At 72.9% G+C, this 54935-nt stretch carries 51 protein-coding genes and 1 tRNA gene (2 of these 52 only partly in view); 21 read left to right on the top strand and 31 right to left on the bottom strand.

Going from position 1 to position 54935, the window contains the following annotated elements; translation table 11 throughout:
• The 6 genes in view from ACI6QG_RS03880 to dusB are tightly spaced (each overlapping or abutting the next) and all read right to left on the bottom strand, a layout consistent with a single transcriptional unit that may run on beyond the window.
• Window positions 1-756, bottom strand: the 5' portion of a protein-coding gene (locus ACI6QG_RS03880; RefSeq protein ID WP_407023250.1) for a D-amino-acid transaminase. 117 nt of this gene lie to the left of the window's left edge; only the first 756 of its 873 coding nucleotides appear in the window; the start codon lies at window positions 754-756; its stop codon lies beyond the left edge, outside the window.
• Window positions 753-2147, bottom strand: a complete 1395-nt coding sequence (gene ntrX, locus ACI6QG_RS03875) for a nitrogen assimilation response regulator NtrX (RefSeq protein ID WP_407023249.1) — start codon at window positions 2145-2147, stop codon at window positions 753-755. Before ntrX ends, ACI6QG_RS03880 begins: the two co-directional genes overlap by 4 nt.
• On the bottom strand, window positions 2137-4341 hold the full coding sequence (locus ACI6QG_RS03870; protein ID WP_407023248.1) for a sensor histidine kinase NtrY-like: 2205 nt from the start codon (window positions 4339-4341) through the stop codon (window positions 2137-2139). Before ACI6QG_RS03870 ends, ntrX begins: the two co-directional genes overlap by 11 nt.
• Window positions 4341-5783 (bottom strand): nitrogen regulation protein NR(I), encoded by a 1443-nt coding sequence (ntrC, locus tag ACI6QG_RS03865; protein ID WP_407023247.1) that lies wholly within the window; start codon window positions 5781-5783, stop codon window positions 4341-4343. The genes ACI6QG_RS03870 and ntrC overlap by 1 nt, the downstream gene beginning before the upstream one ends.
• Window positions 5780-6922 carry a two-component system sensor histidine kinase NtrB gene (locus ACI6QG_RS03860; protein WP_407023246.1) on the bottom strand — a complete coding sequence of 381 codons (1143 nt, stop codon included), beginning with the start codon at window positions 6920-6922 and terminating at the stop codon, window positions 5780-5782. Before ACI6QG_RS03860 ends, ntrC begins: the two co-directional genes overlap by 4 nt.
• Window positions 6922-7962, bottom strand: coding sequence for a tRNA dihydrouridine synthase DusB (gene dusB, locus ACI6QG_RS03855; RefSeq protein ID WP_407023245.1), 1041 nt, complete (start codon window positions 7960-7962; stop codon window positions 6922-6924). Before dusB ends, ACI6QG_RS03860 begins: the two co-directional genes overlap by 1 nt.
• A gap of 77 nt (window positions 7963-8039) precedes the next feature.
• On the opposite strand from dusB, the gene ACI6QG_RS03850 reads away from it, so the two are divergent.
• Window positions 8040-9179 carry a bifunctional 2-C-methyl-D-erythritol 4-phosphate cytidylyltransferase/2-C-methyl-D-erythritol 2,4-cyclodiphosphate synthase gene (locus ACI6QG_RS03850; RefSeq protein ID WP_407023244.1) on the top strand — a complete coding sequence of 380 codons (1140 nt, stop codon included), beginning with the start codon at window positions 8040-8042 and terminating at the stop codon, window positions 9177-9179.
• Window positions 9180-9417: 238 nt separating this feature from the next.
• Window positions 9418-10593, top strand: coding sequence for an acetyl-CoA acetyltransferase (locus ACI6QG_RS03845; RefSeq protein WP_407023243.1), 1176 nt, complete (start codon window positions 9418-9420; stop codon window positions 10591-10593).
• Here the strand turns inward: ACI6QG_RS03845 and ACI6QG_RS03840 are convergent.
• From ACI6QG_RS03840 to ACI6QG_RS03815, 6 genes are read right to left on the bottom strand one after another with little or no spacing between them, the layout of a single operon-like run.
• Window positions 10566-11588, bottom strand: a complete 1023-nt coding sequence (locus tag ACI6QG_RS03840; protein ID WP_407023242.1) for an ABC transporter ATP-binding protein — start codon at window positions 11586-11588, stop codon at window positions 10566-10568. The two genes, ACI6QG_RS03845 and ACI6QG_RS03840, sit on opposite strands and share 28 nt — an antisense overlap.
• Window positions 11581-12561, bottom strand: a complete 981-nt coding sequence (locus ACI6QG_RS03835) for an ABC transporter ATP-binding protein (protein WP_407023241.1) — start codon at window positions 12559-12561, stop codon at window positions 11581-11583. Before ACI6QG_RS03835 ends, ACI6QG_RS03840 begins: the two co-directional genes overlap by 8 nt.
• Window positions 12561-13463, bottom strand: a complete 903-nt coding sequence (locus tag ACI6QG_RS03830) for an ABC transporter permease (RefSeq protein ID WP_407023240.1) — start codon at window positions 13461-13463, stop codon at window positions 12561-12563. Before ACI6QG_RS03830 ends, ACI6QG_RS03835 begins: the two co-directional genes overlap by 1 nt.
• Before the next feature lie 3 nt (window positions 13464-13466).
• Window positions 13467-14447: an ABC transporter permease gene (locus ACI6QG_RS03825; protein WP_407023239.1), complete on the bottom strand. Its 981-nt coding sequence runs from the start codon at window positions 14445-14447 to the stop codon at window positions 13467-13469.
• A complete protein-coding gene (locus tag ACI6QG_RS03820) occupies window positions 14447-16087 on the bottom strand; it encodes an ABC transporter substrate-binding protein (protein WP_407023238.1) in 1641 nt (546 codons plus the stop codon). Before ACI6QG_RS03820 ends, ACI6QG_RS03825 begins: the two co-directional genes overlap by 1 nt.
• A gap of 54 nt (window positions 16088-16141) precedes the next feature.
• Window positions 16142-17194: an AI-2E family transporter gene (locus ACI6QG_RS03815; RefSeq protein ID WP_407023237.1), complete on the bottom strand. Its 1053-nt coding sequence runs from the start codon at window positions 17192-17194 to the stop codon at window positions 16142-16144.
• A gap of 49 nt (window positions 17195-17243) precedes the next feature.
• Between ACI6QG_RS03815 and ACI6QG_RS03810 the strand changes: the two genes are divergently transcribed.
• The gene (locus ACI6QG_RS03810) at window positions 17244-17900 is read left to right on the top strand and encodes a DsbA family oxidoreductase (protein WP_407023236.1); all 657 of its coding nucleotides are present in this window, start codon (window positions 17244-17246) and stop codon (window positions 17898-17900) included.
• Between the two features lie 58 nt (window positions 17901-17958).
• Window positions 17959-18525 carry an acyloxyacyl hydrolase gene (locus ACI6QG_RS03805; protein ID WP_407023235.1) on the top strand — a complete coding sequence of 189 codons (567 nt, stop codon included), beginning with the start codon at window positions 17959-17961 and terminating at the stop codon, window positions 18523-18525.
• 16 nt (window positions 18526-18541) lie between these two features.
• Here ACI6QG_RS03805 and ACI6QG_RS03800 read toward each other — a convergent pair whose 3' ends face one another.
• Entirely contained in the window at window positions 18542-19267 is a 726-nt protein-coding gene (locus tag ACI6QG_RS03800) for a FadR/GntR family transcriptional regulator (protein WP_407023234.1), read from the bottom strand.
• A 103-nt stretch (window positions 19268-19370) separates the two neighbouring features.
• On the opposite strand from ACI6QG_RS03800, the gene ACI6QG_RS03795 reads away from it, so the two are divergent.
• The 8 genes from ACI6QG_RS03795 to ACI6QG_RS03760 are packed head-to-tail and all read left to right on the top strand — an operon-like array spanning window position 19371 to window position 28352.
• A complete protein-coding gene (locus ACI6QG_RS03795; protein WP_407023233.1) occupies window positions 19371-20282 on the top strand; it encodes a dihydrodipicolinate synthase family protein in 912 nt (303 codons plus the stop codon).
• Window positions 20282-21850 (top strand): aldehyde dehydrogenase (NADP(+)), encoded by a 1569-nt coding sequence (locus tag ACI6QG_RS03790; protein ID WP_491630714.1) that lies wholly within the window; start codon window positions 20282-20284, stop codon window positions 21848-21850. Before ACI6QG_RS03795 ends, ACI6QG_RS03790 begins: the two co-directional genes overlap by 1 nt.
• A gap of 40 nt (window positions 21851-21890) precedes the next feature.
• On the top strand, window positions 21891-22856 hold the full coding sequence (locus tag ACI6QG_RS03785) for a Bug family tripartite tricarboxylate transporter substrate binding protein (protein WP_407023231.1): 966 nt from the start codon (window positions 21891-21893) through the stop codon (window positions 22854-22856).
• Complete coding sequence (locus tag ACI6QG_RS03780; RefSeq protein ID WP_407023230.1) at window positions 22856-23803, top strand: 2-hydroxyacid dehydrogenase; 948 nt, start codon at window positions 22856-22858, stop codon at window positions 23801-23803. The genes ACI6QG_RS03785 and ACI6QG_RS03780 overlap by 1 nt, the downstream gene beginning before the upstream one ends.
• A gap of 11 nt (window positions 23804-23814) precedes the next feature.
• On the top strand, window positions 23815-25548 hold the full coding sequence (gene araD, locus ACI6QG_RS03775) for an L-arabinonate dehydratase (RefSeq protein ID WP_407023229.1): 1734 nt from the start codon (window positions 23815-23817) through the stop codon (window positions 25546-25548).
• 11 nt (window positions 25549-25559) lie between these two features.
• Window positions 25560-26279: a ribonuclease activity regulator RraA gene (locus ACI6QG_RS03770; protein ID WP_407023228.1), complete on the top strand. Its 720-nt coding sequence runs from the start codon at window positions 25560-25562 to the stop codon at window positions 26277-26279.
• A 28-nt stretch (window positions 26280-26307) separates the two neighbouring features.
• Window positions 26308-27387 (top strand): SMP-30/gluconolactonase/LRE family protein, encoded by a 1080-nt coding sequence (locus tag ACI6QG_RS03765; protein ID WP_407023227.1) that lies wholly within the window; start codon window positions 26308-26310, stop codon window positions 27385-27387.
• A complete protein-coding gene (locus tag ACI6QG_RS03760) occupies window positions 27387-28352 on the top strand; it encodes a Bug family tripartite tricarboxylate transporter substrate binding protein (protein WP_407023226.1) in 966 nt (321 codons plus the stop codon). The genes ACI6QG_RS03765 and ACI6QG_RS03760 overlap by 1 nt, the downstream gene beginning before the upstream one ends.
• Here the strand turns inward: ACI6QG_RS03760 and ACI6QG_RS03755 are convergent, their stop codons facing one another.
• Genes ACI6QG_RS03755 through ACI6QG_RS03745 form a run of 3 tightly spaced genes read right to left on the bottom strand, consistent with a single transcriptional unit; the run spans window position 28353 to window position 30559 of the window.
• Entirely contained in the window at window positions 28353-28727 is a 375-nt protein-coding gene (locus ACI6QG_RS03755) for a YraN family protein (RefSeq protein ID WP_407023225.1), read from the bottom strand.
• Window positions 28717-29796, bottom strand: coding sequence for a threonine aldolase family protein (locus ACI6QG_RS03750; protein ID WP_407023224.1), 1080 nt, complete (start codon window positions 29794-29796; stop codon window positions 28717-28719). Before ACI6QG_RS03750 ends, ACI6QG_RS03755 begins: the two co-directional genes overlap by 11 nt.
• Window positions 29797-29806: 10 nt before the next feature.
• Entirely contained in the window at window positions 29807-30559 is a 753-nt protein-coding gene (locus ACI6QG_RS03745; protein WP_407023223.1) for an SDR family oxidoreductase, read from the bottom strand.
• A 74-nt stretch (window positions 30560-30633) separates the two neighbouring features.
• Here ACI6QG_RS03745 and ACI6QG_RS03740 point away from each other — a divergent pair, with 74 nt between their 5' ends.
• Both ACI6QG_RS03740 and ACI6QG_RS03735 read left to right on the top strand, forming a co-directional pair.
• Window positions 30634-31677, top strand: a complete 1044-nt coding sequence (locus ACI6QG_RS03740) for a C-terminal binding protein (protein WP_407023222.1) — start codon at window positions 30634-30636, stop codon at window positions 31675-31677.
• A 34-nt stretch (window positions 31678-31711) separates the two neighbouring features.
• Window positions 31712-33292, top strand: coding sequence for a class I SAM-dependent methyltransferase (locus ACI6QG_RS03735; protein ID WP_407023221.1), 1581 nt, complete (start codon window positions 31712-31714; stop codon window positions 33290-33292).
• Here ACI6QG_RS03735 and ACI6QG_RS03730 read toward each other — a convergent pair.
• From ACI6QG_RS03730 to eno, 10 genes are all read right to left on the bottom strand, one after another.
• Window positions 33280-33738 carry a type II toxin-antitoxin system RatA family toxin gene (locus ACI6QG_RS03730; RefSeq protein WP_407023220.1) on the bottom strand — a complete coding sequence of 153 codons (459 nt, stop codon included), beginning with the start codon at window positions 33736-33738 and terminating at the stop codon, window positions 33280-33282. The two genes, ACI6QG_RS03735 and ACI6QG_RS03730, sit on opposite strands and share 13 nt — an antisense overlap.
• Window positions 33738-34697, bottom strand: coding sequence for a lipoyl synthase (gene lipA / locus ACI6QG_RS03725; protein WP_407023219.1), 960 nt, complete (start codon window positions 34695-34697; stop codon window positions 33738-33740). Before lipA ends, ACI6QG_RS03730 begins: the two co-directional genes overlap by 1 nt.
• A gap of 30 nt (window positions 34698-34727) precedes the next feature.
• Window positions 34728-35135 (bottom strand): gamma-glutamylcyclotransferase family protein, encoded by a 408-nt coding sequence (locus ACI6QG_RS03720; RefSeq protein ID WP_407023218.1) that lies wholly within the window; start codon window positions 35133-35135, stop codon window positions 34728-34730.
• Between the two features lie 41 nt (window positions 35136-35176).
• A complete protein-coding gene (lpdA, locus tag ACI6QG_RS03715; protein ID WP_407023217.1) occupies window positions 35177-36574 on the bottom strand; it encodes a dihydrolipoyl dehydrogenase in 1398 nt (465 codons plus the stop codon).
• Window positions 36571-37059 carry a GNAT family N-acetyltransferase gene (locus ACI6QG_RS03710; RefSeq protein WP_407023216.1) on the bottom strand — a complete coding sequence of 163 codons (489 nt, stop codon included), beginning with the start codon at window positions 37057-37059 and terminating at the stop codon, window positions 36571-36573. Before ACI6QG_RS03710 ends, lpdA begins: the two co-directional genes overlap by 4 nt.
• On the bottom strand, window positions 37056-38399 hold the full coding sequence (locus ACI6QG_RS03705) for a pyruvate dehydrogenase complex dihydrolipoamide acetyltransferase (protein ID WP_407023215.1): 1344 nt from the start codon (window positions 38397-38399) through the stop codon (window positions 37056-37058). Before ACI6QG_RS03705 ends, ACI6QG_RS03710 begins: the two co-directional genes overlap by 4 nt.
• Before the next feature lie 12 nt (window positions 38400-38411).
• Entirely contained in the window at window positions 38412-39785 is a 1374-nt protein-coding gene (locus ACI6QG_RS03700) for a pyruvate dehydrogenase complex E1 component subunit beta (RefSeq protein WP_407023214.1), read from the bottom strand.
• Window position 39786: 1 nt separating this feature from the next.
• Window positions 39787-40836 (bottom strand): pyruvate dehydrogenase (acetyl-transferring) E1 component subunit alpha, encoded by a 1050-nt coding sequence (pdhA, locus tag ACI6QG_RS03695; protein ID WP_407023213.1) that lies wholly within the window; start codon window positions 40834-40836, stop codon window positions 39787-39789.
• Window positions 40837-40991: 155 nt separating this feature from the next.
• The gene (locus ACI6QG_RS03690) at window positions 40992-41324 is read right to left on the bottom strand and encodes an FtsB family cell division protein (RefSeq protein WP_407023212.1); all 333 of its coding nucleotides are present in this window, start codon (window positions 41322-41324) and stop codon (window positions 40992-40994) included.
• A 108-nt stretch (window positions 41325-41432) separates the two neighbouring features.
• Window positions 41433-42710 (bottom strand): phosphopyruvate hydratase, encoded by a 1278-nt coding sequence (gene eno, locus ACI6QG_RS03685; protein ID WP_407023211.1) that lies wholly within the window; start codon window positions 42708-42710, stop codon window positions 41433-41435.
• Between the two features lie 85 nt (window positions 42711-42795).
• On the opposite strand from eno, the gene ACI6QG_RS03680 reads away from it, so the two are divergent.
• Genes ACI6QG_RS03680 through ACI6QG_RS03660 form a run of 5 tightly spaced genes read left to right on the top strand, consistent with a single transcriptional unit; the run spans window position 42796 to window position 48323 of the window.
• Entirely contained in the window at window positions 42796-43389 is a 594-nt protein-coding gene (locus tag ACI6QG_RS03680; protein WP_407023210.1) for a pyridoxamine 5'-phosphate oxidase family protein, read from the top strand.
• Window positions 43374-43631 (top strand): DUF3253 domain-containing protein, encoded by a 258-nt coding sequence (locus ACI6QG_RS03675; protein WP_407023209.1) that lies wholly within the window; start codon window positions 43374-43376, stop codon window positions 43629-43631. Before ACI6QG_RS03680 ends, ACI6QG_RS03675 begins: the two co-directional genes overlap by 16 nt.
• Window positions 43628-44491, top strand: a complete 864-nt coding sequence (locus ACI6QG_RS03670) for a hypothetical protein (protein WP_407023208.1) — start codon at window positions 43628-43630, stop codon at window positions 44489-44491. Before ACI6QG_RS03675 ends, ACI6QG_RS03670 begins: the two co-directional genes overlap by 4 nt.
• An 11-nt stretch (window positions 44492-44502) precedes the next feature.
• Window positions 44503-46611, top strand: coding sequence for a glycosyltransferase (locus ACI6QG_RS03665; RefSeq protein ID WP_407023207.1), 2109 nt, complete (start codon window positions 44503-44505; stop codon window positions 46609-46611).
• Complete coding sequence (locus tag ACI6QG_RS03660; protein ID WP_407023206.1) at window positions 46608-48323, top strand: ABC transporter ATP-binding protein/permease; 1716 nt, start codon at window positions 46608-46610, stop codon at window positions 48321-48323. The genes ACI6QG_RS03665 and ACI6QG_RS03660 overlap by 4 nt, the downstream gene beginning before the upstream one ends.
• Here the strand turns inward: ACI6QG_RS03660 and ACI6QG_RS03655 are convergent.
• The 4 genes from ACI6QG_RS03655 to ACI6QG_RS03640 form a co-directional block, all read right to left on the bottom strand.
• On the bottom strand, window positions 48310-48726 hold the full coding sequence (locus tag ACI6QG_RS03655) for a hypothetical protein (protein WP_407023205.1): 417 nt from the start codon (window positions 48724-48726) through the stop codon (window positions 48310-48312). The two genes, ACI6QG_RS03660 and ACI6QG_RS03655, sit on opposite strands and share 14 nt — an antisense overlap.
• Window positions 48727-48791: 65 nt before the next feature.
• Window positions 48792-50993 carry a catalase/peroxidase HPI gene (gene katG, locus ACI6QG_RS03650; protein WP_407023204.1) on the bottom strand — a complete coding sequence of 734 codons (2202 nt, stop codon included), beginning with the start codon at window positions 50991-50993 and terminating at the stop codon, window positions 48792-48794.
• Window positions 50994-51086: 93 nt separating this feature from the next.
• Window positions 51087-52865, bottom strand: coding sequence for a DNA helicase RecQ (gene recQ, locus ACI6QG_RS03645; RefSeq protein ID WP_407023203.1), 1779 nt, complete (start codon window positions 52863-52865; stop codon window positions 51087-51089).
• A 59-nt stretch (window positions 52866-52924) separates the two neighbouring features.
• Window positions 52925-52999: transfer RNA gene (locus ACI6QG_RS03640), tRNA-Thr, on the bottom strand.
• 158 nt (window positions 53000-53157) lie between these two features.
• Here ACI6QG_RS03640 and ACI6QG_RS03635 point away from each other — a divergent pair.
• Window positions 53158-53925, top strand: coding sequence for a TrmH family RNA methyltransferase (locus tag ACI6QG_RS03635; RefSeq protein WP_407023202.1), 768 nt, complete (start codon window positions 53158-53160; stop codon window positions 53923-53925).
• Window positions 53925-54677 carry a 2-keto-4-pentenoate hydratase gene (locus ACI6QG_RS03630; protein WP_407023201.1) on the top strand — a complete coding sequence of 251 codons (753 nt, stop codon included), beginning with the start codon at window positions 53925-53927 and terminating at the stop codon, window positions 54675-54677. The genes ACI6QG_RS03635 and ACI6QG_RS03630 overlap by 1 nt, the downstream gene beginning before the upstream one ends.
• Here the strand turns inward: ACI6QG_RS03630 and ACI6QG_RS03625 are convergent.
• Window positions 54664-54935, bottom strand: partial view of an alpha/beta fold hydrolase gene (locus tag ACI6QG_RS03625; protein ID WP_407023200.1) — the 3' end only. Its footprint extends 568 nt past the window's final position; 272 of the gene's 840 nt are visible here — the last part of the coding sequence; its start codon lies beyond the right edge, outside the window; its stop codon occupies window positions 54664-54666. The two genes, ACI6QG_RS03630 and ACI6QG_RS03625, sit on opposite strands and share 14 nt — an antisense overlap.

Below are 54935 nucleotides of genomic sequence, written 5' to 3'. Positions count from 1 at the left end.
CTTCACGAAGGAGGTCGCGCTGGTGAGGAAGATTTCACGCGCCCCGCGCAGCACATCCAGCCCGTACTCGCCCTCCTCGAAGGCGATGCCCTCGGCGCGCAGCTCCTCGATGAGCGCGGCGCGGGTGCATCCGGGCAGGATGGCGTGGTCCAGCGGGCGGGTGCGCAGCACCCCCTGCGCATCGACGATCCAGACGGAGGTGGAGGCGCCCTCGCGCACCATGCCGGTGGCGGGGTCGAACATGATGGCCTCGGTGGCGCCCTGGTCGCGCGCCGCCTGGCGGGCCAGCACGTTGGGCAGCAGGTTCACCGTCTTGATGTCGCAGCGCGCCCAGCGCTGGTCGGGCACCGTCACCGCCGTGCCGGTCCAGCCCTCGGCCGCCTTCGGGAAGGGCAGCGTGCGCTTGGCCGTCACCACCAACGCGGGCGGCACGGGCCGGGTGGGGAAGGCGTGGTCGCGCCGGGCCACGCCGCGCGTCACCTGCATGTAGACCAGCCCCTCGGTGACGCGGTTGCGCCGCACCACCTCCTCCAGCACCACGCGCAGGCTGGCGCGCGGCATCGGCATCGGCAGGCGGATCTCCCGGAGGGAGCGCTCCAGCCGGTCCAGGTGCAGCGCCTCGTCCACGAAGCGCCCGGCATGGACGTGGATGACCTCGTAGATGCCGTCGCCGAACTGGTAGCCGCGGTCCTCCACGTTCACGCTGGCCTCGCGCTGCGCGACGTAGCGGCCGTTGACGTAGGCGACCTTGCTCATGGCCCGTTCCCCCCGGCGCGATCCTCGGCCTGCACGCCGAGGAACTTCAGCTTGCGGTGCAGGGCGGAGCGCTCCATCCCCACGAAGTTGGCGGTGCGGCTGATGTTGCCGCCGAAGCGCATCAGCTGCGCCTCCAGGTACTGCTTCTCGAACATCTCGCGCGCCTCGCGCAGCGGCAGCGTCATGATCTCGGAGGAACGGTCCAGGCGCAGCACGGCGGGCGCGGCGCCGACGATCTCCGGCGGCAGGGCGTCGGCGCGGATGGAGCCGGCATCGCCCGGCGCCATGATCAGCAGCCAGTCCACCAGGTTGCGCAGCTGGCGCACGTTGCCGGGCCAGTCATAGGTCTGCAGCGCCGCCAGCGTGTCCTCCGCCAGTTCGCGCCGCGGCAGGCCGCTGGCCTCCGTGCTGCGGGCCATGAAGTGCCGGGCCAGGGCGGGCACGTCCTCCCGCCGCTCCCGCAGGGCGGGCATGCGCAGCGGCACGACGGACAGGCGGTAGAACAGGTCCTCGCGGAAGCGGCCAGCGGCGATTTCCGCCTGCAGGTCCTTGTTGGTGGTGGCGATGACGCGCACGTCCACCTTCACCCGCGTCGCGCCGCCGATGCGCTCGAAGCCCTGCTCCTGCAGGGCGCGCACGATCTTGCCCTGGGTTTCCAGCGGCATGTCCGCCACCTCGTCCAGCAGCAGCGTGCCGCCATGCGCGCGCTCCAGCACGCCGGCCCGGCGCGGCGCGTCGCCCATCGGCTCCACCCCGAACAGCTCGGTCTCGATGCTGGCAGGGTTCAGCGTGGCGCAGTTCAGCGCGACGAAGGGCCCGTCGGCCCGGCGGGAGCGCGCGTGCAGCATGCGCGCCGCCACCTCCTTGCCGGTGCCCGCGGGCCCGGAGATGAGCACGCGCGAGTTCGTCGGCGCCACCTTCTCGATCGCCGCGCGCATCTGCGCCATGGCGGAGGAGGCGCCGACCAGCTCCGTCTCCGCCCCCGCGCGCAGGCGCAGGTCGCTCACCTCGCGGCGCAGCCGCGCCGCCTCCAGCGCGCGCTGCACGATCAGCAGCAGACGGTCGCTCTTGAACGGCTTCTCGATGAAGTCGTAGGCGCCGTTCTGGATCGCCTGCACCGCCGTCTCGATGGTGCCGTGGCCCGAGATCATCACGCAGGGCACCTGCGGCTCCTCGCGGTGCATGGCGTCCAGGATGCCCAGCCCGTCCAGCCGGGAATTCGCCAGCCAGATGTCGAGGATCACCAGGGAGGGGCGGCGCTGGCGGAAATGCGCCAGCGCAGCGTCGCTGCTGGCGGCCTGCCGCGTCTCATAGCCCTCGTCGCTGAGGATGCCGTCGATGAGCGAGCGGATGTCCGGCTCGTCATCCACGATCAGGATGTCATGCGCCATCTTCGCGTTCCATCACCGCCGCCTCGGGCAGGCGCGCGGGCAGCAGCAGCTCCGCGCGCGCCCCGCGGCCGCCGGGCGCGTCCCGCAACGCCACCCGGCCGCCATGGTCTTCCATGATCTTCTTCACGATCGCCAGCCCCAGCCCCGTACCCTTCGTCTTGTGCGTCACGTAGGGTTCCGTCAAGCGTTCCCGCTCCTCGCCTTCCGGCAGCCCCACCCCGTCATCCTCCACCGAGACGCAGATCATCCCGCCGGCCATCTCCAGCGCCACCCGGATGCGGCCCAGCGGGTGGGCCGGCGCCTCCTCCTGCGCCGCGCGCATGGCGATGGCGTCGGCGGCGTTCTGCACCAGGTTGGTCAGCGCCTGGGTCATCAGCCGGCGGTCGCACAGCGCGTGCACCTCCAGCGGCGGCAGCCGCGTCTCGAAGGCGATCTCCGGCCGCGCCGCCTGCTGCAGCACCAACGCCTCGCGCACCAGCCGGCCCAGCTCCTCCGGGCGCATCACCGGCTGCGGCATGCGGGCGAAGGCGCTGAACTCGTCCACCATGCGGCCGATGTCGCCCACCTGGCGCACGATGGTGTCGGTGCAGGCGCGGAAGGTGTCGGGGTCGTCGGTGATCTGCTTGAGGTAGCGGCGCTTCAGCCGCTCCGCGCTGAGCTGGATGGGGGTCAGCGGGTTCTTGATCTCGTGCGCGATGCGCCGGGCCACGTCGGCCCAGGCGGCTTGGCGCTGCGCCACCAGCAGGGCGGAGATGTCGTCGAAGGTCAGCACCCAGCCGCCCTCCATCTCCGGCGACAGCCGCGCCAGCAAGGTGCGCCGCTCCGTGGGCGGGCCCACCTTGATCTCGCGGGTGCCGCCGGTCCCGGCCAGCAGCGGCGCGAATTCCGGCACCAGCTCCGCCAGCGGCCGGCCCAGCGCCCCCTCCAGGTCCAGCCCCAGCAGCTGCGAGGCCGAGCGGTTGGGCAGGTTGATGCGCTTCTCCGCGTCCAGCCCGATCACGCCAGCCGAGACGCCGCCCAGCACCGCCTCGGTGAACACCTGCCGCTCCTCGATCTGCCGGTAGGCCTCCATCAGCTCGGAGCGCTGGGCGGCCAGCTGGTTGGTCATGCGGTTGAAGGCGCGCGACAGGCTGCCGACCTCGTCGTCGGCGTCGCCCTCCTCCACCCGCACGCTCAGGTCGCCGCCGCGCACCCGCTCCGCCGCGGTGATCAGGCGCGAGATGGGGCCGGCCAGCTGGTTGGCCAGCAGCAGCCCGATCAGCACCGCGGCCAGCAGCACCAGCAGCGCGCCGATGGCGAAGATCAGCACGAAGGTGACCTGCAGCCCCTCGCGGTTGCGGTCCAGCGCCTGATACGCCGTGACCGCCGCCTCCGTGCGCTGCATGTGCTCCAGCACCGAGCCGTCCACCGGCCGGCCAATCATCATCAGCAGGCCCGAGGGCTGGGCCAGGGCGATGACGGCGCGCACCCGCCCCTCCTCGTCGCCCGTCACCACCGCGACCTCGCCCTCCTTCGCCGTCTCGATGGCCCAGGCGGGCGGCGGCGAGAGGGTGAACTGCGCCGTCATCCCCGCATGCGCCACGATGCGGCCCAGGATGGGCTCGAACACCACCGCCTCGGTCAGCCCGCGGATGCCGGCCTGGGTCGCCACCACCCGCGCGAAGGCGAGCGACTGGTCGGGCAGCAGCACGGTGGCGCGGTTGAGGTCGTTCGCCATGGCCAGCGCGTCGGCGCGGATGTTGTTCTGGTGCTCCTCCAGGTAGGCGCGCGAGGCACTGAGGGAGGCTTCCAGCGCGGTGCGCACGCGGTCGCTGAACCAGGCCTGGATGCCCAGGTTGAAGAACAGCGCCGCGAAGCCGGCCATCAGCATGGCCGGCACCACGGCGACGACGGAGAACAGCAGCACCAGCCGCGTGTGCAGCCGCGACCCGGCCGCGCCCCGCCGCCGCTCCACCCACACCCGCACCAGCCGCCCGGCCAGGCTGGCGACCAGCAGCAGGATGACGGCCAGGTTTACCAGCACGATGCCGACAACCTGCCCCGGCCGGGTGGGCCCCAGCGGCGAGCCGTCGCTCAGCAGCACGAAGGTGGCCACGCCCATGAACAGGGCGCCGATGGCCAGCCCCAGCGTCACCCCGCGCCCCAGCAGCATGTCCGACACGCGCCGCAGGAACGGCACGCGCGCCTTGGGCATCAGGCCAGGCCCCGCACCACCGGCAGCTCCAGATCCTTCAGCTTCTTGCGCAGCGTGTTGCGGTTCAGCCCCAGCATTGCCGCCGCCTTGATCTGGTTGCCCCGCGTGGCGGAGAGCGCCAGCCGCAGCAGCGGCCGCTCCACTTCGGAGATCACGCGGTCGTGCAGGTCGCGGATGGGCATGCCGTCCTTGTGCGCGGCCATGAAGGCCTTCAGGTGGCGCTCCACCGCCTGCTCCAGCGTCTCGGTGCCGCGCGGCGCGGCGGGGTCGGCGGGAGCCTCGGCCTCCGTCAACTCGGCCGCCACCGCCTCCTCGCCGATCACCTCCTGCGGGTACAGCGCAGCGAGGCGGCGCATCAGGTTCTCCAGCTCGCGCGCGTTGCCGGGCCAGGCGTGGCGCTTCAGCCGCTCCATCGCCTCCGCCGTCAGGGTCTTGCCGGGCAGGCCGGAGGCGCGGGCGCGCTCCAGGAAGTGGCGCGCCAGCAGGGGGATGTCCTCCGTGCGCTCGCGCAGGGGCGGCAGGCGGATGGGCACCACGTTGAGGCGGTAGAACAGGTCCTCGCGGAACAGCCCGGCGCGGATGGAGGCGCGCAGGTCCCGGTGGGTGGCGGCGACGATGCGCACATTGGCCTTGATCGGGCTGCGGCCGCCCACCGTGGTGAACTCGCCCTCCTGCAGCACGCGCAGCAGGCGCGTCTGCGCCTCGGGCGGCATGTCGCCGATCTCGTCCAGGAAAAGGGTGCCGCCGGCCGCCTGCTCGAAGCGGCCGATGCCGCGCGTCAGCGCGCCGGTGAAGGCGCCGCGCTCGTGGCCGAACAGCTCGCTCTCGATCAGTTCGCGCGGGATGGCGGCCATGTTGATGGCCACGAACGGACCGCTGCGGCGGCGGCCGTAGTCGTGCAGGGCGCGCGCCACCAGTTCCTTGCCGGTGCCGCTCTCGCCCGTCACCATCACCGTCAGGTCGGCGGTGGTGAGCCGCGCCACCGTGCGGTAGATCTCCTGCATCGCCGGGGAGCGGCCGACCAGCGGCAGGCGCTCACCCTCCGCATCCTCCTCCGCCGCGGCGGACTTCGCGGGCGCGGCCAGGGCGCGCTCCACCACGCCCAGCAGCTCCTTCAGGTCGAAGGGCTTGGGCAGGTATTCGAAGGCACCGCGCTGGGCGGCCTTCACCGCGGTGGTGAAGGTGCTCTGCGCGCTCATCACCACCACGCGCAGGTCGGGGCGCACGCGCTTCATGCGCGGCAGCAAGTCCAGCCCGTTCTCGTCGGGCATCACCACGTCGGTCACCACCAGGTCGCCCTCGCCATCCTCCACCCAGCGCCACAGCGTGGAGGCGGAGGAGGTGGCGCGCACGTTGTAGCCGGCGCGCTGCAGCGCCTGGGACAGCACGGTGCGGATCGCGCGGTCGTCGTCGGCGATCAGGACGGTGCGTTGGTCGCTCATTCGTCGTTCTCCGGCGCCGCCCCGGCCGGGGCGCCCGGCAACGAGAGGCGGAAGGTCGTGCGGCCGGGCCGGCTGTCGCACTCGATCAGCCCGCCATGGTTGCTCACCAGCTTGGCCACCAGGGCCAGGCCCAGCCCCTGCCCGCCCTTCTTGGTGGTCACGAAGGGTTCGAACAGGGTCGCGCGCAACGGCTCGGGGATGCCGGGGCCGTTGTCGCGCACCATCACCGTCAGCGGCAGGTGCACGCGCTCGCTGCTGCCGGGCACGGCGATGCGCACCCCGTGGTGATAGGCGGTGACGAGCTGGATCTCGCCGTCGCGCGGGTCCACCGCCTCGGCGGCGTTCTTCACCAGGTTCAGCAGGATCTGGACCAGCTGGTCGCGGTCGCCCCACACGCTGGGCAGCGAGGGGTCGTATTCCTCCACCACCCGCAGGTGGGCGGCGAAGCCGCTCTGTGCCACCCGCTTCACGTGGTCCAGCACGGAATGGATGTTGACGGCGCGCGGCTCGATCGGCCGGTCGCCGAACATCTCCATGCGGTCCACCAGGTTGCGGATGCGGTCCGTCTCCTCCTGGATGAGCACGCACAGCTCGCGGTCGCCTTCCGCCGCGCCCTGCTCCAGCAATTGCGCCGCGCCGCGGATGCCCGAAAGCGGGTTCTTCACCTCGTGCGCCAGCATCGCCGCCATGGCGGTGGCGCCGCGCGCTGCGCCCTGGAAGTGCAGCTGCCGGTCCAGCATCGCCGCCGTCGAGCCGTCCTGCAGCGTCAGCACCACGTGGCCCGGGTGCTCGCTCAGCGGCGCACCGTGCGCCGAGACGCCCGAGCGGTGCAGCCGCGGCGATTCCAGCGCCAGGTCGTGGTCTGCCACCGGGCTTTCCGAGTGGCGCACCTGGTGCAGCAGGGCGAACAGGCGGTTGTCCGGCGGCAGCAGCTCGGCCAGGGCCAGCCCCTGCAGGCTGGTCTGCGAGAGCTGGAAGAAGATCTCCGCCGCCGGGTTGGCGAGGCGGAAGCGGTTCTCCGCGTCCAGCACCACGGCGGGCAGCGGCAGGGCGGCCAGCACCGCGGCGGCCTCGGGCGCAGGCGCCGCCCGCGGGCGGCGCAGCATGCGGGAGATCACGCCCTCGGCGGCCAGGGCCATCACGCCGCCTCCCGGAAGGCGTCGCGCACCGCCTCCACGCCGCGCTCGATCAGCGGCGCGTAGAAGCGGCGCACCGCGTCCTCCACCGCCTGCGGGGTTTCCAGCGTGTTGACGCGGGCGCGGAACTCCGCCGAACCGGGCAGCCCGCGCGAGTACCAGGCGACGTGCTTGCGGGCCATCCGCAGCCCCGTGCTCTCGCCGTGGTGGTCCAGCATGGCGCGGTGATGCGCCAGCAGGATGCCCATCTGCTGCTCCAGCGACGGGTCGGGCTCGCGCACGCCCTCGCGCAGGAAGCGCGCCACCTGGCGGGGAAACCAGGGCCGGCCGTAGCAGCCGCGGCCGATCATCACGCCATCGGCGCCCGAGCGCCGCAGCGCCTCCGCGGCGTGCTCGACCTCCACGATGTCGCCATTGGCGATGACCGGGATGGCGACAGCCTCCTTCACCTCGCGGATGAAGTCCCAGTTCGCGGTGCCGGTGTAGAGCTGCTGGCGGGTGCGGCCATGCACCGTCACCAGCCGGATGCCGCATTCCTGGGCAATGCGCGCGAGGCGCGGCGCGTTCAGGCTGTTGTGGTCCCAGCCCATGCGCATCTTCAGCGTCACCGGCACCGGCACCGCCCGGACCACCGCCGCCAGGATGGCGGCCGCGCGGGGCTCGTCGCGCATCAGCGCGGAGCCCGCGCTCTGCCCCACCGCCACCTTCTTCACCGGGCAGCCGAAGTTGATGTCCACGATGGCCGCGCCGCGATCCACCACCAGCCGCGCCGCATCGGCCATCACCGCGGGCTCGCAGCCCGCGAGCTGCACGGAGGACGGGGCGCCGAAGCCCTCGACCTCGGCCATCTTCAGGCTCTGCCGGTTCTCGCGGATCATGGCGGTGGAGGCGATCATCTCGCTGACCACCAGCCCGGTGCCCTCCGCCCGCGCCAGGCGGCGGAAGGGCAGGTCGGTCACGCCGGACATCGGCGCCAGCACCACCGGCGTCTCGATGCGCACGCCCGGGGCGAGCTCGATCGGTTTCAGCGGGTTGCCCATCATTTGGGCACCTCTACGCGGATTGGCGCGCCGCGTCCACGCTTGCCGGAACGGGCATTGTGCGTCAGGACGGGCGGCGCATGAGCATCGCCGCCCTCCTCCTCGCCGCGGGCCGCGGCGCGCGCTTCGGCGCGGCCGAACCCAAGCAATACGCGCTGCTGGCCGGCCGGCCGGTGCTGCGCCACGCCGCCGAGGCGCTGCTGGCCGGCGGGCACGTCGCCACCCTGCTGCCCGTCTGCGCGCCGGGCGAGGAAGCGCGGGTGGCGTCCATCCTGGACGGGCTGCCGCACCGGCCGCCGGTGGCCGGCGGCGCCACCCGGCAGGAGAGCGTGCGCCGCGGCCTGGAGGCGCTGGAGGGCGAGGCGCCGGACATCGTGCTGGTGCATGACGGCGCCCGCCCGCTGGTTCCTCCCGGCACCCTGCCCGCGCTGCTGGCGGCGCTGGCGCAGCACCCCGGCGCCATCCCGGCCCAGCCGGTGAGCGACACGCTGAAGCGCGCCGGCGGCGGCACGGTGCCGCGCGACGGCCTGTTCCGCGCCCAGACCCCGCAGGCCTTCCGCTTTCCCGTGCTGCTGGCCGCGCATCGCGCCGCCGCCGGCGAGGCGACGGACGACGCCCAGTTGCTGGAATGGGCCGGCCAGCCGGTGGCGCTGGTGCCGGGCCACGAGGCCAACGTGAAGATCACCTTCCCCGAGGACCTCGCGCGCATGGAGGCGCTGATGACCCCCCCGATGTGGCCGCGCACCGGCCTGGGCTTCGACGTGCACCGGCTGGTGCCCGGCCGCCCGCTGGTGCTGTGCGGCGTGATGGTGCCGCACGCGCTGGGCCTGGACGGCCATTCGGACGCCGACGTGGGCATCCACGCCCTGTGCGACGCCATCTACGGCGCCCTGGCGGAAGGCGACATCGGCCGCCACTTCCCGCCCAGCGAGGCCCAGTGGAAGGACGCCGACAGCGCCCGCTTCCTGCGCCACGCCGCCGGGCGCATCGCCGCGCGCGGCGGCACGCTGGTGAACGCCGACGTCACCCTGATCTGCGAGCAGCCCAAGATCACCCCGCACGCGCCCGCGATGATCGCGCGCCTGTCCGCGCTGCTGGGCGTGCCCGAAGGCCGGGTGGGGGTGAAGGCGACCACCAGCGAGCGCCTGGGCTTCACCGGCCGCGGCGAGGGCATCGCCGCCCAGGCCGCCGTCTCCCTCTTGCTGCCCGCCGGGACCTGAGCAAAAAAAATGGGCCGCCTCCGGAGAGGCGGCCCGAGGCAAGGTTGAGGAAGGCAAAGCTGCCAGGGTGGCCGAGCCATCCCTGACACGCCGGAAATGGGACGGGCCCGCGCCGCTTCAATCCCCTTCCACCGGCGCATCAGATGACAGGCGCGTCACCTGTTGCCCATCTGCCACACCCCTTCCGGCGGCGGGGCGCGGGCTGGTATCGTGCCGGCCGCACCGGAGGACGCATCCCATGGCCCGACACGACGCCGCCATCATCGGCTGGGCGCACAGCCGCTTCGGCAAGCTGGAGGAGGCGCCCGACACCGAGGCGCTGATCGCCCTGGTGGCGCGCCAGGCCATCGCCGACGCGGGCATCGAGCCGCAGGAGGTGGACGCGGTCTTCCTCGGCTCGTTCAACGCCGGCTTCCAGCAGCAGGATTTCCCGTCCTCCCTGGTGTTCCAGGCGGTGCCGGAGCTTCGCTTCAAGCCCGCCACCCGGCTGGAGAACGCCTGCGCCACCGGCTCCGCCGCCATCCACGGCGCGCTGGACTTCCTGGGCGCCAAGCGCGGCCGCATCACCCTGGTGGTGGGGGTGGAGAAGATGACCGCCGTCTCCGGCCAGCGCGTCGGGGAGATCCTGCTCTCCGCCTCCTACCTGAAGGGCGAGGCGGGCATCGAGGCGGGCTTCGCCGGCGTCTTCGCCCGCATCGCCGAGGCGTATTTCCAGAAGCACGGCGACCAATCGGACGCCCTGGCCGCCATCGCCGCCAAGAACCACCGCAACGGGGTGGACAACCCCTTCGCCCAGATGCGCAAGGACCTGGGCTACGAGTTCTGCCGCGCCGAGAGCGACAAGAACCCCTTCGTCGCGCGGCCCCTGAAGCGCACCGACTGCTCGCTGGTCAGCGACGGCGCCGCGGCGCTGGTGATCGCCGAGGGCGACGTGGCGCAGGCGGCCCGCCGCGCCGTGCGCTTCCGCGCCACCGCGCAGGTGAACGACTTCCTGCCCATCGCCAGCCGCGACATCACCCGCTTCGAGGGCGCGCGCGAGGCCTGGGCCCGCGCCCTGTCGGACGCCGAGCTGAAGCTGGCCGACCTGTCCTTCGCCGAGGTGCACGACTGCTTCACCATCGCCGAGCTGATCGAGTACGAGGCGATGGGCCTGGCGCCCGAGGGCCAGGGCGCGCGGGCGGCGCTGGAGGGCTGGACGCAGCGCGACGGCCGGCTGCCGGTCAACCGCTCCGGCGGGCTGAAGTCCAAGGGCCACCCGATCGGCGCCACCGGGGTGTCCATGCACGCCCTGGCCGCCATGCAGCTGTGCGGCGAGGCCGGCGACATGCAGCTGCCCCGCGCCGAGGTCGCGGGCGTGTTCAACATGGGCGGCGCCGCGGTGGCGAACTACGTCTCCGTCCTCGAAAGAGGCTGATCGCGCCCCTCCTCCACCGCGTGGCAGGCGACCACGGTGCCGGGCGTGCCGCGGGCGGGCAGCATGGCCGGCACCTCGGCCCGGCAGCGTGCATTGGCCAGCGGGCAGCGCGGGTGGAAGGTGCAGCCCGGCGGCGGGCTGATCGGGCTGGGCACCTCGCCGCCGACGGGGATGCGGGTGCGGCCCGTCATCTCCAGGTCGGGGATCGCCTCCATCAGCGCGCGGGTGTAGGGGTGGCGCGGGCTGGCGAACAGCGTCTCGCTCGGCGCCAGCTCCACCACCTTGCCCAGGTACATCACCCCCACCCGGTCGCTGACCTGCCGCACCACCGCAAGGTTGTGCGAGATGAACAGGTAGGTCAGCCCCAGCCGCTGCTGCAGCTCCTTCATCAGGTTGAGGATCTGCGCCTGCACCGAGACATCGAGCGCCGAGGTCGGCTCGTCGCACACCAGGAATTCGGGGTTGGACGACAGGGCGCGGGCGATGGAGATGCGCTGCCGCTGCCCGCCGGAGAATTCATGCGGGAACTTCTCGCCGTCCAGCGGGTTGAGCCCGACCTGCGTCAGCAGTTCCCCCACCCGCTTCAGCTGCGCCTGCTTGCCCTGGATGAGGCCGAAGGCGCGGATGGGCTCGGCGATGATGTCGCGCACGCGCCAGCGCGGGTTCAACGAGGCGTAGGGGTCCTGGAAGATCATCTGCATGCGCTGGCGCCGGGAGGCGTCGGCGCGCGCTTCGGCCAGCGGCAGGCCGTCGAAGATGACCTCGCCGCGCGTCGGCGCGTAGAGCCCGACCACCAGTCGCGCCACGGTGGACTTGCCGCAGCCCGATTCCCCCACCAGGGAGAGGGTGGTGCCCTTGGGGATGGCGAAGCTGACGCCGTCCACTGCGCGCAGCGTGCGCCGGCCCTCGCGCGCGAGGGCGCGTTGCAGCAGCGGGCGGGACACGTCGAAGAAACGCGCGGCGTCGCGCAGCTCCAGCATGATCGGCTCAGCCACGGCGGTGCGCCTCCTCCGGTGCGTAGAGCCAGCAGGCGGCCAGGTTGGCCTTGGCCGGCATCAGCTCCGGCCGCTCCTCCCGGCAGCGGTCGAAGATGCGCGGGCAGCGCGGGTTGTAGGGGCAGCCCTTCGGGATCGCCGACAGCCGCGGCATCGCGCCGTCGATCTGCTCCAGCCGCGCGACGCGGTGCGAGATGGGCGGGATGGAGCCCATCAGCCCGGCGCTGTAGGGGTGGGCGGCGTGCTTCACCACCTCGCGCACCGCGCCGATCTCGATGATGCGGCCGGCATACATCACCGCCACGCGGTCGGCGGTCTCGGCGATGACGCCCATGTCGTGCGTCACCAGCATCATCGCCGTGCCCTTCTCGCGCGCCAGGGTCTTCAGCAGGGCGATGACCTGCGCCTGGATGGAGACGTCGAGCGCGGTGGTCGGCTCGTCCGCCACCACCAGCCGCGGCTCGGCGCAGAGCGCCAGCGCGATGACCACGCGCTGGCGCATGCCGCCGGAGAACTCGTGCGGGTAGCTGTCCACCCGCTGCGCCGCGGCGGGGATGCCCACCATCTCCAGCCACTCGATGGCGCGCTTGCGCGCCTCGGCCGGGTTCAGCGGCAGGTGGGTGGTGATAGTTTCCACCAGCTGGCGCCCCACGGTGTAGAGGGGGTTCAGCGTGGTCAGCGGGTCCTGGAAGATGGCGCCGATCTGCCGGCCGCGGATGCGCCGCAGCTCCTCGTAGGGCAGGTTGTCGATGCGCCGCCCTTCCAGCCGGATCTCGCCGGCGGCGATGCGGCCGGGCGGCTCCAGCAGGCCGATGATGGCGGCGCCCGTCATGGATTTCCCGGCGCCGGATTCGCCCACCACCCCCAGCACCTCGCCGGGGCTGATGTCGAAGGACACGTCGTCCAGAGCCACCAGCGTGCCGCGGCGCGTGGGGAACTCCACCCGCAGGTTGCGGACTTCGAGCAGGGCCATCAGCGGAGCTTCGGGTTGAGGGCGTCGCGCAGCCAATCGCCCAGCAGGTTGACGGACAGCACCATCACGATCAGCGCGATCCCGGGGAAGATGGTGATCCACCATTCGCCGGAAAACAGGAAGTCGTTGCCGATGCGGATCAGGGTGCCGAGGCTGGGCTGGGTGGGCGGCACGCCGACGCCCAGGAAGCTCAGCGTCGCCTCGGCGAGGATGGCGAAGCCCAGGTTGAGCGTGGCGATCACCAGCACCGGCGACATGACATTGGGCAGTACGTGCTGCGCCATGATCTTCAGCGGCGGCAGGCCGATGACGCGCGCCGCCTGCACGTATTCCTTGTTGCGCTCCACCAGCGTCGAGCCGCGCACGGTGCGGGCGAATTGCGGCCAGTTGGAGATGCCGATGGCGAAGATCACCACGAACAGCGCGATCTGGTCATGCACCTCGCGCGGGAGCGCGGCGCGCACCACGCCATCCACCAGCAGCGCCACCAGGATGGAGGGGAAGGTGAGCTGGATGTCGGCTATGCGCATCAGCACCGCGTCGGTCTTGCCGCCCAGGTAGCCGGCCAGCAGCCCCAGCGCCACGCCCAGCGTGGTGGAGAAGATGACGGCGCAGAACCCCACCAGCAGCGAGACGCGCGCGCCATACATGATGGCCGAGAGCACGTCCCGCCCCTGGTCGTCGGTGCCCAGCGGGTAGGTGGCGTCGCCCTCGCCGCTCCAGGCCGGCGGCTTGAAGGCGTCCATCAGCTGCAGGGAGGCGAGGTCGAACGGGTTGTGCGGCGCCAGCAGCGGCGCCAGCACCGCGCCGGCGATGCAGATGAAGGCCACGATGGCCGACAGCACCGTGACCGGCGAGCGGGTGAAGGACCACCACAGGTCGGAGTCGAAGAAGGCGCGCATGGCCTAGTGCCCCTTCCCGCGGCCGATGCGCAGCCGGGGGTCCACCGCGTAGTAGAGGAGGTCCACGATCAGGTTGATGGTCACGAAGACCAGCGCGATCAGCATCAGGTAGGCCGCCATGACCGGGATGTCGGCGCTGCCGACGCTCTGGATGAACAGCAGCCCCATGCCCGGCCACTGGAACACGGTTTCCGTGACGATGGCGAAGGCGATGATGGCACCCAGCTGCAGGCCGGCGATGGTGATGACCGGCACCAGCGTGTTCTTCAGCGCGTGGCCGAAATGCACCGCCCGGTTCGGCAGGCCGCGGGCGCGGGCGAACTTGATGTAGTCGGTCCGCAGGACCTCCATCATCTCGCTCCGCACCAGGCGCATGATGAGGGTGAGCTGGAACAGGCCGAGCGTGATGGCCGGCAGGACCAGCGCCTTGATGCCGCCCCAGGTGAGGAAGCCCGTGCTCCACCAGCCGATGCGCACCACCTCGCCCCGCCCGAAGGAGGGCAGCCAGCCCAGCCAGACGCTGAAGGTGAGGATGAGCAGGATGCCGATCAGGAAGGTGGGCAGCGACACGCCGACCAGCGAGAAGGTCAGGAAGAAGCGCGAAAGCCAGGAATTGCGGTAGAGGCCGGTGTAGACCCCCATCGGCACCCCCACCGCGAGGGCGACGAAGGCCGCGCACAGCGCCAGCTCCAGCGTCGCCGGCGCGCGCTCGGCGATCAGCTCTGCCACCGGGCGGGACAGGCGGTAGGACAGGCCGAACTCCCCCTGCGCCGCGTTGCCCAGGAAGGTGAGGAACTGCACGAAGAAGGGCTTGTCCAGGCCCAGGTCCCGGATCAGCGCCTGGCGCTGCGCCTCGGTGAAGTCCTGGCCCAGCATGATCGCCACCGGGTCGCCGACATAGGCGAACATGGCGAAGGAGATCAGCGACACCACCAGCATCACCGGCAGCGCCTGCAGCAAGCGGGAGATGACGAAGGCGAACATCAGTTCACGACGACCCAGCGGAACTGCGGCTCGTTGTTGGCCATGTGCGGCATCTGGATGTTCCCGCGCAGCGCCCAGGGAATCACCTGGTGGTGCAGCGGGATGTGCGGCACGTCCTCGCGGTACAGGCGCAGCGCCTCGCGCATCGCCGCCTGGCGCTCGGCGCCCTGCTGGGTCTTCATGCGGCCGATCAGCGCGTCCATCTGCGGGTTGGAGTAGCGGCCGTAGTTCCAGATGCCGTCGCCCTGCGCCGCGGTGCGCGTGGCCAGCAGCGACTGGAAGGAATACAGCCCGTCCAGCGTCGGCACGCCCCAGCCCAGCATGTAGATGGAGGTGTCGTCGCGCTGGATCTTGGCGAAGAACGGCGCCAGCGGCATGGCGTTCAGCCGCGTGCGCACCCCCACCCGCGTCCACATCGCCGCGATGGCCTGGCAGATCTGCTCGTCGTTGATGTAGCGGTTGTTGGAGCAGTCGAGCGTGATCTCGAACCCGTTGGGGTAGCCCGCCTCCGCCAGCAGCGCGCGCGCGCGGGCGGCGTCGAAGGGCAGGCGCACGTCCTCCTCCCGCGCGAAGCCCTGCACCTGCTCGGGAAACAGGGTGCCGGTGGGCACCGACTGGCCGCGCATGATGGTGCGCTGGATCGCGGCGATGTCGATGGCGTGGTAGAGCGCCTGCCGCACCCGCAGGTCGCGCAGCGGGTTGCGGCCGCGCACGTCGGAATACAGCAACTCGTCGCGGAAGGTGTCCATGGCGATGAACAGGGTCCGCACCTCCGGCCCCTCCAGCACCCGCGTGTTGGGAGAGCTGCGCAGCCGGTTCAGGTCCTGGATGGGCGGATCCAGCACGAAGTCCACCTCGCCTGAGAGCAGCGCGGCCACCCGCGTGGCGTCGGAGGCGATGGGGCGGAACTGGATCTCCGTCACGTTGCCGGTGTTGCCCGGCTCGCGCCAGCCCCACCATTCGGGGTTGCGGCTCAGCACCGTGCGCACGTCGGGCTCGCGCAGGGTCATGCGGAAGGCGCCGGTGCCGTTGGTGTTGCGGACGGTGTGCATCTCCTCGCGCTGGCGGGTGTTCTGCGGGCGCACGGCGTTGTGCCGCTCGCTCCAGGACTTCGACACCATGAACACCGAGGCCAGCTTGTTGGGCAGGATGGGGTCCACCGCCTTGGTCACGATGTCCACGGTGAAGCGGTCCACCGCCTCCGCGCGCTCGATGGTGTCCACGAAGATGCCGAAGTTGCTGGTCGGCTGCAGGGCGCGGGTGATGGAGAACACCGCGTCCTCGCTGGTGAAGTCCTCGCCCTCGTGGAACCTCACGCCCTGGCGCAGCACGAAGCGCCAGCGCGTCGGCTCCACCTGCGTCCAGGACAGGGCCAGCCCCGGTTCCAGCTGCAACTGCTGGCCGCGGGCGATCAGCGGGTCGTAGATCTGACGCAGCACCATGGAGACGGTGCCGACGTTCTGCGAATGGGGGTCCAGGGTGTTGGGGTCGCCGCTGGCCGCCCAGCGCACCACGCGCGGCTGCGCCTCGGGGCGCGGCTGCGCCTCGGGGCGCGGCTGCGCCTCGGGGCGCGGCTGGGCATCGGCGTTCGCGGCCAGGCCGAGCACCGTCGCCGCGGCCAGCATCATCCGTCGCATCATCGGGTGTTCTCCCCCTTGCAGCCTCCCCGTCGGCCGTGCCCCGGGAGATTCCCGCTATAGGCCGGTGCGCGGCGGCGTGGAAGCCCAGTCCTTCAGCAGCGAATAGCCCAGCGCCAGCACCACCGGCCCCAGGAACAGCCCCAGGAAGCCGAAGGCGAACACGCCGCCCAGCGCGCCCAGGATGGTCAGCAGCAGCGGCAGGTCCGCCCCGCGCGCGATCAGCCAGGGCCGGATGACGTTGTCCACCGAGGAGATGCCCAGCGCCCCGTACAGCGCCAGGAAGATGCCCCACCCCGTCGAGCCCGTGGCGAACAGCCAGATGGCCGCGGGGATCCACACCACCGGCGCGCCCACCGGCAGGATGGAGATGCAGCCCGCCACCACCCCTAGCAGCGCCCATTGCGGCACGCCGGAGATCCACAGCCCGAAGGCCGTCATGAAGCCCTGCACGATGGCGGTGCCCAGCAGCCCGAAGACCACGCCCTGCGTCACCGCGGCCGTCGTCTCCCACAGGTGGTCGGCGCGGTCGCCGGCCAGCCGGCGCAGGATGGCCTGCGACCGCGCGGCGATCGCCGGGCCGTCGCGGTAGATGAAGAAGGACAGCAGGATGGCGATGATGACCTCCGCCAGCCCCGACAGCACCGCCAGCAGCACGGACAGCGCCCCCTGCGCGATGGTGCCGGCATGCGGCTCCAGCGCCGCCGCCAGCCCGCCGATGTCGCCCGCGAAGCTGCCGGCCCAGCCCGCCAGCCAGGGCCCGGCGAAGGGGATGCCCGCCAGCAGGGGCGAGATGTCGGGCGGGCCTTCGCGCAGCACGCGCTCGATCCAGTCGCGGATGCCGTCGATGTCGTCGCGCCGCACCGGGGCCGCCAGCAGGATCGGCAGCGCGATCACCACGAATTCCAGCAGCACCATCACCAGCGCAGCCGCCGTCGGGCGCAGGCGGGCGCGGTCGGTCAGGAAGCGGAAGGCCGGCCAGGTGACGAACACCAGGATGACGGCCCAGAGCAGCGCGGAGACGAAGGGCCGCAGCACCAGGAAGCAGGCGGCCGCCAGCAGCGCCGCCGCCGCCAGACCGATGACCTTGGCGATCGACTCGTCCCGCATGCCCACGGTTTGCCGCAACCACGGCGCTTCGGGTAGTCTTTTCACCGCCGTGAACGTCCTGGCCCCGCAGCCCCCCCGCCTGTCCATCGAGGTCGTGTTCGACTTCGTCTGCCCCTGGTGCCACCTGGGGGTGGCCCGGCTGCTGCGCCTGCTGGCCGCCCGCCCGCACTGGAACGCCGACCTGCACTGGCGGCCCTTCCTGCTGAACCCCGACATCGCGCCCGGCGGCGCCTCCCGCGCCGATTGGCTGTCCCGCAAGTTCGGCGGCGAGGAGCGCGCCCGGCGCCTGCACGGCGCCATCGCGGAACTCGGCGCCGCCGAGGGGCTGGCCTTCCGCTTCGACCTGCTGCGCCGCATCCCCTCCTCGCTCGACGCGCACCGGCTGCTGCGCTGGGCCGGCCGGCAGGGGCCGGCGGAATCCCTGGTCTCGGCCATCTTCCGCGCCCATTTCGCCGCCGGCCAGGACATCGGCCAGCCCGCCGTGCTGGCGGCGCTCGCCGCCGCCGAGGGGCTGGACGGCGCGGCCGCCCACCGCTTCCTGCTCGGCCAGGGCGAGGCCGAGTGGGTCCACCTGGAGAACCTGCGCGCCCACCGCCTGGGCATCAACGGCGTGCCCTGCTTCCTGGTGGACGGCCAGCACGCCATCGCCGGCGCCCAGGAGGCGGACGTGCTGGAACGGCTGATCGAGGTGGCGCTGGCCCATTGAACCGCCCCCGGTTCATTGTCCATGCTGCAGCGCAGTGCCGCCACCAGGAGTCATTCGCTTGCGCCACGCCGCCCTGCTCGCCGCCTGCCTGCTCGCCCTGCCCGCCGCGGCCGAGGACCTGCCAGCCGGGTTGGAGCTGCGCGTCGGCCTGATGGCGCATGACCCGGGCTTCCTGGACGGCAAGGAGTCCGGCGCGCTGGTGAACGCGGAGGTGCTGCTGCCCTCGCCCTTCCCCGTGCCGGCCGCCACGCCGCGCTGGGCCTGGCTGCTGCGGCCGCGCCCGCATCTCGGCGGCTCGCTCAACACGGCGGGCGACACCTCGCACGGCTATGCCGGGCTGACCTGGACCGCCCTCCTGGGGCGCGACGCCCTGCGCCCCGGCGATGCCATCCGCCTCGACCTGTTCGGCGGCGGCGCGCTGAACGATGGCCGCCACGGCACCCGCGAGCCCGACCGCAAGGCGCTCGGCGGCAACCTGCTGTTCCGCATGGGCGGCGAGGTCGGCTGGCAGTTCACCCGCCACTGGTCGGTGTCCGCCTATGTCGAGCACCAGTCGAACGCCGGGCTGGCGCGGCGCAACCAGGGCCTCAACAGCACCGGGCTGCGGCTCGGCTACGCCTTCTGACCTGTCAGGCAGGCTGTTAGGCGTCGCGCTGGCCGTCGGTGACGCGGCGGCGGGCGCGGTGCAGGTGGTGGGCCATCGCCAGCGACGCCGCCTCCGGGTCCTGCGCCTCGATGGCTTCCAGGATGGCCTCGTGCTCCTCCACCACCCGGCGCGCGCGCTCGCGCGAGCCGGCGCGGGTCAGGCCCAGCGCCACGCTCATGGTGCCGCGGATCGGGCCGGCGAGCGCCTCCAGCATCGCCACGAACAGGTCGTTGCCGCTGGCCGCCGCCACGGCGCGGTGGAAGCCGTAGTCGGCCGGGGCCGCGACCTCGCCGGCGGCCATCGAGGCGCGCAGCGCCTCCAGCGCCTCGCGGATGGCGCGCAGGTCCTCCGGGCCGCGGCGGCGGGCAGCGAGCGCCGCCGCCTGCGCTTCCAGCCCCACCCGCACCTCCAACGTGCGCAGCAGCCCGGGCACGTCCGTCACCTTGGCCAGCCGGGTCAGCCCCTCCGGCGGCCGGCGCTGCACGAAGGTGCCGGAACCCTGGCGGGTGCTGACCAGCCCGTCGGCGTGCAGGCGCATCAGCGCCTCGCGCACCGTGGGGCGGGAGACGCCGAAGTCTCGGCAGATCTGGTTCTCCGAGGGCAGCTTGGCGCCCTCGGCCAGGGCGCCGGAGGCGATGCGCTCCAGGATCTGGCCGTAGAGCTGGTCGCCCAGCCGCCCCCGCGCGGGGCGCACCAGCCCCAGATCCTCCGCATCGCTCATCACGCCATCCTGCACGGAAACGCCGCCGGCGCAAAACCTGTCTGACAGGTTGACGAGTGCCATCGGCCCGTGACAGATGCCGAGGACCAAGGAGGAACGCCCGATGACCGACATCCGCCAAGCCCTGACCGGCATCTCCGGCATCCTCGTCACGCCCTTCGAGGGCGATGACCAGCTTGCCCCCGCGCAGCTGCGCCCGGTGGTGGAGCGCGCGGTGACGGCCGGCGTCCATGTCCTCACCGCCAATGGCAACACCGGCGAATTCTACGGCCTCTCCGCTGCCGAGGCCGAGCGCATGGTGCATGAGGCGGCGTCCCTGATCGCCGGCCGGGTGCCGCTGGTCGGCGGCGTCGGCCGCGCCCTGCCCGATGCGCTGGCCCTTGCCCGCGCCTCCCGCGCCGCCGGTGCTTCGGCGCTGATGGTCCACCAGCCGCCCGACCCCTTCGTGGCGCCGCGCGGCGTGGTGGAGTACGTGCGCCGCATCGCCGACGCCGTGCCGGGCCTGCCGCTGGTGCTCTACCTGCGCAATGACGGCATCGGGCTGGACGCCATCGCCGCCCTCACCGCCATCCCGGGGGTGGTGGGGGTGAAGTGGGCCTCCCCCACCCCGCTGCGGCTGGCCGAAGCCATCCGCCGCGCCGACCCCGCCATCATCTGGGTTGGCGGCCTGGCCGAGCCCTGGGCGCCGCCGCTCTGCGCCGTGGGTGCGCGCGGCTTCACCTCCGGCCTCATCAACGTGTGGCCGGAGCGCTCGGTGGCCATCCACGCCGCGCTGGCGGCCGGCGACTACCCCAAGGCCAATGCCCTGATCGCCGAGATGGAGCCCTTCGAGGCGCTGCGGGCCGAGGAGGGCAACGGCGCCAATGTCTCCGTGGTCAAGGCGGCGCTGGCCCTGCTGGGCGAGGATTGCGGCCATGCCCGCCCGCCCGCCGCCTGGCCGCTGAGCGAGCGCCAGCACGCCACGCTGCGCCAGGCCCTGCAAGGCTGGGGCCTGTTGGCGAAGGAGGCCGCGTGATGCTCGCGGGCGCCATGCTCATCGGCGGCGAGGCGGTGCCGGGCACCGGCCGCCCCATCCGCGCCGTCGCCGCCGCCACCGGCGCGCCGATGGACCCGCCCTATCCCGGCGGCGGCGCCGCCGAGGTGGAGCGCGCCTGCGCCCTGGCCGAGGCCGCCTTCGACACCTTCCGCGAGACGACGCCCGAGGCCCGCGCCGCCTTCCTCGAAGCCTGCGCCGCCAACATCGCCGCCCTGGGCGACGCCCTGACCGAGCGCGCCATGGCGGAGACCGGCCTGCCCCGCGCCCGGCTGGAGGGCGAGCGCGGCCGCACCGCCGGCCAGCTTCGCCTGTTCGCTGCCATGCTGCGCGAGGGCTCCTGGGCCGAAGCGCGCATCGACCCCGCCCTGCCCGACCGCCAGCCCCTGCCCCGCGCCGATTTGCGGCTGCGGATGATTCCGTTGGGGCCGGTCGCGGTGTTCGGCGCCTCCAACTTCCCGCTCGCCTTCTCCGTCGCCGGCGGCGACACCGCGGCCGCGCTGGCCGCCGGCTGCCCGGTGGTGGTGAAGGCGCATTCCGCCCATCCCGGCACCTCTGAGATGGTGGGCCAAGCCATCGCTGCCGCGGTGCGCGACTGCGGCCTGCCCCCCGGCACCTTCGCCATGCTGTTCGGCTCCGGCGGCGAGGTCGGGCAGGCGCTGGTGGCCGACCCGCGCATCAAGGCGGTGGGCTTCACCGGCTCGCGCGCCGGCGGCACGGCGCTGATGCGCACCGCCGCCGCGCGTCCCGAGCCCATCCCGGTCTATGCCGAGATGTCCTCCATCAACCCCGTCGTGCTGCTGCCCGCGGCGCTGGAAGCGCGCGCCGAGGCGCTGGCCGCCGGCTTCGTCGGCTCGCTCACCATGGGCGCCGGGCAGTTCTGCACCAATCCCGGCCTGGTCCTGGCGCTGGACAACCCGGCGCTGGACCGCTTCATCGCCGCCGCATCGGCCAAGCTGCGCGAGGCGCCGGCCCAGGTGATGCTGACGCCCGGCATCCTGCGCGCCTACACCGAGGGCGTGGCGACGCTGGCCGGCCATGCCACGCAGCGCGCCGAGGGCCAAGCGGCGACCGGCCTGCAAGGCGTCGCCGCCCTGTTCGAGACGGATGCCGCCAGCTTCGCCGCCAACCACGCCCTGGCCGAGGAAGTCTTCGGCGCCGCCTCGCTGGTGGTGCGCTGCCCGGACCTCGCCACGCTGGCGCGCGTCGCCGCCGCGCTGGAAGGCCAGCTGACCGCGACCCTGCACCTCGACGCGGCGGATCACGACGCGGCGCGCGCCCTGCTGCCGGTGCTGGAGCGCCGGGCCGGCCGCGTGCTGTGCAACGGCTGGCCCACGGGCGTGGAGGTCAGCCACGCCATGGTGCATGGCGGGCCCTATCCGGCGACCTCGGACGGGCGCTCCACCTCGGTCGGCACGCTCGCCATCGGGCGGTTCCTGCGCCCGGTCTGCTACCAGGACCTGCCGGATGCGCTGCTGCCGCCGGCCTTGCGGCAGGCCAATCCGCTGGGCCTGCCGCGCCGCGTGGACGGGCGCTTTACACCGGCCTGACGCCCGCCGCACCCTGATGCCAACGAAGGAGGAAACGCCAATGACCATCACCCGCCGCGCCGCGCTGGCGCTGCCCCTGCTGCCCGCGGCCATCCTGCCGGCCCGCGCCCAGCCCGCCTGGCCGTCGCAGCCCATCCGCATCATCGTGCCCTTCGCGGCCGGCGTGTCGGACAACATCGCCCGCCTCGTGGGCGCCGAGATCAGCAAGGTGCTGGGCCAGCCGGTGGTGGTGGAGAACCGCCCCGGCGCCGGCGGCAACATCGGCAGCGAGGCCGTGGCCCGCGCCGCGCCGGATGGCTACACGCTGGTGCTGGGCACCATCAGCAGCCACGCCATCAACCCGGCCATCACGCCGCGCATGCCCTATGACAACATCCGCGACTTCGCGCCGATCACGCAGCTTTCCTCCCAGCCCAACGCCATCGCCGTGCCGGCCTCCTCCTCCGCGCGCGACATCAACGGGCTGGTCGCGGAGCTGCGGCGCGACCCCGGGCGGCCCTTCGGCACCTCCGGCGTCGGCACCTCCGTCCACCTGGCCGGCGCGCTGTTCCAGCAGCTGACGAACACGCAGATGGACCACGTGCCCTATCGCGGCTCGGCCGGCGTCACCACGGCGCTGATCTCGGGCGAGCTGCCGCTGGCCTTCGACAACCTGTCCTCCGTGCTGCCCTTCCACCGCGAGGGGCGCATCCGCATCCTCGGCGTCACCTCGAAGGAGCGCGTGGCCGCGGCGCCCGAGATCCCCGCGGTGGCCGAGACGGTGCCGGGCTTCGAGAGCCTGTCCTGGCATGGCCTCTTCGCCCCCGCGCGCACGCCCGGCGCCATCGTGCAGCGCCTGCAGCGCGAGGCCGCGGCGGCGCTGGCGCTGCCCGCCATGGCGTCGCGCTTCGCGGAACTCGGCATCACCCCGGTCGGCTCCACGCCGGACGCCTTCGCCGCCTTCGTCGCCAGCGAGACGCAGCGCTGGGCGCAGGTGGCGCGCACCGCCAACATCCGGCTCGACTGATGGCGAAGCTGCTCGTCGCCCGCCGGGTGCCCCCTGCCGTCGCCGCCCGCGCGTGCGCCGAACACGACGCCACCGTGACCGAGGTGGACCTGGACGCCGAGGCCGCCATCGCCGAGATGGCGCGCATCGGCGCCGAGGCGCTGTTCACCGGCCCGCGCCTGCGGCTGACGGCGGCGCACGTCGCCCGCCTGCCCGCCAGCCTGCGCGTCATCGCCAATGCCACCGCCGGAGTGGACCACATGGACGTGGCCGCCGCCCGTGCCCGCGGCATCTCCGTGACCAACGCGCCCGACGTGCTGACGGAATGCACGGCGGACCTCGCCTTCCTGCACATCCTCGCCGCCTGCCGGCGGGTGCGCGAATACGCGCGCATCATGGAGGATGGCTGGCGCAAGCCGACGGGCATGCCGGACAACCTCGGGCTGCGCGCCTCGGGCCGCACGCTGGGCATCGTCGGGATGGGGCGCATCGGCCGGGCGGTGGCGCAGCGCGCGCGCGGCTTCGGCATGCGCGTGCTGTATCACAACCGCACGCGGCTGGACGCGGCGCTGGAGGATGGCGCCGCCTACCTGCCCACGCTGCACGCGCTGCTGGGCGCGGCCGACATCGTCTCGCTGCACCTGCCCGGCGGGCAGGGCACGCTGATGGGTGCCGCGGAATTCGCGGCGATGCGGCCGGGCTCCGTCTTCGTCAACACCGCGCGCGGCTCGCTGGTGGATGAGGCGGCGCTGCTGGCGGCGCTGCACTCCGGGCACCTCTTCGCCGCCGGGCTGGACGTGTTCCAGGACGAACCCGCCTACAACCTGGCGCTGCGCGACCACCCGCGCATCTTCCTCACCCCGCACGTGGCCTCCGCCACGGAGGAGACGCGCGACGCCATGGGCTTCTGCGCGCTGGACAACATCGCCGCCGTGCTGGCCGGCCACCCCGCCCCCAACCCCGCCTGAGAGACGACGCCATGACCCGCAAGAGCCCCGCGGACCTCCGCTCCCGCCGCTGGTTCGGCCCGGCCGACCTGCGCTCCTTCGGCCATCGCTCGCGCGCCATGCAGATGGGCTACGCGCCGGAGGAGTGGCAGGACAAGCCGGTCATCGCCATCCTCAACACCTGGAGCGACCTGCAGCCCTGCCACACCCACTTCAAGACGCGGGTGGAGGACGTGAAGCGCGGCATCCTGATGGCCGGCGGCTTCCCGGTGGAGCTGCCGGCGCTGTCGCTGAGCGAGAGCTACCTCAAGCCCACCAGCATGCTCTACCGCAACATGCTGGCGATGGAGGCGGAGGAACTGCTGCGCTCGCACCCCGTGGACGGCGCGGTGCTGATGGGCGGCTGCGACAAGACCACGCCGGGGCTGATCCTCGGCGCGACCTCCATGGACATCCCGGCCATCTACGTGCCGGCCGGGCCGATGCTGCGCGGCAACTTCCAGGGCAAGCACCTGGGCTCGGGCAGCGATTCCTGGAAGTACTGGGACGAGCTGCGCGCCGGCACCATCACCGACAAGGACTGGCTGGGCGTCGAGGCCGGCATCGCCCGCAGCCCCGGCACCTGCATGACCATGGGCACGGCCAGCACCATGACCGCCATCGCCGAGGCCGCCGGCTGGGTACTGCCCGGCGGTTCCTCCATGCCCGCCGCCGATTCCGGCCATATCCGCCTGTGCAGCGAGAGCGGGCGGCGCATCGTGGAGATGGTGTGGGAGGACCTGAGGCCCTCGCGCATGCTGACGCGCGCCTCCTACGTCAACGCCATCGCGGTGGCGATGGCGATGGGCTGCTCCACCAACGCCATCATCCACCTGATCGCCATGGCGCGCCGCGCCGGGCTCGACATCGGGCTGGACGATTTCGAGGCGGCATCCCGCAAGGTGCCGGTGATCGGCAATGTCCGTCCCTCCGGCAAGGAATACCTCATGGAGGATTTCTACTATGCCGGCGGCATCCGCGCGCTGATGGCCAACATCCGCGAGCACCTGGACCTGTCCTGCCTGACGGTGAATGGCCGCACGGTCGGCGAGAACATCGAGGGCGCGCGTTGCTTCAACGACGACGTGATCCGGCCCACGGCGAACCCGATCTACGGCGAGGGCTCGCTGGCCGTGCTCAAGGGCAACCTGGCGCCCGATGGCTGCGTCATCAAGCCCGCGGCGATGGACCAGAAGTTCCTCAGGCACCGCGGCCCGGCGGTGGTCTTCGACGACTACCCTTCGATGAAGGAGGCCGTCGAGGATGAGAATTGGGACGTCACGCCCGACCACGTGATGGTGCTGCGCAACGCCGGCCCGCTGGGCGGCCCCGGCATGCCGGAATGGGGCATGCTGCCCATGCCCAAGGCGCTGCTGAAGCAGGGCCACCGCGACATGCTGCGCATCAGCGACGCGCGCATGTCCGGCACCTCCTACGGCGCCTGCGTGCTGCACGTGGCCCCCGAGAGCTTCGTCGGCGGCCCGCTGGCCCTGCTGCGCACCGGCGACATGGTGAGCATCGACGTGGATGCGCGCCGCATTGACATCGAGGTGAGCGACGAGGAACTCGCCGCCCGCCAGGCCGCCTTCCAGCCGCCCGAGCGCCGCTACGAGCGCGGCTATGGCTGGATGTTCAGCCGCCACATCCAGCAGGCCAATCTGGGCTGCGACTTCGACTTCCTGCGCAGCGACTTCGGCGCGCCCGTCCAAGAACCCGTGATTTACTGAGGATCGCCGCCATGGCCCTTTCGGATGCCACCCGCGCCAAGCTCAAGCGCGTCTCCACCGCGACGCTGGCCACCGCGCTGTTCAAGCGCGGCTTCCGCCAGCAGATGATCCAGGACGTGCGCCCGCTGCACGCGCCCGGCACGGAATCCATGGTGGGCGAGGCCTTCACCGTCCGCTACATCCCGGCGCGCGAGGACCTGAACACGCTGGAGGTGTTCAAGGACCCCGAGCACCCGCAGCGCAAGGCGGTCGAGACCTGCCCGCCCGGCCACGTGCTGGTGCTGGACAGCCGCAAGGATGCCCGCGCCGCCTCGGCCGGCGGAATCCTGGTGGCGCGGCTGCACGCGCGCGGCGTGGCCGGCGTGGTGACGGATGGCGGCTTCCGCGACAGCCTGGAGATCGCCACGCTGGGCATCCCGGCCTTCCACAACCGCCCCTCGGCGCCGACCAATCTGACGCTGAACCACGCCATCGCGCTGAACGAGCCCATCGCCTGCGGCGACGCCCCGGTGTTTCCCGGCGACGTGCTGGTGGGTGACGGCGACGGCGTCATCGTCCTGCCCGCCCATCTGGCCGACGAGCTGGCCGACGAGGCCACCGAGATGACCGCCTACGAGGATTTCGTCACCGAGCGCGTGAAGGCCGGCCATCCGATCCGCGGCCTGTATCCGGCGACGGACCCGAAGAACCTGGAGATCTTCGCGGAGTGGCGCAAGGCCAACAACCGCTGAGAACGCAGCAAGGGAGGAAGCAAGGACAATGAACACCACATCACGGCGCGGCGTCCTGGCCGCGGGCGGGGCGCTGCTGGCAGCCCCTGCCCTGGCGCAGGTCTTTCCCTTCACGCCCAACCAGCGCTACCCCGATCCGGCGGTGCAGGTGCTGGACCCCAGCTTCGCGCGTTACCGCATCTACTCCTCCACCGTGGAGCAGATCGCCAGCGGCATGCGCTGGGCGGAGGGGCCGGCCTACTTCCCCGCCACCGGCACGCTGCTGCTGAGCGACATCCCCAACAACCGCATCATGCAGTATGACGAGCGCACCCGCCGCTTCGGGGTGTTCCGCGAGAACGCGAACTACGCCAACGGCAATGCCCGCGACCGCCAGGGCCGCCTCGTCACCTGCGAGCATTCCGTGACGCGCCGGGTGACGCGCACCGAGCATGACGGCCGCATCACCACCCTAGCCGACAGCTTCGAGGGCAAGCGGCTCAACGCGCCCAACGACATCGTCGTGCGCTCCGACGACAGCATCTGGTTCACCGACCCCGTCTTCGGCATCAACGGCGAATGGGAAGGCAGCCGCGCCCAGCGCGAGCAGGCCAACACCAACGTCTTCCGCCTCGCGCCCGACGGCCGGCTGACCGCCGTCATCACCGACCTGGTGAACCCCAACGGCTTGGCCTTCAGCCCAGATGAGAGCAAGCTCTACGTCGTCGAATGGCGCGGCACGCCCAACCGCTCCATCTGGCGCTACGACGTGGCGGCGGATGGCAGCGTGTCCAACAAGATGAAGTTCGTGGACGCCGCCGACCAGGGCGCGCTGGACGGCTTCCGCGTGGACCGCGACGGCAACCTGTGGTGCGGCTGGGGCTCCAACGGCGCGCTGGAGGCGACGCCGCGCGAGGCGAATGGGCGGCAGGTGTATAACTTGCGCGGCCGCTCCGAGGACCTGGACGGCGTGATGGTCTTTAACCCCGAGGGCAAGGCCATCGGCTTCATCCGCCTGCCGGAGCGCTGCGCCAACCTGTGCTTCGGCGGGCCCAAGGGGAACCGGCTCTACATGGCCTCCTCGCACTCGCTCTACGCGCTATACGTCGAAGCGCACGGGGCGGTGTGATGCGGCGCCGCTCTTTCCTCCTCGCGCCGGTGGCGCTGCCTGTCGTCGCCCTGGCGCAGACCGGCTGGCCGCAGCGCGCGGTCACTATCGTGGTGCCCTTCGCCGCCGGCTCGTCCTCGGACATCATCGCCCGCGCCACGGCGCAGCAGATGTCCGCCACGCTGGGCCGCCCCTTCGTGGTGGAGAACCGCCCGGGCGCCACCGGCGAGCTGGGCGCGCGCGGCGTCATCCGTTCCGCGCCGGATGGCCATACGCTGATGCACGGGCCGATCAGCGTCTGGGCCATCAACGTCGCGCTGCGGCCCAAACTGGGCTACGACCCGGTGCGCGAGCTGACGCGCATCACCCAGACGGTGCGCACGCCCAACATCCTGGTGGTGAACCCGCGCCTGGTGCCGGCGACCGACCTGCCCTCGCTGCTGGAATGGATGAAGCGGCCGGGCAACAACGTCTCCTACCCCTCCTCTGGCGTCGGCTCCTCCGACCACCTGACGGGCGAGATGTTCAAGATCGCTACCAGCACCGACATGACCCATGTGCCCTACACCGGCGGCGGCCCGGCGATGACCAGCATCATCGCCGGCGACACCCAGGTCAGCTTCCAGAACCTGGGCGCCGTGATCCCGCACATCCAGGAAGGGCGGCTGCGCGCCATCCTCACCACCGCCGAGGCGCGCTCGCCCGTGCTGCCCAACGTGCCGACGGCGGGCCAGGCCGGGCTGCGGGACTTCGTGGTCTATTCCTGGCAGGGCTACGGCGCGCCGCCCAACATGGATGCGGCCCTGCTGCGCGAGGTCCACGCCGCCATCACCGCCGCCCTGCGCGCGCCGGCGGTGGCGACGCGGCTGACCGACCTGGGCTTCGACATCGTCGCCAGCACGCCCGAGGAGTTCGCCGCCTTCCAGGTGGGGGAGATCGAGCGCTGGCGCCAGGTGGTCCGCGCCGGCAACATCCGCGCCGATTAGCTACATCCGCCGCAGCGCATCCACGATGCGCCGCGCGCTGCCATCGGCGGCGACGAGGATGATGTCGAAGCGCATCCCCGCCGCGCCGTGGCCGGGGTTGCGCGCCAGCCAGATCTCGGCCGCCGCCATCAGCCGCGCGCCCTGACGCGGCGTCAGGGCGAAGGCGGCCTCGCGGAAGGAGGGGCGCGCCTTCACCTCGACGAAGGCCAGCACGCCATCCCGCTCGGCGATCAGGTCCAGTTCCCCGGCCGGCGTGCGGCAGCGGCGGGCCAGCACCGCCCAGCCCTCGGCCACCAGCGCAGATTCGGCGATGGCTTCCGCATCCAGCCCGGTGCGATGCGCAACGTGGCCACGCCGCGCCCGGTCAGGCGGCAAGCAGCGCCTCGCGGATGGCGGCGACGGCCTCCGGGATCATTTCCGCCGTCACGTCCAGGTGGGTGCAGGCGCGCACGCGGCCGCCGAGCGCGCTGACCCAGATACCCTTGGCGATCAGGCGCTGCTGCAACTCCGGGATGGGGACGCCGGTGCCGGCGATGTCGAAGAAGACCAGGTTGGTTTCCGGCTCCTCCGCCACCACGCCCTCGATCTGCGCCACGCCGCGGGCCAGCGCCTTGGCGTTGGCGTGGTCTTCGGCCAAGCGGTCCACGTGGTGGTCCAGCGCGTGCAGGCAGGCGGCGGCGCAGACCCCGCCCTGCCGCATCGATCCGCCCAGCCGCTGCTTCCAGCGCCAGGCCTGGTCAATGAATTCGCGCGAGCCGCAGAGCACTGCGCCCAGCGGCGCCCCCAGCCCCTTGGTGAAGTCCAGCCAAACGGAATCGTAGCCCGCCACCATCTCGGCCGGACTGATGCCGGCGGCGACGGTCGCGTTCAGCAGCCGCGCGCCGTCCATGTGCGTCGCCCAGCCCTGCTCATGCGCGATGGCGGCGAGTTCGTTCAGCGTCTCCAGCGTCCACACCGCGCCCCCGCCGATATTGGCGGTCTGCTCCACCTCCAGCAGGCGCTGCGGTGGGGCGTAGCGGGTGCGCGGGCGGATGGCGGCGCGCAGCTGCTCGGGCGTGAACATGCCGCGCGGGCCGTGCAGCCCCATGATCTGCACGCCGGTCAGCGCGGCGTGGGTGCCGCCCTCGCTGTGCAGGATGTGGCTGGTCTCATGCGCCACCACCTCGTCGCCCTTGCGGCAATGGGTGAGGATGGCGATGACGTTGCACATGGTGCCCGACGGCAGGAAGACCGCGGCCTCCTTGCCCGTCAGTTCCGCCATGCGGTCGCAGAGCGCCCAGACCGTCGGGTCGTCGCCCATCTGCTCGTCGCCGGTGTCGGCGCGCAGCATGGCCTCCAGCATCGCCGGCGTCGGGCGGGTCTGGGTGTCGGAGTAGAGGTTGATCCGCGGCTTGGGGGCGCGCGGGTCGGGGCGGGGCGGCGTCCAGTGCAGGCTCTCGTACATGCCGCGCAGCCTACAGCTTCCGCGCGACCTGGGCGAGGTAGCCGCGGTTGCGCGTCGGCGTGATCCAGACCTCGTTGATGCAGATGTGCGCTGGGCGGGTGGCCAGGAAGACCACCAGCTCGCCGCAATCCTCCGGCTGCACCATCTCGCGCAGTTCCCCCTCGCTCAGCGGGTTGGGGCGCTTCTCCAGGATGGGGGTGCGCACCTCGCCGGGGCAGAGCGCGGTGGAGCGGATGCCGTTGGCGCATTCCTCGATGTTGATGGAATGGCTCATCGCCACCACCGCGTGCTTGGCCGCCGTGTAGCCCGGCCCGCCCATCGGCGAGACGTTCCGCCCGGCCATGGAGGCGGTGTGGATCATCACCCCGTCCCCCTGCGCGCGCATCATCGGCAGCATGGCGATGGCGGCGTGGAAGGCGCCCATCACATTGGCCTCCATCAGCTCGCGCACGCCCTCCGGCGCCAGCTTGGCCCAGGCGCGCTGCACGATGTTCAGCCCGGCATTGTTCACCAGGATGTCGCAGCGCCCGAGGCGCGCCTGGATGGCATCCGCCACGCGCTGCACGGCGGTGGCATCGGCCATGTCGGCGGCCTGGACATGCGCGGCGGCGCCGATGCGCGCGGCCACCGCCTCCAGCTTGGCCACGGTGCGGCCGGAGAGCACCACCGTCGCGCCCTCGGCCGCAAGGGCCAGCGCCGCGGCCTCGCCGATGCCGCTGCCCGCGCCCGTCACCCAGGCGACCTTGCCGTCCAGCTTGCCCATCCTGCCACGCCCTCCCTTTGCGAACAGGCTAACCCATGCTGCACTCCGGGCAACCCGAGGAAAGGGACCGAGGAATGGCCAAGTTCACCATCGTCACGCCGGCTGGCGCCAGCTTCACCACCGCCGGCGGCGGCTACGCGCTGGAGATGGAGGCGCTGTCCGGCCTGGACGCCGAGATCGTCGAGGCGCCGACCGACACCGCCGGTTTCATCGCCGCGGCGAGGGAGGCGGACGCCATCTACGGCAAGGGCATCCCCATCACCGCCGAGATCATCGGCGCCCTGACCAAGTGCAAGGTAATCAGCCTCGGCTCGGTGGGGGTGGACAGCGTGGACGTGAAGGCCGCCACCGCCGCCGGCATCCCGGTCACCAACATCCCCGACACCTTCATCGAGGAGGTGGCCGACCACGCGCTGACGCTGCTGCTCTCCACCTTCCGCCGCGTCATCGAGCAGGACCGCATGGTGCGCGAGGGCCGCTGGAGCGAGGGCCGCCCCGCCCTGCTGAAGATCCCGCGCCTGTGGGGGCAGACGCTGGGCCTCATCTCCTTCGGCCGCGTCGCCCGCGCGGTGACGCGCCGCGCCAGGGGCTTCGGGCTGAACGTGGTGGCCTACGACCCCTTCGTCGAGGAGAGCGTGATGCATGAGATGGGCGTCACGCCCGTCACGCTCGACCAGTTGCTGGCGCAGTCCGACTTCGTCTCCATGCACGCGCCCGCGCGGCCGGAATGCACGCACATGCTGCGCGCCGAGCACTTCCGCGCGATGAAGCGCAGCGCCATCTTCCTCAACACCGGGCGCGGGCCGACCGTGGATGAATCCGGGCTGATCCAGGCCTTGCAGGAAGGCTGGATCGCCTATGCCGGCCTCGACGTGCTGGAGGTCGAGCCGCCCTCGCACAACAACCCGATCCTCTCGATGGACAACGTCATCCTCTCCGCCCACACCGCCTCCGCCTCCGCCCGCTTCGACGAGGCGCGCAAGCGCCGCGTCGGCGCGGAGCTGGCGCTGGTGGCGCAGGGCAAGTGGCCGATGTCCTGCGTGAACCCGGCGGTGCTGCAATCCACCAGCCTGCGCCGCTGGCAGCCGGTGGCGATCGGGCGCGGGCCGAACAGCTAGCCGGGCGCCGCCGGGCGCGGCTACCCTGCCGCGCATGATCCACATCGAGACGCCCACCCCCGCCCGCCGCCTGCGCCCGGCCGAGGGCGAGGGGCGGCACATGGTGGTGTCCGGGCCTGCCGACCCGTCCTGGCAGGCGCGCGGCGCCGGGGCGCTGGAGGATGCGGGCGAGGGCTGGGTGCGCGCGCACGCGCCCGGCCTGCTGCTGGCGACGCCCTTCTTCGCCGGCACCGCTGGGCGGCTGACCCTGCGCCTGCGCCCCGAGGGCGGCGTGCTGTCCATCGAGACGCAGAACCCCACCCGCTTCAACAAGGCGCGGCTGGAACTGGACGCGGCCGGCAAGGTCACCTTCCGCGGCGACGAGCTGCGCGAGGCCACCGTCACCCCCCGCGGCGACGGCACGCTGGATGTGGTGGCGGAGTTCGCGCCCTTCCGCACGCGGCTGGACTTCCTGACCTTCCACCTCGACGGCGGCGCGGTGGCGCTGCGCGACGTGGAGTGGCGAAGCTGGGAGCTGGACGTGCCGCAGCCCAGCGCCGCCCACGCCGCCGCCATGGGCGAGAACGGCGCCTACACCTGCGTGCATGAATGGGCGGTGTACCGCGACTACGTGCACCTGGAGTTCGAGATCCTGCGCCCCGGCGCCCTGCCCTCCTCCCTGTCCATCGAGAGCGAGGTGCCGCTGGCCCATGCCGCCTGGTTCACCCACGACCTGCTGGGCGAGTGGCGCGCCCCGCCGGAAGGGCCGGGTCTGCACCCGCTGGGCCCGCCGGGCAAGCCGCGCTTCCCCATCCCCTCGCCCGCGCTGATGGACATCTACGGCCCCAGCCGCGCCTGGGCCGGCCACGTGGTGCGCGCCGTGACCGCCGAGCCGGTGCAGATGAGCCAGGTGCCGCTGGAGGAAAGCGAGAAGCTGGCGCGCATCCAGGTCCATGCCCGCTTCGACGACGGCCACACCGTGGTGGTGCGCCCGCTATGGTCGGTGGTGCGCACCGCCTTCTGGGTGCCGCTGATCGACCGCCACCTGGCCCGCGCGGTGAAGGCGCACGGGCCGGGCCAGGACTTCATCGAGATCGGCGGCCGCGGCCCGGGGGCGGAGGCGGTGCGCCGCCGCGTCGAGGGCCAGTGGCGCTACCTGGGCGTGGACATCGAGCCAGGCCCCAACGTGGACCTCGTGGCCGACGTCCATGCCCTGTCGGAGATCCTGCCGCATGGCCGGGCCGGCGCGGTGTACAGCAACTCGGTGCTGGAGCACCTGTTCTCGGCCGAGCGGGTCATCGCCGAAAGCAACCGGCTGCTGCGCGAGGGTGGGCTGTTCGTCGCCATCCTGCCCTGCATGTGGCCGCTGCACCAGGAGCCCTGGGACTTCCAGCGCTGGACGGTGCACAAGTTCCACGCCGTGCTGAACCGCCACACCGGCTTCGAGGTGCTGGAAGCCTTCGAGATCAACGAGTTCCACCTGGTGCCGAAGCTGCCCTACCTGCCCGGCATCAACCGCGGCCAGGACGCGCGGGCGCCCGGCATGGTGGGGGTGGTGGCGCGCAAGACCGGGCCGGCCGAGCCGGGCTGGACCGGCTGGGCGCCCGGCCTGGCGAAGGGCCGCTACGAGGCCTGAACCGCCGGCGCGCCGGGCCGGCCGTAGAGCTGCATGGCCCGGCGCTCGAAGGCGCGGACCATCAGGCGCACCGCCTCGTTGAACACGGTGCCGATGACCGCCTGCAGCAGGCGGGAGCGGAACTCGAAGTCCACGAAGAAGTCCACCTCCGTCCCGCCCTCGACCTCGCGGAACTTCCAGGTGTTGTTGAGGTAGCGGAAGGGGCCGTTGAGGTAGCGCACCCGCACCTCCTGCGGGCGGTCCAGCGTCACCTCCGAGCGGAAGGTCTCGCGGAACAGCTTGAAGCCGATGGTGAGGTCGGCGATCAGCTTGTTCTCCTCGCGCGAGACGATGCGCGCGCCGACGCACCAGGGCAGGAACTCGGGGTAGCGGTGGACGTCGGCCACCAGCTGGAACATTTGCTCGGGGCTGTAGCGCAGGGTGCGCTTCTCGGCATGGGTGGGCATCAGGCGGCCGTGGCCAGGCGCTTCTCCCGCGCCGCGCGCAGCGCCGCGAAGTCGCGGTCGGCGTGGTAGGAGGAGCGCGTGAGCGGCGTGGCGGACACCAGCAGGAAGCCCTTGGCGCGAGCCAGGCTGGCGTAGTCCTCGAACTCGGCGGGCTCGACGAAGCGGGCCACGGCGGCGTGCTTCACCGTGGGCTGCAGGTACTGGCCGATCGTGAGGAAATCCACCTCCGCCGAGCGCATGTCCTCCATCACCTGCTGTACCTCGATTTGGTCCTCCCCCAGCCCCACCATCAGGCCGGACTTGGTGAAGATGGAGGGGTCGAGCTGCTTCACCCGGTCCAGCAGGCGCAGCGAGTGGTAGTAGCGCGCCCCGGGCCGGATGGAGGGATACAGGCGCGGCACGGTTTCCAGGTTGTGGTTGAACACGTCCGGGCGCGCGGCCACCACCACCTCCAGCGCGCCATCCTTGCGCAGGAAGTCGGGGGTCAGGACCTCGATGGTGGTGCCGGGCGCGGCGGCGCGGATGGCGGCGATGGTCTGCGCGAAGTGCAGCGCCCCGCCGTCGCGCAGGTCGTCGCGGTCCACGCTGGTCACCACCACGTGCCGCAGCCCCATCGCCGCCACCGCCTCGCCCACCCGGCGCGGCTCGTCGGCGTCCAGCGCCTTCGGCAAGCCGGTGGCGACGTTGCAGAAGGAGCAGGCGCGGGTGCAGGTCTCGCCCATGATCATCATGGTGGCGTGGCGCTGCGACCAGCACTCGCCGATGTTGGGGCAGGCGGCTTCCTCGCACACCGTCACCAGCTTCTGCTCGCGCATCAGGGCGCGCGTCTCGTGATAGACCGGGTGCGTCGGCGCCTTGACCCGGATCCAGGCGGGCTTGCGCTGGATGGGGTTGTCGGGCCGGTGCGCCTTCTCCGGGTGGCGGGGGGCGGCGCGGTGGTCGATCTCGGTGCGGGCCATGGCGTCCCACATATAGCGCGCCCCCGGCCTTTACGAAGCCCCGCGCGCCTGGGCGATGGCGGCCTCGTCGTAGCGCGCCAGGAAGGGCGAGCGGACGGGCACCGCCAGCCCGCGCGACTTCACGTAGCACCACGCCTCCCGCGGGCCGGACGGCGTGTCCACCCGCAGCACGCCCTTCAGGTGGCCGGGCTTGCCCATCGACTCCAGCCGGTCCAGCAAGGACAGGCGCGCTTCCTCCACCTCGTAGAGCTCCCCCTCCACCGGCTGGCCGGCGCCGGGCTCGGGGAACATCATCGGCTTCAGCTCGTCGGTGGCCAGGACCAGCGGGTGGGGTTCGGCGGTGCTGGCCGGGCCCAGCACGGGCACGCCCGCCAGCCCCTCCGCGTGCAGCGGGAAGCCGCGCTTGAGCGTGCCGTAGATGAAGACCAGGACCGTCATGCGCCCCCCAACGGCGCGCGGGCGCCCGGGTTGGCCGCCCTTCAGATGTGGATGACGCGCCCGTAGGCGTCCAGTACCGCCTCGTGCATCGCCTCGCTCACCGTCGGGTGGGGGAAGACGGTGTGCATCAGCTCGGCCTCGGTGGATTCCAGGGTGCGGGCGATGCCGTAGCCCTGGATCATCTCCGTCACCTCCGGCCCCACCATGTGCGCGCCCAGCAGCTCGCCGGTCTTGCTGTCGAACACGGTCTTCACGAAGCCCTCCGGCTCGCCCATCGCGATGGCCTTGCCGTTGCCGATGAAGGGGAAGCGGCCCACCCGCACCTCGTGCCCGGCCTCCTTCGCCTTGGCCTCGGTCAGGCCGACGCTGGCCACCTGCGGGCGGCAATAGGTGCAGCCGGGGATGTTCAGCACGTCCATCGCGTGCGGGTGCAGCCCGGCGATATGCTCGACGGCGATGATGCCCTCGTGGCTGGCCTTGTGCGCCAGCCAGGGCGCGCCGGCGACGTCGCCGATGGCGTAGACGCCCGCCTCGCCGGTTCGGCACATGCTGTCGATCACCACGTTGCCGCGATTGAGCTGGACCTTGGTGCCCTCCAGCCCGAGGTTCTCCGTGTTGGCGACGATGCCGACGGCGGAGATCATGCGGTCGGCCACGATCTCCTGCACCTTGCCGCCGGCCTCGACGATGGCGGTGATGGTATCCGCGCCCTTGCGCACGCCCTGCACGCGGGCGCCGGTCAGCACCTTCATGCCCTGCTTCTCGAAGGCCTTGCGGACGAAGGTGCTGATCTCCGCGTCCTCCACCGGCAGGATGCGGTCCATCACCTCGATCAGCGTCACCTCGGCGCCCATGTTGAGGTAGAAGGACGCGAACTCGCTGCCGATGGCGCCGGAGCCGACGACCACCAGCTTCCTCGGCATGGCCTCGGGCACCATCGCCTCGCGGTAGGACCAGATGAGCCTGCCGTCCGGCTCCATGCCCGGCAGGGCGCGGGCGCGGGCGCCGGTGGCCAGGATGACGTTCTTCGCCTGGAGTTCGGTGGCCTTGCCGTCCTTGCCGGCCACGGCCACCTTGCCCGGCCCGGCCAGCTTCGCCGTGCCGTCGAACACCGTGACCTTGTTCTTCTTCAGCAGGTGCTTCACCCCGCCGGAAAGCTGCCCGGCCACGGCGCGGGAGCGCTTCACCACCTTCTGGAAGTCGAAGCGCACGTTGTCGGCGGCGAAGCCGTAGGCGTCCAGGCTGTGCAGCAGGTGGTTGATCTCCGAGGCGCGCAGCAGCGCCTTGGTGGGGATGCAGCCCCAGTTCAGGCACACGCCGCCCAGGTGCTCGCGCTCCACCAGCGCCACCTTCATCTTGAGCTGGGCGCCGCGGATGGCGGCCACGTAGCCGCCAGGGCCGCCGCCCACCACCACCAGGTCGAACTGCTCGGCCATCATCCGGCTCCTTCGGCAAGGCGGGTCAGGGCGTCGCCGCTGAGCCGCATGTCGGTCCATCCATCCCGCGCCACGGCGCCCATCGCCCGGTAGGCGGCGATGGCGGGCGCGTTCCAGTCCAGCACGTTCCACTCGACGAAGCCGCATCCTTCGGCCAGGGCGCGGCGCGCGACCTCGGCGAAGGCGGCGCGGGCCAGGCCGCGGCGGCGATGCGCCGGCTGCACGAAGATGTCCTCGATCCACAGCGCCGCCCGGCCGGAGAAGGAGGGGAAGGTGCGGTGGAACAGGCACACCGCCACCGCCTCCCCCGCCGCTTCCGCCACCAGGGCCCGCGCGCTGGGGGCCGGCCCGAACAACTCCCGCCGGTAATCCTCCGCCGTGGCGCGGAACTCGTGCTCCAGCTTCTCATAGGCGGCCATGGCGCGCAGCAGGCGATGGATGGCGGGGACGTCCCGCTCCTCCGCGTCGCGCCAGGCCGGCCCGGTCACAGCATCAGGCTCAGCGGGTTCTCGACCAGGCCCTTCAGGGTCTGCATGAACTCCGCGGCCAGCGCGCCGTCGATGACGCGGTGGTCCACGCTCAGCTGGCAGGTCATCACCGTGGCGATGGCCAGCGCGCCGTTCCTCACCACCGCGCGGGGCTCGCCCGCGCCCACCGCCAGGATGCCGGCCTGCGGCGGGTTGATGATGGCCGCGAAGTGGCTGACGCCGTACATCCCCATGTTGGAGATGGAGAAGCCGCCGCCCTGGAACTCCTCGGGCTTCAGCTTGCCAGACTTGGCGCGCGCGGCGAGGTCCTTCATCTCGTTGGAGATGGTGGACAGGCCCTTGCGGTCCGCGCCCTTCACGATGGGGGTGATGAGCCCGTCCGGAATGGCCACCGCCACCGAGATGTCCACGTCCTGGAACTGCAGGATCGCATCCTCCGTCCAGGAGGCGTTGACGCCCGGGTGCCGGCGCAGCGCCACCGCGCAGGCCTTGATGACCAGGTCGTTCACCGAGAGCTTGAACGCCCCCGCGCCGTCCTTGGGCGATTGCGCGTTCAGCTCGCCGCGCAGCTTCAGCAGCGCGTCCAGCTCGATGTCCATCGCCACGTAGAAGTGCGGGATGCTGGCCTTCGACTCCGACAGCCGCCGCGCGATGACCTTGCGCATGGAGGAGTTGGGCACCGCCGTGTGCGGCGCCGACACCGCCACCGGCTGCGGCTTCGGCGCGGCGGGCGCGGGCGCCGGGGCAGCGGCAGCCGGGGCCGGCGCAGGCGCGGACGCCGCCGCCTTGGGCCGGCTCATCGCCGCCTCCACATCCGCCTTCACGATGCGCCCCTGCGGGCCGGAGCCCTGGATGCCCGCGAGGTCCAGCCCGGCCTGCTGCGCCATGCGGCGCGCCAGCGGCGAGGCGAAGACCCGGCCTTCATGCCCCGCCGCCGGGGCGGGCGGGGTGCCGCCGCCGCTGGTCGGCATGGGCGGGGGCACCGGCTGCTCGGGCGCGCCGGCCACCTGGCCACCCGCAGCCTCCACCGCCGCCAGCGCCGGCGCCTGGGAGGCGCTGGGCGCGGGCTTCGAGGCGCCACCTTCCGGCACCGCCTCGCCGGCTTCCACCAGCACGGCGATGACGGCGTTGACCTTCACCCCCTCGGTGCCGCCGGGCACGAGGATGCGGCCGAGGATGCCCTCGTCCACCGCCTCGACCTCCATGGTGGCCTTGTCGGTCTCGATCTCGGCGATGACGTCGCCGGACTTCACCGTGTCGCCCTCGTTCTTCAGCCAGCGCGCCAGCGTGCCCTCCGTCATGGTGGGGCTCAGCGCGGGCATCAGGATGTCGGTGGCCATGGTGGCGCCCCCTCAGCGGTAGGTCACGTTGCGGGCAGCTTCCACCACCTGTTCCAGCCGCGGCAAGGCCAGCTTCTCCAGGTTGGCGGCGTAGGGCATCGGGATGTCCAGCCCGGTCACCCGCACCGGCGGCGCGTCCAGGTGGTCGAAGGCGGTCTCCATCACCTGCATCGCCACCTCGGCGCCGATGCCGGCGAAGGGCCAACCTTCCTCCAGCGTCACCAGCCGGTTGGTCTTGCGCACCGAGTTCGCGATGGTCTCGGTGTCGAGCGGGCGGATGGAGCGCAGGTTGACCACCTCGGCGCTGATGCCCTGCTCGGCCAGCTTCTCCGCCGCCTGCATCGCCATGCCGACCATGATGGAGAAGGCGACGATGGTGACGTCCGTGCCCGGCCGCTCCACCTTGGCCTTGCCGATCTCCAGGATGAAGTCCTCGTCCGTCGGGCAGTCGAAGGTCTGGCCGTAGAGGATCTCGTTCTCCAGCACGATCACCGGGTTGGGGTCGCGGATGGCGGCGCGCAGCAGGCCCTTGGCGTCGGCCGCGTTCCAGGGCGACACCACCTTCAGCCCCGGGCAATGCGCGTACCAGGAGGCGTAGCACTGGCTGTGCTGCGCCGCGACGCGGCTGGCCGCGCCGTTCGGCCCGCGGAAGGTGATGGGGCAGCCCAGCTGGCCGCCCGACATGTACAGCGTCTTGGCGGCCGAGTTGATGATGTGGTCGATGGCCTGCATGGAGAAGTTGAAGGTCATGAACTCCACGATGGGCTTCAGCCCCGTGAAGGCCGCGCCCGTCGCCATGCCGGTGAAGCCGTGCTCGGTGATCGGCATGTCCAGCACGCGGCGCGGGCCGAACTCGTCCAGCAGGCCCTGGCTGATCTTGTAGGCGCCCTGGTACTGCGCGACCTCCTCGCCCAGCAGGAAGACGTCGGGGTCGCGCCGCATCTCGGCGGCCATGGCGTCGCGCAGCGCCTCGCGCACCGTGATGGGCTTGGCCGGGCCCCAGTCCTTCTCCGGCGCGGCGCCGCGCGCCTGGGCGGCGCCGGAAGGCTGCTTGGTCAGCGCCGCCGGCGCCTCGGCCTGCGGCAGGGGGGCCGCCTTCTCGGCGTGCACGCCGGGCAGGGCGGCGGGCGTGGCGCCGCCGCCAGCGCCGCCGTCCAGCTCCGCGATCACCGAGTTGACGGACACGTTCTCCGTCCCCTCCGGCACCAGGATGCGGGTCAGCGTGCCCTCGTCCACCGCCTCGACCTCCATGGTGGCCTTGTCGGTCTCGATCTCGGCGATGACGTCGCCGGACTTCACCGCCTCGCCTTCCTTCTTCAGCCAGCGGGCCAGCTTGCCCTCGGTCATGGTCGGCGACAGCGCCGGCATCAGGATCTCGGCACCCATCTTACTTCGCCCCCTGCACGGCCGCGCCGGCCTTGCCGTCGCCTTCCACCAGCACGTCGGTCCACAGCTCGCTCTCGGGCGGCTCCGGGCTCTGCTGCGCGAAGTCGGCGCTGTCCTGCACGATCGCCTTCACCTCGTCGTCGATCGCCTTCAGCTCGGGCTCCGTGACGCCGGCGGCCAGCACCTCGGCGCGCGCGGTTTCGAGGCAGTCGTGCTGCTCGCGCATCTTCTGCACCTCCTCGCGGGTGCGGTACTTCGCGGGGTCGGACATGGAATGCCCGCGGTAGCGGTAGGTCTTGACCTCCAGCAGGTAGGGACCCTGGCCGCCGCGGGCATGCGCCACCGCGCGCTGCGCCGCCTCGTGCACGCTCTGCACGTTCATGCCGTCCACCTGCTCGCCGGGGATGCCCCAGGGCGCGCCGTTGCGCGACAGGTCTTTGGAGGCGCTGGCGCGGTCCACGCTGGTGCCCATGCCGTACTTGTTGTTCTCGATCACGAAGATCACCGGCAGCTTCAGCAGCGCCGCCAGGTTGAAGCTCTCGTACACCTGGCCCTGGTTGCTGGCGCCCTCGCCGAAATAGGCCACGGCCACCCGGCCGTCCTGGCGGTACCAGTTGGCGAAGCCCAGCCCGGCCCCCAGCGCCACCTGCGCGCCGACGATGCCGTGCCCGCCGTAGAACCCCTTCTCGCGCGAGAACATGTGCATGCTCCCGCCCTTGCCCTTGGAGTAGCCGCCGATGCGGCCCGTCAGCTCGGCCATCACGCCGCGCGCCTCCATGCCGGTGGCCAGCATGTGCCCGTGGTCGCGGTAGGAGGTGATGACCTGGTCGCCCTCCTCCAGCGCCAGCTGGATGCCGACCACCACCGCCTCCTGCCCGATGTAGAGGTGGCAGAACCCGCCGATCAGACCCATGCCGTAGAGCTGCCCGGCCTTCTCCTCGAAGCGGCGGATCAGCAGCATGTCGCGATAGGCCTTGAGCAGCTGCTCGCGGCTCATCACCGGCTTGGCGGACAGCTTTCCGCGGCGCTTGGTGGCGGGTTCGGCGGGCATGCGGACCTCTCCTCGGGAAGGGGATTTCTGCCCGAGTTACGCGCGCCGAAGCGGAATCGCAAGGACGCCATCTTGCGAAAACCGGCGGTTTTGCTCCGCAAAATGACGTTTAACTGGATCGCAGTTAAATTGCTGCGCTGCACCGGCGCAACATGTCAGAACAGGCGCTGGCCGGTCTGGTAGGGGATCACCACCTCGCCCGGCTGCACCAGGTTCAGCAGGGCGCGCGCGCGCTCCTCCAGCTGGTCGCGGTCGATGGTGGCGCCGCGCAGCGCGTTCACCCGCCGCTCCGCCGCCTCGCGCTCCGTGGTGGCGCGCGCCAGCTCGGCCCGCGCCTCGGCGATCTGCACCAATCGCGCCTCGCGCGCCACCAGCCCGCGGTCGCCATGCGAGGCGTGCCAGATGAAGAAGGCCGTCAGCGCGGACAGCACCGCCGGCGCGGCCAGCAGCTTCAGCCCGCGGCCCAGCGCCGCCCCGATGCGCGTCATGAGACCCTTTCCCCCACCCCAAAGCGGCCGCGGGCGCCGCCTCCCCCCGGAGGCCACGCCCGCGCCATCATCACCCACGGAAGGTGAAGAAGTCCAGAACGGACTCGCTCAGCGGCGCAGGATGGTGCGTCCGGCGTAGCGCGCCGCCGGGCCCAGGTCCTGCTCGATGCGGATCAGCTGGTTGTACTTGGCCAGCCGGTCGGAGCGCGACAGCGAGCCGGTCTTGATCTGCCCGCAATTGGTCGCCACCGCGAGGTCGGCGATGGTGCTGTCTTCCGTCTCGCCGGAGCGGTGGGACATCACGGCGGTGTAGGCCGCCTTGTGCGCCGTCTCCACCGCTTCCAGCGTCTCCGTCAGGGTGCCGATCTGGTTGACCTTCACCAGGATGGAGTTGGCCGTGGCCTTCTCGATGCCCTGGCGCAGCCGCTCCGGGTTGGTGACGAACAGGTCGTCGCCCACCAGCTGCACCGTGGCGCCCAGGCGCTCGGTCAGCAGCTTCCAGCCGGCCCAGTCATCCTCGCCGCAGCCATCCTCGATGGAGACGATGGGCCACTTGGCGCACAGCGCCGCCAGGTAGTCCACCATGCCGGCGGAATCGAGCGTCTTGCCCTCGCCCTCCATCACGTAGCGGCCGTCGTGGAAGAACTCGGTGGAGGCGCAGTCCAGCGCCAGCATCACGTCCTCGCCGAGGCGGTGGCCGGCCTTCTCGCAGGCGCGGGCGATGAACTCCAGCGCCTCGTCGGCGCTCTTCAGGTTCGGCGCGAAGCCGCCCTCGTCGCCCACGTTGGTGTTGTGGTGCGCGTCGTGCAGCGCCTTCTTCAGGCTGGCGAAGATCTCGGCGCCGATGCGGCAGGCGTCGGCCACCGTGCCGGCGGCCACCGGCATCACCATGAACTCCTGGATGTCGATCGGATTGTCGGCGTGCTTGCCGCCGTTGATGATGTTCATCATCGGCACCGGCAGGGTGCGCGCGAAGGCGCCGCCGACGTAGCGGTACAGCGGCAGCCCGTGCGCGGCCGCCGCCGCCTTGGCCACCGCCAGCGACACCGCCAGGGTGGCGTTGGCGCCCAGCCGCGCCTTGTTGGGCGTGCCGTCCAGCTCGATCATCACCTCGTCGATCTTCACCTGCTCGGCGGCGTCCATGCCGCCGATGGCGTCGAAGATCTCGCCCTCGATGTTGGCCACCGCCTTGCGCACGCCCTTGCCGCCGAAGCGCGCCGCGTCGCCGTCGCGCAGTTCCACCGCCTCGTGCGCGCCGGTGGAGGCGCCGGACGGCACGATGGCCTGGCCGCGCGAGCCGTCATCCAGCACCACCTCCGCCTCCACCGTGGGATTACCGCGGCTGTCGAGGACCTCGCGGGCGATGATGTCGGCGATGGCGGGCATGGCGCTCTCCTGATTGGGGGTGGACCGCGCTTAGGCGGGCGCGCCCGGCTGGACAAGGGGGCGGGTTGCGCCGCACAAACCCCGCATGCCCACGCAGGGGCCGCCCGGCCCGCGCCCCGCCTTCGCCGACGACCTCGCCGCCGCGCGGCGGGAGGCCTTCGCCTTGCTGGCGCGCGGCGTGGCCGACCGCCGCTCGCCCTTCCACACCCCCACCCTGGCCACCGTGGGCGCGGATGGCGGGCCGCGCGCCCGCACCGTGGTGCTGCGCGGCTTCGCCGCCGAAGAACGATGCCTGCGCCTGCACACCGATGCCCGCTCCGCCAAGGTCGCCGAGTTGGCGCGCGAATCCCGGGCGGAGCTGCACCTCTACGACGCCGCGCGGCAGGTGCAGCTGCGGCTGCGCGGCCGCGCCACCCTGCACCAGACTGACGCGGTGGCCGACGCCGCCTGGGCCGCCAGCCGCCCCTTCTCGCGCCAAATTTATTCGGCGCAGCCCGCGCCGGGCCTGCCGGTCCCGGCCCCGCCCCCCGCCCCGCGCGACCCCGAGGCCGGCCGGGCGGACTTCGCCGTGGTGCAGCTGCGTTTCGACCGGCTGGAATGGCTGTGGCTCTGCGCCGCGGGGCATCGCCGCGCGCTGTTCACCTGGGAACCGGAGGCGATGACGTGGCTGGCCCCCTGACACCGGAACTCATCCAGGCCGAGATCATGCGCCAAGTGGCCGCCCGCGGCGCCGGCCGCAGCATCTGCCCCTCGGAAGTGGCGCGTGCGCTGGCGCCGGAGGCCTGGCGCCCGCTGATGTCGCCGGTGCGCAAGGAGGCCGCGGCGCTGGCCGCCGACGGCCGGCTGGACATCCTGCGCAAGGGCAAGCCCATCGCGCCCGAGGCGATGCGCGGGGTCATCCGGCTGGCCGCCAAGCCGTGAAGGCGCTGCGCCGCCTGCTCGGCCGCAAGGCGGCGCCGCCGCCGGGCAGCAAGGCGGCGCCGCCGGACGGCCCGTCCCTGCCGCCGCTGCCCGCCGCGCCGGAACCGCTGCCCGACCCCGCGGCCGGCGACGGGTTGCTGGCGGCGGCGCTGCCGCTGGCCTGGCGCCGTCGCGTCCTGCTGTGCTGGGGCGATGCCGCCCGCGTGGCCCGCTTCACCCTGGCCTGCGAGGCGGCGGGCGCGCGGGCGGTGCAGGTGGTGGCGCCCGAGCCCCACGGCGCCGCCGCCGCGCTGGCCGAGGCGGCGGCGGAGCGCGGCCTGCCGCCGCCGCGCGCCACCAGCCTGCCGGTCGGCGGCGCGCGGGTGGTGGATGCAGGTCCCTGCTGGTGGCTGGACGGCCAGCCCGGCCCTGCCCTGTCCCGCTTCCGCCCCGATCTGGTGGTGGATGGCGGGCAGCTGGTGCACCGGGAGGAGCCGCTGGCGCGGCTGCGCGCGCTGGCGGCCACCGGGGCGCGTCACTTGGTTCTGGAAACCCCGGTGGTGGGCGCCTCCGGCGCCTTGGCGGAGGCCGGCTTCCGCCCGGGCGACACCTGGTTCGCCGTCTCCATGACGCCGGCGATGTCGCGCGCCATGGCGGCGTGGTGGGCGGCGCGCGCGGTCGAGCTGGAGCAGTATCGCCTGTTCCCCGGCGGCTTCACCGCCGCGCAGGCCCATGCGGCCGGGCTGACCGGCACGGCGTGGTGGAGCTTCATGGACCGCCTGGCGCTGGTGGCGCTGCTGGGGCAGGCCGGCTGGCGTGCCCGCCGCCTGGAAACGGGCTGGGACGGGCGCTCCGTCGTGGTAGTGGCGGAACGCGCATGAGAATCTGCCTGTTGACGCTGGATTTCGCCGGCCCCATCCGCAATGGCGGCATCGGCACCGCCTTCGCCAGCCTGGCCGACGCCCTGCTGGCGGCGGGGCACGAGGTGACGCTGCTCTACCCGGCCGCCTTCTCCGAGACGGCGCCCCTGGCCGAATGGGTGGCGCGGCTGCGGCGCCGTGGCCTGCGGATGGAGACGCTCGACGCCGCGGAGGCGGAGCCGCGCCTGTCCCTGCTGGCGGCGCATTGGCTGGCGGAACGCGACTTCGACGTCGTGCACTACCACGAATGGCGCGGCATCGGCTTCTTCGCCGCCCAGCTGCGCCGCTCCGGGCTGGGGCTGCGCCGTACCGCGCTGGTGTGCCAGCTGCATTCCCCCACCGAGTGGCACCGCCGCCACAGCGACGACTTCCTGCCCGGCACCGGGGCGCTGGAGGTGGCCCACATGGAGCGCCGCTCGGCCGAGCTGGCGGACCTCGTGGTGTCGCCCAGCGCCTACCTGCTCGGCTGGGTGCGCGCCGAGGGCTGGGTGCTGCCGCGGGCGGAGGTGATTCCCAACCTGCTGCCCGGCGCCTTCCCCCGCCGCCCCGGCACCCCCCGCGCGGTGACCGAGCCGGTGTTCTTCGGCCGGCTGGAGGAGCGCAAGGGGCTGGCGCTGTTCTGCGAGGCCGTCACCCGGCTGGTGCGCGCCGGAACCCCGCCGGCGCGCGTCGCCTTCCTCGGCAAGGTGGGCGAGGCCGGCGGCACGGACGGGCTGTCCTTCATCGCCCGCGCCGCCGCCGGCTGGCCCTTCCCGTGGGAGGTGCGCAACGAGCTGGACGTGGAGGGCGCGCGCGCCTTCCTGGCCGCGCCGGGGCGCCTGGCGGTCATCGCCTCCTCCTCGGAGAACTCGCCCTACACGGTGCTGGAATGCCTGGGCGCCGGCACCCCGTTCCTGGCCGCCGATGTCGGCGGCATCGCGGAGCTGGTCCATCCGGAGGACCGCGCCGCCGTGCTGTTCCCGCGCGGGGCGGCGGCGCTGGCGGAGGCGCTGGCGGCGCGGCTGGCCCACGGCGCCCCGGCGTTGCGCCCGGCCACCCCCTTCGCCGCCGCCGAGGCGCGCTGGTCCGCCCTGCAAGCCGAGGCCGCCGCCCTGGCCGCCCGCCCACCCGCCACCGCCGCCGGCACGCCGCTGGTGACGGTGGTGCTGCCCACCTATGACCGCCCCTTCCCCCTGGCCGAGGCGCTGCGCAGCCTGGAGGCGCAGGACTGGCCGGCGCTGGAGGTGGTGGTGGTGGACGATGCCAGCCCCTCGCCCGCCGCCCGCGCCTTCCTGGCGGCGCTGGAGCCGCGGCTGGCGGCGCGCGGCTGGAGGCTGCTGCGCCAGCCCGCCAACGCCTATCTCGGAGCGGCGCGCAACGCCGGCATCGCCGCCGCGCGCGGCGAGTTCGTCGCCTTCCTTGACGACGACAACCTGGCCTACCCGCACTTCGTCTCTTCCCTGGTGCGCGCGGCGCTGCATTCGGGGGCGGCGGTCGTCACCTGCCAGCTGCACGAGTTCTCCGGCGAGACGCGCGGGCCGGAGGACCACCCCGCCCTGCCCAATGGCTGGATTCCCCTGGGCGGCCCGGCGGAGCTCGGCCTGACCGACAACCGCCTCGGCGATGCCGGCTTCCTGATCCGCCGCGAGGCGCTGGAGCGCCTGGGCGGCTTCACCACCGACCGCGCCGCCTTCGAGGACTGGGAGCTGCTGCTGCGCGCCGCCCTGGCGGGGCTGGACATCCTGTGCCTGCCGCTGGCGCTGTACCACTACCGCGTCGCGCCGGACGGCATGCTGCGCGGCATGGGCCGCCACCAGGCCTTCCGCGCCCATGCGCGCATCGCCCGCGCCTGGGCCGCCGCGCCGGACGGGCCGATGCTGCGCCGCGCCCTGGCCGCCGCGGCCGAGCAGCTGGTGGCCCCGCGCTATCCGGCAGCGCCGGGCCACCTGGGCTGGGCCAACGCCGCCCCCGCTTTCGCCGACGCCGCGCGCCGCCTGCGCGCCGCCGGCAGCCCCGCCGCGCCCCTGCTGATGGCCCAGGCCGCCCGGCTGGCCCCCGGTGACCCGGCGCTGGCCGCCCTGGCGGCGGAATTCGGCGCGTGAGCGGCGCCGGGCTGCGCGACGCCTGGGCGCTGGCCGCGCCCTACTGGCGCTCGCCCGAGCGCGGGCGCGCCTTCCTGCTGCTGGGCGTGGTGGTCGGGCTGAACCTGGCCCTGGTGGCGATGTCGGTGCTGCTGTCCTTCTGGAACCGCGAGTTCTTCAACGCGCTGGAGGCCCGCGACGCCCCGCAGTTCTCCGCCCTGCTGTTCACCTGGGCGGACACCGACAGCGGCCCGATGCCCGGCTTCGCTTGGATCGCCGCGCTGTACATCCTGGTGGCGGTCTACGCCCTGTACCTGCGCCAGGCGCTGCAGATCCGCTGGCGCCGCTGGATCACCGCCGAAATGGTGAACGACTGGCTGGCTGGCCGCGCCCATTACCGCCTCGCCCTGGCCCCCGCCGGCGCCGACAACCCCGACCAGCGCGTGGCCGACGACGCCCGCATGTTCGTGGACGAGACGCTGGCCCTCGGGCTGGGGCTGATGCGCTCCCTGGTCACGCTGCTGTCCTTCATCGTGGTGCTGTGGTCGCTCTCGGCCAGCGTGACCGGCGCGGTGCCGGGCGCGCTGGTCTGGGTGGCGCTGCTCTATGCCGGCGCGGGCACGGCGCTGGCGCACGTGATCGGCCGGCCGCTGGCCCGGCTGAACTTCCACCAGCAGCGGGTGGAGGCCGATTTCCGCTATGCCCTGGTCCGCTTCCGCGACAGCTCCGAAGGGGTGGCGCTGCACCGCGGCGAGGCGGAGGAGCAGGCCGGGCTGCTGGCCCGCTTCCGCGCCCTGATGGAGAACTGGTGGGCGCTGATGGTGGCGACCAAGCGCCTCACCTTCTTCACCGCCGGCTATTCCCAGGTGGCCATCGTGTTTCCCTACGTGGTGGCTGCTCCCGCCTTCTTCGCCGGGCGCATCCCGCTGGGCGGGCTGACGCAGACCGCCGGCGCCTTCAACGAGGTGCAGGGCGCGCTGTCCTGGATCGTGGACAACTACGCGGCGCTGACCGCCTGGCGCGCCACCGTCGCCCGCCTCACCGGCTTCCGCGAGGCGGTCGGGGCCGCCCGCGCCCACGCCGCCGAGGGCCCCCAGGCCGTCCCCGGCCCCGCGGGCGAGATGCGGCTGGAAAGCGTCACCCTCGCGCTGCCGGACGGGCGCGTGCTGCTGTCGGGCGCCGACGCCGCGATCCGCCAGGGCGAGCGCGTGCTGGTCACCGGCCCCTCGGGCTCGGGCAAGTCCACCCTGTTCCGCGCGATGGCGGGCATCTGGCCCTTCGGCGAGGGCCGCGTCCTGGTGCCCGAAGGGGCGCGGGCGCTATTCCTGCCCCAGCGCCCCTACCTGCCGCTGGGCACGCTGCGCCGGGCCCTGGCCTATCCCGCCGCCCCGGACGCCTTCACCCCCGCCGCGCTGGAGGACGCCCTGGCCGCCGTCGGCCTGCCCCACCTTTCCGCCCGGCTGGAGGAGGAGGACGCCTGGTCCCAGCGCCTTTCGGGCGGCGAGCAGCAACGGCTGCAATGGGCGCGCGCCCTGCTGAACAAGCCGGACTGGCTGTTCCTGGACGAGGCGACGGCCAGCCTGGACCCGGCGATGGAGCGGCGCCTGCACGAGGAGCTGCTGGCCCGACTGCCGGGCGTGACGCTGGTGTCCATCGCGCATCGCCCGGCGCTGGCGGGCTTCCACGGCACGCGGTGGGAACTGCGCGGCGGCCGGCTGCTCAGCGGGGCGTAGCGGCGCCGCGCACCCGCACCAGCACCTCCACCTCCCCCGGCCGCTCGGCCAGGGTCCGGCGCAGGATCTCCACCAGCGTCTCGGGCGAGACGTGCAGGTCCACCGTCTGCGCCGTGTCGTCGTAGACGATGTGGGAGTGCGGCTCCGTCACCGTGTCGAACAGCGGCTCGGCGGTGCCGGGCACCCGGCCCAGCAGGCCGCGCGCCACCAGCGCGTCCAGCAGGCGCGGCAGCTCGGCCGGGGCGATGGCCGCGCGCTCCGCCAGCCGCGCGACGGCGGAGAGCGGCAGGTGCGTCTCGCCCTCCGCGCGCAGCAGCGCCAGCAGGCGGGGCAGCGGGCCGCGCCCGGGCAGGCCGGCGCGGCGCAGCTCCTCGGCCAGGGCGGTGTCCGCCGCCAGGGGCATGTGGCCGGTTTCCTTCCCTTCCAGATGCCGGGGGAGGGCCGGCGGCCCGCCCCCGGGGTAGCCCGTCAGCGCTTCAGGTCGTAGCGGTCCAGGTGCATCACCTTGCTCCAGGCCCGCGCGAAGTCGCGGGCGAAGGCCTCCGGCGCGTCGGACTGGCCGTACAGCTCGGCCAGGGCGCGCAGCTGGGAATTGGCGCCGAACACCAGGTCCACCCGCGTCGCCGTCCACTTCCGCGTGCCGGCCTTGCGGCAGCAGGCCTCGTAGAGGCCGGGCTGGCCCTCCAACGGCTTCCACTCGTGGGCCATGTCCAGAAGGTTGACGAAGAAGTCGTTGGTCAAGGCGCCCACCCGCTCGGTCAGCACGCCATGGGGCGCGCCGCCGGTGTTGGCGCCCAGCACGCGCAGGCCGCCCAGCAACACCGTCATCTCGGGGGCGGAAAGCGTCAGCAGCTGGGCGCGGTCCACCAGCGCCTCCTCCGCCGGCATGGCCTGGCTGGGCTTGGCGAAGTTGCGGAAGCCGTCCTGCATCGGCTCCAGCGGCTCGAAGGAGGCGGCGTCGGTCTGCTCGGCCGTGGCGTCGGTGCGGCCGGGGTGGAAGGTCAGCTCCACCTCGGTCCCGGCGGCGCGCGCCGCCTGCTCCACCCCGGCGTCGCCCGCGAGCACGATCAGGTCGGCGAGCGAGATCTTGCGACCGGAGGGGCCGGCGTTGAACGTGGCGCGGATGCCTTCCAGCACGCCCAGCACGCGGGCGGTGCGGGCGGGGTCGTTGGCCTCCCAGTCCTTCTGCGGGGCCAGGCGCAGCCGGGCGCCGTTGGCGCCGCCCCGCTTGTCCGAGCCGCGGAAGGAGGAGGCCGCCGCCCAGGCGGTGCCCACCAGCTCCGCCACCGAAAGCCCGGAGGCCAGCACCTCCCGCTTCAGCGCCGCCACGTCGCCCTCGGTCACCAGCGGGTGGTCCACCGGCGGCACCGGGTCCTGCCAGATCAGCTCCTCGTCGGGCACCAGCGGGCCCAGGTAGCGCGCCTTGGGCCCCATGTCGCGGTGGGTCAGCTTGAACCACGCGCGGGCGAAGGCGTCGGCGAACTGGTCCGGGTTCTTGTGGAAGCGCTCGGAGATCTCGCGGTAGATCGGGTCCTCGCGCAGGGCGAGGTCGGCCGTGGTCATCATCGGCGCGTGGCGCTTGGCGGGGTCATGCGCGTCGGGGACGGTGCCCTGGGCCTCGGGGTTCCTGGGCGTCCATTGCCAGGCGCCGGCGGGGCTCTTGGTCAGCTCCCAGTCGTAGCGGAACAGGTTGTCGAAGTAGCCGTTGTCCCAGGCGATGGGGTTGTTGGTCCAGGCGCCCTCGATGCCCGAGGTGATGGTGTGCACGCCGAAGCCGCTCTCGAACTTGCTGGCCCAGCCCAGCCCCTGCTGGTGGATCTCCGCGCCCTCGGGCTCCAGCCCGACATGGGCGGCGTCGCCGGCGCCGTGGCACTTGCCGAAGGTGTGGCCGCCGGCCACCAGCGCCACCGTCTCCTCGTCGTTCATCGCCATGCGCGCGAAGGTCTCGCGGATGTCGCGGGCGGAGGCCTTGGGGTCCGGGTTGCCGTTGGGGCCCTGCGGGTTCACGTAGATCAGGCCCATCTGCACCGCGGCCAGCGGGTTCGCCAGCTCGCGGTCGCCGGAATAGCGGGTGTCGCCCAGCCAGGTGTCCTCGGCGCCCCAGTAGACGTCCTCGTCCGCCTCCCACACGTCGGCGCGGCCGCCGGCGAAGCCGAAGGTCCTGAGGCCCATGGATTCCAGCGCGACGTTGCCCGTCAGCACGAACAGGTCCGCCCAGGACAGGGCGTTGCCGTACTTGCGCTTGATGGGCCACAGCAGGCGGCGGGCCTTGTCGAGGTTGGCGTTGTCGGGCCAGGAATTCAGCGGCGCGAAGCGCAGCTGGCCGGAGCCGGCGCCGCCCCGCCCGTCCGCCGTGCGATAGGTGCCGGCGGCGTGCCAGGCCATGCGGATGAAGAAGGGCCCGTAATGCCCGTAGTCGGCCGGCCACCAGGGCTGGCTGTCGGTCATCAGCGCGTGCAGGTCGCGGATGACGGCCTGGAGGTCCAGCTTGGCGAAGGCCTTGGCGTAGTCTTGCGCCGGCAGCGGGTTCCCGGCCGGATGGTGCTGGTGGAGGATGCGCAGGTTCAGCGCGTTGGGCCACCAGTCGCGGTTGCCGCGGCCGCTGACGCTGGCGTGCTTCGGCGCGCCATGCATGACGGGGCATTTGCCCTGAGCGACTTGTCCGTCCATGGGGTTGGTCCCCTCCCTCCCGTTGTCTGGGAAGAATGTTGGGCAAGGCGGAAAAAACTTCAACCGCCATGCAACCCTCCGTGGCGCGGACGCTCAGGCTCCTTCCAGCGCCGCCAGCACCGCCGCCCCGTAGCGCTCCAGCTTGGACGCGCCGACGCCGGGCACCTGCGCCAGCTCGTCCAGCGAGGCCGGGCGGCGCCGGGCGATCTCGGCCAGGGTCTGGTCGTGGAAGATGACGTAGGCCGGCACCTGCTGTGCGCGCGCCTGCTCGCGCCGCCAGTCGCGCAGGGCGCCGAACAGCGGGTCGTCGGAGGGCGGGGGCACCCGGTCCTCGCGCGGGGCGGCGGCGCGGAAGGAGGATTCGCGCAGCAGGAAGGCGCGCTCGCCGCGCAGCAGCGGGCGGGCGGCCTCCGTGGGCACCAGCTCGCCGTGGCTTTCCACCGCCACGTCCAGCGCGCCCTCGGCCACCAACTGGCGGGCGACGTCCTTCCACACCGGGTCGGCCACCCCCTTGCCCTTGCCGAAGGTGGGCAGGCGGTCGTGGCCGAACTGCGCCACCTTGTCCGTCATCCGCCCGCGCAGCACGTCCACCAGGTGGTTCAGCCCGAAGCGGCTGCCGGTGCGCACCGCGGCCGAGATGAGCTTCTGCGCCGCCTCCGTGGCGTCCACCAGCCGCGGCGGGGCGGCGCAGACGTCGCAGCGCCCGCAATCGGCCGGCAGGTCCTCGCCAAAGCAGCGCAGCAGGGTGCGGCGGCGGCAGGTGGCGGATTCGGCGATGGCGACCATGGCGTCGAGCCGTGCGCGCTCGATGCGCTTCTGCTCGTCGCCCGCCGGGCTTTCGGCGATGCGGTGGCGGGCCAGGGCGATGTCGCCGGCGCCGTAGAGCAGCAGGGCGCGGGCGGGCTGCCCGTCGCGCCCGGCCCGGCCGATCTCCTGGTACCAGCCCTCCGGCCCCTGCGGCAGCGAGAGGTGCGCGACGAAGCGCACGTCCGGCCGGTCGATGCCCATGCCGAAGGCGATGGTGGCGCACATCACCACCTGCTCGCCGCGGGCGAAGCGGCGATGCGCCTCCCGCTTGGCCGCCGCGTGCATGCCGGCGTGGAAGGCCAGCGCCTCGTGCCCGTCGGCGCGCAGCCATTCCGCGGTGGATTCGGAGCGCGCGCGGGTGCCGCAGTACACGATGCCCGTCCCCGCTTGCCCGCGCAGGAAGGCGCGCAGCTGCGTGCGCTCGGCGTCGCGCGGCACGGCGGCGAGGTGGATGTTCGGCCGGTCGAAGGAGGAGCGGAAGACCGGCGCCTCCTCCAGCCCCAGCAGGCGGCGGATGTCCTCGGCCGTGCGCGGGTCGGCGGTGGCGGTCAGCGCCAGGCGCGGCACCTCGGCGAAGCGCTCGTGCAGGGTGGTCAGCGCGCGGTATTCGGGGCGGAAGTGATGGCCCCATTGGGAAATGCAGTGCGCCTCGTCCACCGCGAACAGGGCGAGGGGGCGCTCCGCCAGCCGCTCCAGCATGCCCTCCATCGTCAGCCGCTCGGGCGAGACGTAGAGCAGCTTCAGCCGGCCGGCCTGGATGTCGCGCCAGACGGCGCGGCGCTCCTCCTCCTCCAGCTCGGAATGGAGGGCGGCGGCGGCGACGCCCTGCTGGCGCAGCGCCGCCACCTGGTCCTCCATCAGCGCGATGAGGGGCGAGACGACGATGGCCAGCCCGGGCCGCACCAGGGCCGGCACCTGGAAGCACAGCGACTTGCCGCCGCCGGTGGGCATCAGCACGAGGCCCGAGCCGCCCTCGCAGACGTGGTGCACCACCTCGGCCTGGCGGCCGCGGAAGCCGTCATGGCCGAAGACCTCGTGCAGCACCTGTTCGGGAGTGGCCGGCATGGAGCGCGCGGTCTAGCGCGGCGCGGCGCGCGCGGCCACCCGGTCCGGGGTGGGAAGGATGGTGCCCCCGACAGGATTTGAACCTGCAACCACCTGATTACAAATCAGGTGCGCTACCGTTGCGCCACAGGGGCCCGCCGCCCTGCCGGGGCATGGTCCGGTTGCGCGGAACCACGCCCCGGAGATGCCAGAAAGGCGATTGAGCGCGGCGACGTTGCCCCCGCCGCGGGGCGCAGTCTAGCCGCTGGCGCCCCGGCTTGCCAGCGCCGCCCTTCCGGCCCTTGATGCCGCGATGCGCCGCCGCCCGCCCCATCGTGCCCCCCGCCCCGACGCCCAGGCCGCGACGGAGGAAGGGGTGTGGCTGCACGGGCTGCACCCGGTGGCCGCCGCCCTGGCCAACCCTGCCCGCCGCCTGCGCCGCCTGCTGGTGACGCGCGGCGCCGAGGCCGAGCTGGCCGAGCGCGTGCCCGCCCCTTGGCGCATCGCCCCCGAATTCGTGGAGCGCGAGCGGCTGGACCGCGTGGTGGGCGCCGACGCGGTGCACCAGGGCGCCGCCCTGCTGGCCGAGCCCCTGCCCGCCCCGGCGCTGGAGGCGGTGCTGGAAGGCACCACCGGCCCCGTGCTGGTGCTGGACCAGGTGACCGACCCGCGCAACGTCGGCGCCATCCTGCGCTCGGCCGCCGCTTTCGGCGCCGCCGCCGTGCTGATGCAGGAACGCCACGCCCCGCCCGAGACCGGCGCCCTGGCCCGCGCGGCCTCCGGCGCGCTGGAGGTGGTTCCGGTGCTGCGCGAGGTGAACCTGGCCCGCGCCATCGAGGCGCTGAAGAAGGCCGGCCTGTGGGTGGTGGGGCTGGAGGCCGCGGGACCGGTCACCCTGGCGCAATCCGGCCTCACCGGCCGCCGCGTGGCGCTGGTGCTGGGCGCCGAGGGCGAGGGCATGCGCCGCCTGACGCGCGAGGGCTGCGACGAGCTGGTGCGCCTGCCGATCCGCCCGGCCATGGAGAGCCTGAACGTGTCCAACGCCGCCGCCGTGGCGCTCTACGAACTGGGGAGGGAATGATGGACGCCGCCGACCTGATCCTGGAGGCGCGCCGGGCCCGGCGCGTGCTGGCCCCGCTGGGCGCCGCCGCCCCCGCCACGCCCGAGGCCGGCTACGCCGTGCAGCTCCAGGTGGCGCAGCGCCTGGGCGCCGTGCCGCCCTGGGGCTTCAAGATCGGCGCCACCACGCGGCAGATGCAGGACTACCTGGGGCTGACCGGCCCGGCCGCCGGCTTCGTGCCCGCCACCTCCCCCCACCCGGACGGCGCGCGGCTGCGCTTCGGCGACTTCCTGCACCCGGGCGTGGAGTGCGAGGTGGCGGTGCGCCTGGGCCGCGACGTGCCCTGGGGCGCCGAGGCCGGCATCGCCGACGTGGCGGAAGCCTTCGCCGCCATCGAGATCGTGGAGAAGCGCTACGGCGACCTCGGCGAACTTGGGACGCCGACTCTGATCGCGGACTGCGTGTTCCACGCCGCCGGGGTGCTGGGGCAGGCGCCGCCGGATTGGCGGGAACTGGACCTGGCCGCCATCCGCGGCGAGCTGCGGGTGGACGGCGAGGTCAAGGGCGGCGGCTTCGGCCGCGACCTGCTGGGCCACCCGCTGGAGGCGCTGCGCTGGCTGGCGACGTCGCCCGCCGCGCGCGAGTTCGGCGGGCTGCGCGCCGGGCAGGTGGTGTGGCTGGGCAGCGTCACGCCGCCCATCTGGCTGGAGGGCCCCTGCGCCGTCGAGGTGGCGTTCGACGGGCTGGGCAAGGTTTCCGTCAGCTTCGGGTGAAGGGCCAGGCGCCGCCATCCACCGCGGTCAGGAAGTCGAGCAGGGTGCGGTTGAACAGGTCCGGCTCCTCCAGGTTGATGGCGTGGCCGGTGCGCGGGAACACCGCCAGCCCGCTGTCGGGGATGGTGCGCTTCAGCCACAGCGTGGCGTCCAGCGACGGGGCGTCCTCGTCGGCCGCCACCAGCAGGGTGGGCACGCGCAGGCGGCGCAGCCCCTCGGCGAAGTCGTGCAGGCTGGAGCGGCCGCCCTGCACGCCCT

Origin of the sequence: Sabulicella flocculans, assembly GCF_045449635.1 — a bacterium.
GTDB lineage: Bacteria > Pseudomonadota > Alphaproteobacteria > Acetobacterales > Acetobacteraceae > Roseococcus.
This window is presented reverse-complemented; position numbering and strand designations above follow the sequence as displayed.

Coding starts and splice junctions, on each gene's coding strand:
- ACI6QG_RS03630 (WP_407023201.1), top strand. CDS start 53,925: ATGGACGCCGCCGACCTGATCCTGGAGGCGCGCCGGGCCCGGCGCGTG.
- ACI6QG_RS03745 (WP_407023223.1), bottom strand. CDS start 30,559: ATGGGCAAGCTGGACGGCAAGGTCGCCTGGGTGACGGGCGCGGGCAGC.
- ACI6QG_RS03780 (WP_407023230.1), top strand. CDS start 22,856: ATGGCGAAGCTGCTCGTCGCCCGCCGGGTGCCCCCTGCCGTCGCCGCC.
- ACI6QG_RS03825 (WP_407023239.1), bottom strand. CDS start 14,447: ATGTTCGCCTTCGTCATCTCCCGCTTGCTGCAGGCGCTGCCGGTGATG.
- ACI6QG_RS03700 (WP_407023214.1), bottom strand. CDS start 39,785: ATGGGTGCCGAGATCCTGATGCCGGCGCTGTCGCCGACCATGACCGAG.
- ACI6QG_RS03845 (WP_407023243.1), top strand. CDS start 9,418: ATGGCCCGACACGACGCCGCCATCATCGGCTGGGCGCACAGCCGCTTC.
- ACI6QG_RS03795 (WP_407023233.1), top strand. CDS start 19,371: ATGACCGACATCCGCCAAGCCCTGACCGGCATCTCCGGCATCCTCGTC.
- lpdA (WP_407023217.1), bottom strand. CDS start 36,574: ATGATGGCCGAGCAGTTCGACCTGGTGGTGGTGGGCGGCGGCCCTGGC.
- ACI6QG_RS03860 (WP_407023246.1), bottom strand. CDS start 6,922: ATGGCCCTGGCCGCCGAGGGCGTGATCTCCCGCATGCTGCGCCGCCCG.
- pdhA (WP_407023213.1), bottom strand. CDS start 40,836: ATGCCCGCCGAACCCGCCACCAAGCGCCGCGGAAAGCTGTCCGCCAAG.
- eno (WP_407023211.1), bottom strand. CDS start 42,710: ATGCCCGCCATCGCCGACATCATCGCCCGCGAGGTCCTCGACAGCCGC.
- ACI6QG_RS03785 (WP_407023231.1), top strand. CDS start 21,891: ATGACCATCACCCGCCGCGCCGCGCTGGCGCTGCCCCTGCTGCCCGCG.
- katG (WP_407023204.1), bottom strand. CDS start 50,993: ATGGACGGACAAGTCGCTCAGGGCAAATGCCCCGTCATGCATGGCGCG.
- ACI6QG_RS03750 (WP_407023224.1), bottom strand. CDS start 29,796: ATGTACGAGAGCCTGCACTGGACGCCGCCCCGCCCCGACCCGCGCGCC.
- ACI6QG_RS03770 (WP_407023228.1), top strand. CDS start 25,560: ATGGCCCTTTCGGATGCCACCCGCGCCAAGCTCAAGCGCGTCTCCACC.
- ACI6QG_RS03815 (WP_407023237.1), bottom strand. CDS start 17,194: ATGCGGGACGAGTCGATCGCCAAGGTCATCGGTCTGGCGGCGGCGGCG.
- ACI6QG_RS03765 (WP_407023227.1), top strand. CDS start 26,308: ATGAACACCACATCACGGCGCGGCGTCCTGGCCGCGGGCGGGGCGCTG.
- ACI6QG_RS03800 (WP_407023234.1), bottom strand. CDS start 19,267: ATGAGCGATGCGGAGGATCTGGGGCTGGTGCGCCCCGCGCGGGGGCGG.
- ACI6QG_RS03680 (WP_407023210.1), top strand. CDS start 42,796: ATGCCCACGCAGGGGCCGCCCGGCCCGCGCCCCGCCTTCGCCGACGAC.
- ACI6QG_RS03730 (WP_407023220.1), bottom strand. CDS start 33,738: ATGCCCACCCATGCCGAGAAGCGCACCCTGCGCTACAGCCCCGAGCAA.
- ACI6QG_RS03850 (WP_407023244.1), top strand. CDS start 8,040: ATGAGCATCGCCGCCCTCCTCCTCGCCGCGGGCCGCGGCGCGCGCTTC.
- ACI6QG_RS03655 (WP_407023205.1), bottom strand. CDS start 48,726: ATGCCCCTGGCGGCGGACACCGCCCTGGCCGAGGAGCTGCGCCGCGCC.
- ACI6QG_RS03705 (WP_407023215.1), bottom strand. CDS start 38,399: ATGGCCACCGACATCCTGATGCCCGCGCTGAGCCCCACCATGACGGAG.
- ACI6QG_RS03820 (WP_407023238.1), bottom strand. CDS start 16,087: ATGATGCGACGGATGATGCTGGCCGCGGCGACGGTGCTCGGCCTGGCC.
- recQ (WP_407023203.1), bottom strand. CDS start 52,865: ATGCCGGCCACTCCCGAACAGGTGCTGCACGAGGTCTTCGGCCATGAC.
- ACI6QG_RS03720 (WP_407023218.1), bottom strand. CDS start 35,135: ATGACGGTCCTGGTCTTCATCTACGGCACGCTCAAGCGCGGCTTCCCG.
- ACI6QG_RS03870 (WP_407023248.1), bottom strand. CDS start 4,341: ATGCCCAAGGCGCGCGTGCCGTTCCTGCGGCGCGTGTCGGACATGCTG.
- ntrX (WP_407023249.1), bottom strand. CDS start 2,147: ATGGCGCATGACATCCTGATCGTGGATGACGAGCCGGACATCCGCTCG.
- ACI6QG_RS03830 (WP_407023240.1), bottom strand. CDS start 13,463: ATGCGCGCCTTCTTCGACTCCGACCTGTGGTGGTCCTTCACCCGCTCG.
- ACI6QG_RS03690 (WP_407023212.1), bottom strand. CDS start 41,324: ATGACGCGCATCGGGGCGGCGCTGGGCCGCGGGCTGAAGCTGCTGGCC.
- araD (WP_407023229.1), top strand. CDS start 23,815: ATGACCCGCAAGAGCCCCGCGGACCTCCGCTCCCGCCGCTGGTTCGGC.
- ACI6QG_RS03790 (WP_491630714.1), top strand. CDS start 20,282: ATGCTCGCGGGCGCCATGCTCATCGGCGGCGAGGCGGTGCCGGGCACC.
- ACI6QG_RS03760 (WP_407023226.1), top strand. CDS start 27,387: ATGCGGCGCCGCTCTTTCCTCCTCGCGCCGGTGGCGCTGCCTGTCGTC.
- ntrC (WP_407023247.1), bottom strand. CDS start 5,783: ATGAGCGACCAACGCACCGTCCTGATCGCCGACGACGACCGCGCGATC.
- dusB (WP_407023245.1), bottom strand. CDS start 7,962: ATGATGGGCAACCCGCTGAAACCGATCGAGCTCGCCCCGGGCGTGCGC.
- ACI6QG_RS03835 (WP_407023241.1), bottom strand. CDS start 12,561: ATGGCCCTGCTCGAAGTCCGCAACCTGCGGGTGGAGTTCCCCACGCGC.
- ACI6QG_RS03740 (WP_407023222.1), top strand. CDS start 30,634: ATGGCCAAGTTCACCATCGTCACGCCGGCTGGCGCCAGCTTCACCACC.
- ACI6QG_RS03635 (WP_407023202.1), top strand. CDS start 53,158: ATGCGCCGCCGCCCGCCCCATCGTGCCCCCCGCCCCGACGCCCAGGCC.
- lipA (WP_407023219.1), bottom strand. CDS start 34,697: ATGGCCCGCACCGAGATCGACCACCGCGCCGCCCCCCGCCACCCGGAG.
- ACI6QG_RS03735 (WP_407023221.1), top strand. CDS start 31,712: ATGATCCACATCGAGACGCCCACCCCCGCCCGCCGCCTGCGCCCGGCC.